This window comes from Nostoc sp. MS1 (assembly GCF_019976755.1).
Classification (GTDB): Bacteria; Cyanobacteriota; Cyanobacteriia; order Cyanobacteriales; family Nostocaceae; genus Trichormus.
In genome coordinates, this window is sequence record NZ_AP023441.1 from 1 (window position 1) to 57,671 (window position 57,671).

At 39.4% G+C, this 57,671-nt stretch carries 52 protein-coding genes and 1 pseudogene (1 of these 53 running past the window's edge); 30 read left to right on the forward strand and 23 right to left on the reverse strand.

Annotation, left to right across the window (positions count from 1 at the left end):
* Window positions 1-3 precede the first annotated feature (3 nt).
* From dnaA to NSMS1_RS00020, 4 genes are all read left to right on the forward strand, one after another.
* Window positions 4-1,392: a chromosomal replication initiator protein DnaA gene (gene dnaA / locus NSMS1_RS00005; RefSeq protein ID WP_224089396.1), complete on the forward strand. Its 1,389-nt coding sequence runs from the start codon at window positions 4-6 to the stop codon at window positions 1,390-1,392.
* Between the two features lie 573 nt (window positions 1,393-1,965).
* Complete coding sequence (dnaN, locus tag NSMS1_RS00010; protein WP_224089399.1) at window positions 1,966-3,129, forward strand: DNA polymerase III subunit beta; 1,164 nt, start codon at window positions 1,966-1,968, stop codon at window positions 3,127-3,129.
* Window positions 3,130-3,424: 295 nt separating this feature from the next.
* Window positions 3,425-4,345 (forward strand): capsular polysaccharide synthesis protein, encoded by a 921-nt coding sequence (locus NSMS1_RS00015; RefSeq protein ID WP_224089402.1) that lies wholly within the window; start codon window positions 3,425-3,427, stop codon window positions 4,343-4,345.
* A gap of 268 nt (window positions 4,346-4,613) precedes the next feature.
* The gene (locus NSMS1_RS00020) at window positions 4,614-4,871 is read left to right on the forward strand and encodes a hypothetical protein (RefSeq protein ID WP_224089405.1); all 258 of its coding nucleotides are present in this window, start codon (window positions 4,614-4,616) and stop codon (window positions 4,869-4,871) included.
* A 20-nt stretch (window positions 4,872-4,891) separates the two neighbouring features.
* On the opposite strand, the gene NSMS1_RS00025 is transcribed toward NSMS1_RS00020, so the two are convergent.
* Window positions 4,892-5,680 carry a superoxide dismutase gene (locus NSMS1_RS00025; protein ID WP_317986561.1) on the reverse strand — a complete coding sequence of 263 codons (789 nt, stop codon included), beginning with the start codon at window positions 5,678-5,680 and terminating at the stop codon, window positions 4,892-4,894.
* Between the two features lie 364 nt (window positions 5,681-6,044).
* Here NSMS1_RS00025 and NSMS1_RS00030 point away from each other — a divergent pair, with 364 nt between their 5' ends.
* Window positions 6,045-6,821: a TIGR01548 family HAD-type hydrolase gene (locus NSMS1_RS00030; protein WP_224089408.1), complete on the forward strand. Its 777-nt coding sequence runs from the start codon at window positions 6,045-6,047 to the stop codon at window positions 6,819-6,821.
* A 336-nt stretch (window positions 6,822-7,157) separates the two neighbouring features.
* A complete protein-coding gene (locus NSMS1_RS00035) occupies window positions 7,158-7,328 on the forward strand; it encodes a hypothetical protein (protein WP_224089412.1) in 171 nt (56 codons plus the stop codon).
* Here the strand turns inward: NSMS1_RS00035 and NSMS1_RS00040 are convergent.
* On the reverse strand, window positions 7,312-9,687 hold the full coding sequence (locus tag NSMS1_RS00040; RefSeq protein ID WP_224089415.1) for a CHASE2 domain-containing serine/threonine-protein kinase: 2,376 nt from the start codon (window positions 9,685-9,687) through the stop codon (window positions 7,312-7,314). The two genes, NSMS1_RS00035 and NSMS1_RS00040, sit on opposite strands and share 17 nt — an antisense overlap.
* A gap of 794 nt (window positions 9,688-10,481) precedes the next feature.
* Between NSMS1_RS00040 and NSMS1_RS00045 the strand changes: the two genes are divergently transcribed.
* The 4 genes from NSMS1_RS00045 (at window position 10,482) to NSMS1_RS00060 (ending at window position 15,123) form a co-directional block, all read left to right on the forward strand.
* A complete protein-coding gene (locus NSMS1_RS00045) occupies window positions 10,482-11,009 on the forward strand; it encodes an NYN domain-containing protein (RefSeq protein ID WP_224089430.1) in 528 nt (175 codons plus the stop codon).
* Window positions 11,010-11,092: 83 nt separating this feature from the next.
* Entirely contained in the window at window positions 11,093-12,688 is a 1,596-nt protein-coding gene (locus NSMS1_RS00050; protein ID WP_224089432.1) for a 2-isopropylmalate synthase, read from the forward strand.
* 67 nt (window positions 12,689-12,755) lie between these two features.
* Window positions 12,756-13,595 carry a diaminopimelate epimerase gene (gene dapF, locus NSMS1_RS00055; protein WP_224095405.1) on the forward strand — a complete coding sequence of 280 codons (840 nt, stop codon included), beginning with the start codon at window positions 12,756-12,758 and terminating at the stop codon, window positions 13,593-13,595.
* An 85-nt stretch (window positions 13,596-13,680) separates the two neighbouring features.
* Window positions 13,681-15,123: a RecQ family ATP-dependent DNA helicase gene (locus NSMS1_RS00060; RefSeq protein WP_224089446.1), complete on the forward strand. Its 1,443-nt coding sequence runs from the start codon at window positions 13,681-13,683 to the stop codon at window positions 15,121-15,123.
* A gap of 39 nt (window positions 15,124-15,162) precedes the next feature.
* Here NSMS1_RS00060 and NSMS1_RS00065 read toward each other — a convergent pair whose 3' ends face one another.
* Both NSMS1_RS00065 and pheS read right to left on the reverse strand, forming a co-directional pair.
* A complete protein-coding gene (locus tag NSMS1_RS00065; protein ID WP_224089496.1) occupies window positions 15,163-15,750 on the reverse strand; it encodes a Uma2 family endonuclease in 588 nt (195 codons plus the stop codon).
* A gap of 108 nt (window positions 15,751-15,858) precedes the next feature.
* Window positions 15,859-16,851: a phenylalanine--tRNA ligase subunit alpha gene (gene pheS / locus NSMS1_RS00070; protein ID WP_224089516.1), complete on the reverse strand. Its 993-nt coding sequence runs from the start codon at window positions 16,849-16,851 to the stop codon at window positions 15,859-15,861.
* Between the two features lie 227 nt (window positions 16,852-17,078).
* Here pheS and surE point away from each other — a divergent pair, with 227 nt between their 5' ends.
* The 3 genes from surE to NSMS1_RS00085 all read left to right on the forward strand — a co-directional run bounded on the left by surE (window position 17,079) and on the right by NSMS1_RS00085 (window position 20,388).
* Entirely contained in the window at window positions 17,079-17,876 is a 798-nt protein-coding gene (surE, locus tag NSMS1_RS00075; protein ID WP_224095406.1) for a 5'/3'-nucleotidase SurE, read from the forward strand.
* A gap of 404 nt (window positions 17,877-18,280) precedes the next feature.
* Entirely contained in the window at window positions 18,281-19,174 is an 894-nt protein-coding gene (locus NSMS1_RS00080) for an MBL fold metallo-hydrolase (RefSeq protein WP_224089533.1), read from the forward strand.
* A 131-nt stretch (window positions 19,175-19,305) separates the two neighbouring features.
* Window positions 19,306-20,388 carry a bifunctional riboflavin kinase/FAD synthetase gene (locus NSMS1_RS00085; protein WP_224089536.1) on the forward strand — a complete coding sequence of 361 codons (1,083 nt, stop codon included), beginning with the start codon at window positions 19,306-19,308 and terminating at the stop codon, window positions 20,386-20,388.
* Window positions 20,389-20,553: 165 nt separating this feature from the next.
* Here NSMS1_RS00085 and NSMS1_RS00090 read toward each other — a convergent pair whose 3' ends face one another.
* Both NSMS1_RS00090 and NSMS1_RS00095 read right to left on the reverse strand, forming a co-directional pair.
* A complete protein-coding gene (locus tag NSMS1_RS00090) occupies window positions 20,554-20,952 on the reverse strand; it encodes a RidA family protein (RefSeq protein ID WP_224089539.1) in 399 nt (132 codons plus the stop codon).
* 47 nt (window positions 20,953-20,999) lie between these two features.
* A complete protein-coding gene (locus tag NSMS1_RS00095) occupies window positions 21,000-21,431 on the reverse strand; it encodes an NUDIX domain-containing protein (protein WP_224095407.1) in 432 nt (143 codons plus the stop codon).
* Window positions 21,432-21,734: 303 nt separating this feature from the next.
* Between NSMS1_RS00095 and malQ the strand changes: the two genes are divergently transcribed.
* Complete coding sequence (malQ, locus tag NSMS1_RS00100; protein ID WP_224089541.1) at window positions 21,735-23,243, forward strand: 4-alpha-glucanotransferase; 1,509 nt, start codon at window positions 21,735-21,737, stop codon at window positions 23,241-23,243.
* Window positions 23,244-23,327: 84 nt separating this feature from the next.
* On the opposite strand, the gene NSMS1_RS00105 is transcribed toward malQ, so the two are convergent.
* Together NSMS1_RS00105 and NSMS1_RS00110 are read right to left on the reverse strand one after the other, a co-directional pair.
* Window positions 23,328-24,122 (reverse strand): helix-turn-helix domain-containing protein, encoded by a 795-nt coding sequence (locus NSMS1_RS00105; protein ID WP_224089543.1) that lies wholly within the window; start codon window positions 24,120-24,122, stop codon window positions 23,328-23,330.
* A gap of 113 nt (window positions 24,123-24,235) precedes the next feature.
* A complete protein-coding gene (locus NSMS1_RS00110) occupies window positions 24,236-25,036 on the reverse strand; it encodes a pseudouridine synthase (protein ID WP_224089545.1) in 801 nt (266 codons plus the stop codon).
* 143 nt (window positions 25,037-25,179) lie between these two features.
* Here NSMS1_RS00110 and NSMS1_RS00115 point away from each other — a divergent pair, with 143 nt between their 5' ends.
* From NSMS1_RS00115 to NSMS1_RS00125, 3 genes are all read left to right on the forward strand, one after another.
* Window positions 25,180-25,893, forward strand: a complete 714-nt coding sequence (locus NSMS1_RS00115) for a DUF2993 domain-containing protein (RefSeq protein ID WP_224089547.1) — start codon at window positions 25,180-25,182, stop codon at window positions 25,891-25,893.
* Between the two features lie 112 nt (window positions 25,894-26,005).
* Window positions 26,006-26,260, forward strand: a complete 255-nt coding sequence (locus NSMS1_RS00120) for a hypothetical protein (protein ID WP_224089549.1) — start codon at window positions 26,006-26,008, stop codon at window positions 26,258-26,260.
* An 11-nt stretch (window positions 26,261-26,271) separates the two neighbouring features.
* Window positions 26,272-27,600: a hypothetical protein gene (locus tag NSMS1_RS00125; protein WP_224089551.1), complete on the forward strand. Its 1,329-nt coding sequence runs from the start codon at window positions 26,272-26,274 to the stop codon at window positions 27,598-27,600.
* A 291-nt stretch (window positions 27,601-27,891) separates the two neighbouring features.
* Here NSMS1_RS00125 and NSMS1_RS00130 read toward each other — a convergent pair whose 3' ends face one another.
* The 4 genes from NSMS1_RS00130 to NSMS1_RS00145 form a co-directional block, all read right to left on the reverse strand.
* The gene (locus NSMS1_RS00130; protein WP_224089561.1) at window positions 27,892-28,053 is read right to left on the reverse strand and encodes a hypothetical protein; all 162 of its coding nucleotides are present in this window, start codon (window positions 28,051-28,053) and stop codon (window positions 27,892-27,894) included.
* A 31-nt stretch (window positions 28,054-28,084) separates the two neighbouring features.
* Window positions 28,085-30,718, reverse strand: a complete 2,634-nt coding sequence (locus NSMS1_RS00135) for a dynamin family protein (RefSeq protein ID WP_224089563.1) — start codon at window positions 30,716-30,718, stop codon at window positions 28,085-28,087.
* Between the two features lie 273 nt (window positions 30,719-30,991).
* Window positions 30,992-31,192, reverse strand: coding sequence for a hypothetical protein (locus NSMS1_RS00140; RefSeq protein WP_224089565.1), 201 nt, complete (start codon window positions 31,190-31,192; stop codon window positions 30,992-30,994).
* Window positions 31,193-31,424: 232 nt separating this feature from the next.
* Entirely contained in the window at window positions 31,425-31,838 is a 414-nt protein-coding gene (locus NSMS1_RS00145; protein WP_224089567.1) for a hypothetical protein, read from the reverse strand.
* 779 nt (window positions 31,839-32,617) lie between these two features.
* Between NSMS1_RS00145 and NSMS1_RS00150 the strand changes: the two genes are divergently transcribed.
* Window positions 32,618-33,052: a hypothetical protein gene (locus NSMS1_RS00150; protein ID WP_224089569.1), complete on the forward strand. Its 435-nt coding sequence runs from the start codon at window positions 32,618-32,620 to the stop codon at window positions 33,050-33,052.
* Window positions 33,053-34,000: 948 nt separating this feature from the next.
* Here the strand turns inward: NSMS1_RS00150 and NSMS1_RS00155 are convergent.
* The 3 genes and pseudogenes from NSMS1_RS00155 to NSMS1_RS00165 all read right to left on the reverse strand — a co-directional run.
* Window positions 34,001-34,804 carry a transposase gene (locus tag NSMS1_RS00155; RefSeq protein ID WP_224089579.1) on the reverse strand — a complete coding sequence of 268 codons (804 nt, stop codon included), beginning with the start codon at window positions 34,802-34,804 and terminating at the stop codon, window positions 34,001-34,003.
* A gap of 484 nt (window positions 34,805-35,288) precedes the next feature.
* On the reverse strand, window positions 35,289-35,804 hold the full coding sequence (locus NSMS1_RS00160; RefSeq protein WP_224089581.1) for a hypothetical protein: 516 nt from the start codon (window positions 35,802-35,804) through the stop codon (window positions 35,289-35,291).
* Window positions 35,805-36,196: 392 nt separating this feature from the next.
* Window positions 36,197-36,404: pseudogene (locus NSMS1_RS00165) on the reverse strand (transposase); the annotation flags it as partial.
* Window positions 36,405-36,730: 326 nt separating this feature from the next.
* Here NSMS1_RS00165 and NSMS1_RS00170 point away from each other — a divergent pair.
* A complete protein-coding gene (locus tag NSMS1_RS00170) occupies window positions 36,731-37,396 on the forward strand; it encodes a peptidoglycan-binding domain-containing protein (RefSeq protein ID WP_224089583.1) in 666 nt (221 codons plus the stop codon).
* Window positions 37,397-37,505: 109 nt separating this feature from the next.
* Here the strand turns inward: NSMS1_RS00170 and NSMS1_RS00175 are convergent, their stop codons facing one another.
* Both NSMS1_RS00175 and cbiT read right to left on the reverse strand, forming a co-directional pair.
* Window positions 37,506-38,393: a phosphatidate cytidylyltransferase gene (locus NSMS1_RS00175; protein ID WP_224089592.1), complete on the reverse strand. Its 888-nt coding sequence runs from the start codon at window positions 38,391-38,393 to the stop codon at window positions 37,506-37,508.
* Between the two features lie 168 nt (window positions 38,394-38,561).
* Entirely contained in the window at window positions 38,562-39,164 is a 603-nt protein-coding gene (gene cbiT, locus NSMS1_RS00180) for a precorrin-6Y C5,15-methyltransferase subunit CbiT (RefSeq protein WP_224089594.1), read from the reverse strand.
* A gap of 93 nt (window positions 39,165-39,257) precedes the next feature.
* On the opposite strand from cbiT, the gene NSMS1_RS00185 reads away from it, so the two are divergent.
* The 5 genes from NSMS1_RS00185 (at window position 39,258) to NSMS1_RS00205 (ending at window position 43,738) form a co-directional block, all read left to right on the forward strand.
* The gene (locus NSMS1_RS00185; RefSeq protein WP_224089596.1) at window positions 39,258-40,649 is read left to right on the forward strand and encodes a serine/threonine protein kinase; all 1,392 of its coding nucleotides are present in this window, start codon (window positions 39,258-39,260) and stop codon (window positions 40,647-40,649) included.
* A 156-nt stretch (window positions 40,650-40,805) separates the two neighbouring features.
* A complete protein-coding gene (locus NSMS1_RS00190; protein WP_224089598.1) occupies window positions 40,806-40,997 on the forward strand; it encodes a DUF2862 domain-containing protein in 192 nt (63 codons plus the stop codon).
* An 87-nt stretch (window positions 40,998-41,084) separates the two neighbouring features.
* Entirely contained in the window at window positions 41,085-42,185 is a 1,101-nt protein-coding gene (locus NSMS1_RS00195) for an ArsA family ATPase (protein WP_224089600.1), read from the forward strand.
* A 123-nt stretch (window positions 42,186-42,308) separates the two neighbouring features.
* A complete protein-coding gene (gene chlG / locus NSMS1_RS00200) occupies window positions 42,309-43,322 on the forward strand; it encodes a chlorophyll synthase ChlG (RefSeq protein ID WP_224089602.1) in 1,014 nt (337 codons plus the stop codon).
* Window positions 43,323-43,450: 128 nt separating this feature from the next.
* Window positions 43,451-43,738 carry a hypothetical protein gene (locus NSMS1_RS00205; protein ID WP_224089604.1) on the forward strand — a complete coding sequence of 96 codons (288 nt, stop codon included), beginning with the start codon at window positions 43,451-43,453 and terminating at the stop codon, window positions 43,736-43,738.
* Between the two features lie 164 nt (window positions 43,739-43,902).
* On the opposite strand, the gene NSMS1_RS00210 is transcribed toward NSMS1_RS00205, so the two are convergent.
* Together NSMS1_RS00210 and NSMS1_RS00215 are read right to left on the reverse strand one after the other, a co-directional pair.
* Window positions 43,903-44,859 carry an MDR/zinc-dependent alcohol dehydrogenase-like family protein gene (locus tag NSMS1_RS00210; RefSeq protein ID WP_224089606.1) on the reverse strand — a complete coding sequence of 319 codons (957 nt, stop codon included), beginning with the start codon at window positions 44,857-44,859 and terminating at the stop codon, window positions 43,903-43,905.
* Window positions 44,860-44,987: 128 nt separating this feature from the next.
* Window positions 44,988-45,557, reverse strand: a complete 570-nt coding sequence (locus NSMS1_RS00215) for a hypothetical protein (RefSeq protein WP_224089608.1) — start codon at window positions 45,555-45,557, stop codon at window positions 44,988-44,990.
* 698 nt (window positions 45,558-46,255) lie between these two features.
* Between NSMS1_RS00215 and NSMS1_RS00220 the strand changes: the two genes are divergently transcribed.
* On the forward strand, window positions 46,256-46,576 hold the full coding sequence (locus NSMS1_RS00220) for a thioredoxin family protein (RefSeq protein WP_096681016.1): 321 nt from the start codon (window positions 46,256-46,258) through the stop codon (window positions 46,574-46,576).
* 24 nt (window positions 46,577-46,600) lie between these two features.
* Here the strand turns inward: NSMS1_RS00220 and NSMS1_RS00225 are convergent, their stop codons facing one another.
* Both NSMS1_RS00225 and NSMS1_RS00230 read right to left on the reverse strand, forming a co-directional pair.
* On the reverse strand, window positions 46,601-46,834 hold the full coding sequence (locus NSMS1_RS00225; protein WP_224089617.1) for a hypothetical protein: 234 nt from the start codon (window positions 46,832-46,834) through the stop codon (window positions 46,601-46,603).
* 92 nt (window positions 46,835-46,926) lie between these two features.
* Window positions 46,927-48,774 carry a S8 family peptidase gene (locus NSMS1_RS00230; protein WP_224089627.1) on the reverse strand — a complete coding sequence of 616 codons (1,848 nt, stop codon included), beginning with the start codon at window positions 48,772-48,774 and terminating at the stop codon, window positions 46,927-46,929.
* A gap of 124 nt (window positions 48,775-48,898) precedes the next feature.
* Between NSMS1_RS00230 and NSMS1_RS00235 the strand changes: the two genes are divergently transcribed.
* A complete protein-coding gene (locus NSMS1_RS00235) occupies window positions 48,899-49,315 on the forward strand; it encodes a hypothetical protein (protein ID WP_224089636.1) in 417 nt (138 codons plus the stop codon).
* A 70-nt stretch (window positions 49,316-49,385) separates the two neighbouring features.
* Here the strand turns inward: NSMS1_RS00235 and cax are convergent, their stop codons facing one another.
* Complete coding sequence (cax, locus tag NSMS1_RS00240) at window positions 49,386-50,474, reverse strand: calcium/proton exchanger (protein ID WP_224089638.1); 1,089 nt, start codon at window positions 50,472-50,474, stop codon at window positions 49,386-49,388.
* 700 nt (window positions 50,475-51,174) lie between these two features.
* Between cax and NSMS1_RS00245 the strand changes: the two genes are divergently transcribed.
* The 3 genes from NSMS1_RS00245 (at window position 51,175) to NSMS1_RS00255 (ending at window position 55,521) form a co-directional block, all read left to right on the forward strand.
* On the forward strand, window positions 51,175-53,802 hold the full coding sequence (locus tag NSMS1_RS00245; RefSeq protein WP_224089648.1) for a DUF3536 domain-containing protein: 2,628 nt from the start codon (window positions 51,175-51,177) through the stop codon (window positions 53,800-53,802).
* Between the two features lie 113 nt (window positions 53,803-53,915).
* The gene (gene purU / locus NSMS1_RS00250; RefSeq protein ID WP_224089650.1) at window positions 53,916-54,770 is read left to right on the forward strand and encodes a formyltetrahydrofolate deformylase; all 855 of its coding nucleotides are present in this window, start codon (window positions 53,916-53,918) and stop codon (window positions 54,768-54,770) included.
* A 166-nt stretch (window positions 54,771-54,936) separates the two neighbouring features.
* A complete protein-coding gene (locus NSMS1_RS00255) occupies window positions 54,937-55,521 on the forward strand; it encodes a hypothetical protein (RefSeq protein WP_224089652.1) in 585 nt (194 codons plus the stop codon).
* 54 nt (window positions 55,522-55,575) lie between these two features.
* Here the strand turns inward: NSMS1_RS00255 and NSMS1_RS00260 are convergent, their stop codons facing one another.
* Window positions 55,576-56,517 carry an N-acetylmuramoyl-L-alanine amidase gene (locus NSMS1_RS00260; RefSeq protein ID WP_224089654.1) on the reverse strand — a complete coding sequence of 314 codons (942 nt, stop codon included), beginning with the start codon at window positions 56,515-56,517 and terminating at the stop codon, window positions 55,576-55,578.
* A 459-nt stretch (window positions 56,518-56,976) separates the two neighbouring features.
* Between NSMS1_RS00260 and NSMS1_RS00265 the strand changes: the two genes are divergently transcribed.
* A protein-coding gene (locus NSMS1_RS00265) for a DUF4351 domain-containing protein (RefSeq protein ID WP_224089656.1) crosses the window boundary here: on the forward strand, window positions 56,977-57,671 show its 5' portion. It continues 226 nt past the right edge of the window; 695 of the gene's 921 nt are visible here — the first part of the coding sequence; it begins with the start codon at window positions 56,977-56,979; its stop codon lies beyond the right edge, outside the window.

Genomic DNA, 57,671 nt, shown 5'->3' on the forward strand with positions numbered 1-57,671 from the left:
ATAATGGCAATTTCTATTGATGGTTTATGGAGTCAGATTCTAGAACGTTTACAGCTAGAATTATCTCGCCCCACCTTTGAAACTTGGATTAAAACTGCTAATGCGCAACGCTTAGAAAATAATTGTCTAGTCATCGTTACTCCTAACCCTTTTGCTCGTAATTGGTTACAGAAGTACTACATCACGACGATCGCTAATGTCGTACAGGATATTATGGGATATCCCGTAGAAATTTATATTACGGTTGCTAAAGGCGAAGAATTGACGGAGATTGATGGAGATAGAGAGTGGGAGTTACCAAGCAAAAAGAATATATATGAAACTACAAATCACAAAAGACAACCAAATACAGAATTAAATGCTAAGTATGTCTTTTCCCGGTTTGTGGTTGGCGCTAATAATCGCATGGCTCATGCAGCTTCTTTAGCTGTTGCTGAATCTCCTGGGAGAGAATTTAATCCTTTATTTTTATGCGGTGGTGTAGGTTTAGGCAAAACTCATCTCATGCAGGCGATAGGACATTATCGGTGGGAAATTTGCCCAAATTCTAAGATATTTTACGTTTCTACGGAGCAATTTACAAATGATCTCATCACAGCTATTCGTAACGATAGTATGCAAAGTTTCCGCGAACATTATCGAGCGGCTGATGTGTTGTTAGTTGATGATATTCAGTTTCTTGAGGGTAAGGAATACACCCAAGAGGAATTTTTCCACACCTTCAACACGTTACATGAAGCTGGTAAGCAAGTTGTGATTGCTTCTGACCGTCCACCCAACCAAATTCCTAGCCTGCAAGAACGTTTGTGTTCTCGCTTCTCGATGGGTTTGATTGCGGATATTCAAGCGCCAGATTTAGAAACGAGAATGGCAATTTTACAGACAAAATCGGAGTATGAAAATATTCGCTTACCCCGTGATGTCATCGAGTATATTGCTACCAATTTTACTTCTAATATTCGTGAGTTGGAAGGTGCTTTAACTAGAGCGCTGGCTTACATCTCTATCTGGGGCTTACCAATGACTGTAGCGAATATTGCACCAGTTTTAGTCACACCAAAGGAGAAAGTAGAAGCTACGCCCGAAGCAATTATGAAAGTCATTGCTGATAATTTTGATGTCTCAATTGAAGACCTCAAAGGTAACTCCAGACGACGAGAAATTAGTTGGGCGCGACAAATTGGCATGTATTTGATGCGACAACATACCGATTTAAGTTTTCCCAGAATTGGAGAGGAGTTTGGCGGGAAAGACCATACAACGGTGTTATATAGTTGTGACAAAATTACTCAACTACGAGAAAGCGATCGCACTCTATTACAAACACTAACTCAGTTGAGCGATCGCATTAAGATAAACAGCCGTTCTAAAAATCGACTTGACAAGAATTAGGTATTTTCCACAATTCTGACTACTTTAATGATTTAGAGTATTAAAGATTGGATAAAAATAGATTAAATATTAAGTCTTGTCTGTGGAAAAATAGTTATTTTTTGTGGAAAACTTGATACTTTACGTGGAAAACTTAGAGTAAGTATAATTACCCTGTGGAAAAAGTTAGGGGTTTTTCCACAAGTTTTCCACAGATAGATAGTAATATCATGTCCGCTTAAACAGTTATCATATCTTGAGAGTTGGTAATTGGTAATGGGTAATCGGTAATGGTAGAAAGCGATTACCAATTACCGACCCTAGCAAGCATATCGTAAGTAATTAGCCGGACTTGATATAATACAATTCCACAAAAAATTTGATACAGATGCAAACGCTCAAATCTTTACTACTTATCACTTTCTTAATGAGTGAACCGCTAATTAGTATAAATGTATTATAATAATAAACTTTAGAAAAAAAGTTGAGAAAAACGCGGATTAGGATAATAATTTATACCCGTCACTATTATAAAATTAATACCCGAATCATTTTTCTTTATCTCCATTCCCTACTCCCCACTCACCACTCCCCATGAAATTAGTTTGCGCTCAAAGTGACCTCAGTTCCTATCTTTCCCTTGTCAGTCGTGCAGTACCATCACGACCGACTCATCCAGTGCTGGCTAACGTACTACTACAAGCCGATGCGGAAACTAATCAGGTTAGTTTAACAGCCTTTGATCTCAGCTTGGGTATCCGTACTAGCTTTAATGCAGATGTGTGGCAAGGGGGAGCGATCGCACTTCCTGCTAAATTGTTGGTAGATATCACTTCACGTTTACCAGAAGGTGAAATCACCTTAGATGATGAATCTGCAACTGATGGTACAGCCACCGGAGAGGGTTTAGTAGTTACACTCACACCCAAAACGGGACAGTACCAATTACGCGCAATGGGAGCCGAAGAATTTCCTGAATTACCCGTCATTGAAGATACTACAGCTGTTTATCTCACAGCTACAGCCTTAATCGAAGGTTTACGCGGGTCATTATTCGCCACCAGTGGAGATGAAACTAAGCAAGTCCTCACGGGAGTACATCTCACAGTTAAACAAGATACCTTAGAGTTTGCTGCTACTGATGGACATCGCCTAGCAGTAGTCGAAACCGCCAATGAGCGTCCTTTAGAAGATAACGAGCAACAATTAGAGGTGACAGTCCCAGCTAGAGCATTACGCGAATTAGAAAGGATGTTAGCGCATAATGCCGCCTCGGAAGAACCCATCGCCTTATACTTAGACCAAGGCCAGGTAGTATTTGCATGGCAAAACCAACGCATAACTAGTCGCACATTAGAAGGTCAATACCCAGCTTATCGCCAACTCATCCCCCGCCAATTTGAGCGCCAAGTCACAGTGGAACGCCGACAATTCGTCAGTACGTTAGAAAGAATTGCTGTATTAGCCGACCAAAAGAATAATATTGTCAAGTTAACAATTGATAGTGCTAATCAAGAGCTTACCTTATCTTGTGAAGCGCAAGAAATGGGTAGTGGTAGAGAGTCGATGGCGGCGGAAATTGCCGGGGAAGATATAGAAATTGCTTTTAATGTTAAGTATTTAATGGAAGGATTAAAAGCCTTACCTTCTTCCGAAATTCAAATGCACATCAATCAAAACCTAACTCCCGTAATTTTTACCCCCCTTGGTGGTTTAAAAATGACTTATTTAGCAATGCCTGTGCAATTGAGAAGTTAATTATAGTAGGAAACAGGAGTGCGGTTAGAAAGCGTTTGATATCAGCTTTTTAAAAAGCTACATTTTTTCATCTATCTGTCAACTGCTACAAGTAATAAATTAGTCTAGTTTTTATCTAACTGGACTAATCTCTTTATTTATTTTTATCCTCAGACAAATTCCTCATCACCACATATAAGAATAATAGTTGTTCTACTAAGAACTATATCAGTGCAAAGCTCACTCTCTAGTGTGATTGATTTTCTTTCATATAGAATGCTATAGAGTATCCAAAGTGCTATGTAGTGATGAGAATATGCTTAACAAAACAGTATGGCTACTTTGGTTACAAGGATGGGATAACGCGCCTTGGTTGATTAAACAAGTTGCAGAATCATGGGAGATAAATAATCCAGATTGGAAGATTGAATATGTCACATTAGATAATGTTCACAAATATGTTAATGATATAGATTATCTATTTGATGAAACTAAAAAAATAGAGCCTCAACATAAATCCGATATTATTCGATTAAGCTTATTAAAAAATCATGGTGGTGTTTGGGCTGATGCTACCTTACTATGTATGCAGCCCTTAAGTTCATGGATAGAAGAAGCGGTAAAACCTGCTGGTATGTGGATGTACCACGGTATTGGTGGGGGAATGCCTAAACATGGCCCAGCAATTTGGTTTATTGTAGCTGAAAGAAATTCTTCAATGATCAATAAATGGAAAGCTGCATGTGATGAATACTGGAGAAATAGAACTGAGGCTGACCAAAATTTTTGGCTTGATGAACTATTTAAAGATTTATATGAATCGGATATAGAATTTAGAAATCAATGGAGTTTAGTACCCTATTTGTATGGTAGAGCAAAGGGTCAAGCTAGTACAATGGTTCACAATGAATATAAGTTGATGATCACAGATAATCAATATCTCAAAAAGATTTTCTTAGAAAAGCCACCCTATGTTCTCAAATTTTGGTGGCGAGTTTGGGTAGAAGTATTTCCTGATGAAAATAGCCCTGAATGTAAAAATTCTAATGGATATTATGCTATCCAAATGTCAAAAAGAAAATTTGTATACAAACACAAAATGGTGACTAAAACGTCTTATATGAAATTAGTTTTTGGCATAGCTAGGTTTAGATTCAAAACGTTACGTGTCATTAAGCGTAGTATAAAAAATCTGTTGAAATTGTTCAACTTAAATCTAGCAACCTCACAGCCATAATAAAGTGCGCCGATCAGTATAGTCAATGAATCAAATACCAAGACCAGGAAATCGAAAGACCTTTTCTGTTACCAAAGCACCTGTAAACACGACTAGTAAAAGAATAGCCCATATCCCCACGAATAAAAGTTACCACCCACTTGAAATAACGAATATGAATCGGTTGGTCTAATCCTGAGTAAGTAAATTGCTGAACAGATATAGCAATCCGATTTGATTTCTGTATCCCTTACGGGAGCATAGCCATAAAAATCTCAGTATTTGTAGGGTGGGCAGTGCAGCGCCGTATCATATCTTTGGCGCTGCACTGCCCAACGCTACTTGCTTTATGTCGGGAAACCCGCCCAACGCAGTGGCTCCCCTACGTATATTTCAAAAATCAAGTATGAGTCCCATAGCATCAAGGATACAAAAAAATCTAGTTTTAGGCTTGCGCAAGCTTTGTGGTGCGGTAAATACTTGGGCTGGGAAAAATAAATATAGCCTGTGTGCAGTCAGATATGCCAGTGTAATTTGTAATGAATAGCATCAATTACAAATTACGAATTACTTTGAGGCTTGATTGCGTCTGTTAACTTCTACCCAGTTGACAACATTCCACCAGTTCTTTAAGTAGTCCGCACGGCGGTTTTGATATCTGAGGTAATAGGCGTGTTCCCAGACATCATTGCCCAATATTGGGTATGATCCTTCCGCAATTGGGCTATCTTGATTAGGGGTAGAAACTATTTGCAACTGTCTTTGAGGGTTACGGACTAACCAAACCCAACCACTACCAAAGCGATCGCCCCCAGCTTGATTGAACTGTTTCTTAAATTCCTCAAAGCTACCAAAGGTTTTGGTGATTTCTTGGGCGATTTCTCCTGTTGGTTGTCCGCCACCATTAGGACTCATGATTTGCCAGAAAATTGTATGGTTGAGGTGTCCGCCAGCGTTGTTACGTACTTTGGTGCGGATATCTTCAGGTACGCTATTTAAATCACGCAATAAAGCTTCTACACTTTTATTTTGCAGTTCTTTATGCTTTTGTAAAGCATTGTTAAGGTTATTAACATAAGCGGCGTGGTGCTTATCATGATGCAGTTTCATCGTTTCAGCATCAATTACTTTCTCTAGAGCATCATAAGCGTAAGGTAATGGTGGTAACTTGGCGGGTGTAGTCAATTGGCGATCAACAAAAGCTATGGGGCGTGCATCTGTTGTGGATGCAGTAGGATTTGCTGCTGTAGTTTGATCTGTTTGTGCAATCCCTTCTGGTTGACAACCGTAGAAGGTGGCTATCAAGATAACGCCCACAAAAAAGCCTATAAATTTTTGCCAAAGAGATAATTTCATTGCGGTTCCTCTACTTATACTTAACATCAGGCATAGTCTGCTCTATGTATTTAATCATTGCTAAAGTTTCTCAATAGTAGCGAATTGATAATTATTAGAGACATGAAACCTGATCAACCACTGCAAAACACCGTAACGTACTCTAAACTGGGTCACGGTGGTAGCAAGTAGCTAAGACCAAGCAAATAGTACAGAACTTCTTGGTGCGATCGCAATGGCTAAATCTTTCCAGCAGTTTATTTAGGGGTTATTACTACCATATTCAAATGAAGGGCAAGAAATGGGATAATTGCATTAAACAGAGGGACTGGGAACGAATCAATTCACAATTTCTCAGGACTCAGGACTTAGCACTCCCAATCCCATGACTACAAAAGCGATCGTTGTATTTGATATAGATGGAGTTATCCGCGATGTTGGCGGTTCCTATCGTCGAGCGCTGGCAGATACGGTAGAGTACTTTACAAACCAAGCCTATCGTCCAACTTCCCTAGAAATTGACCAGCTAAAATCCGAAGGTATTTGGAATAATGATTGGGAAGCGTCTCAAGAATTAATTTATCGCTACTTTGCAGCTCAAGGAAAACCTCGTGAACAACTGCAACTAGACTACAACACTATAGTTGCCTTTTTCCAATCGCGTTACCGAGGCCCAGACCCAGACAATTGGACGGGGTATATCTGTGATGAACCATTATTATTGCAACCAAGTTATTTAGCACAACTTACACAAGCTAGTATTGCTTGGGGATTTTTTAGTGGTGCGACTAGTGGTTCTGCTAACTATGTTTTAAAACAACGCTTGGGTTTACAATCTCCCGTACTCATTGCGATGGAGGATGCACCAGGAAAACCAGACCCCACTGGACTATTCGCCACTGTAAGCCAGTTAGAGAAGGGGTTAGAGGAGTCTGTAGTTCTCTACGTTGGGGATACAGTAGCAGATATGTATACAGTCATCAAAGCTAGAGAAATCAAGCCGCATCGGACTTGGATTGGCATAGGTATCTTACCACCTCATGTCCAAGAGACAGCCCAGCGTCGAGATGCTTATGCTCAAACCCTCATAGATGCAGGTGCAGCAGTAGTTTTAAGTAATGTTGAACAGTTAGATCCACAGCAAATACAAAAATTATTGTAGGGAGCAGAGGCTATAGATTAGGGCGTGTTTTCAATCCCTATTAAATCATCATATAAAAAAAGTATTGGTGATATTTCTTGTTATGCTTCATTACCAAGTACAACATATAAACCATTTTCATAACTTGAAATTGAGAACAGACGAGAAGAAAATTTGTGAATATTTAAAAGAGAATTAAAAAGTTTTTGCCGTTTACGGTTTTCGGTTGCTAATAATTGGAATTTATTTTTATTATTCTTTAATAAGTATGTTAAAGAGTAATATGTATTATAGCGTTTACAAGTCTAATAAAATACAATAATTAAGAGAAAACAGTGCATCTACTCAAAAGTAAAAATGAAAGCATATTCCCTCGAATTTCGCCAAAAAATAGTTGATACATACTTGTTAGGTGGAATATCACAACGTCAATTGGCAGACAAATTTTGTGTTAGTTTAGGTTTGATTGAAAAATTGAATTACGAATTACGAACTACGAATTATGAATTATTTAAGGCCAGCGTGTAGTAGGTAAATCTGACTCATCTAGGGAAATTTCTGTACTCATGGATGAGTCATCTTGTTGTAATAAGCTTTTATCTGTCTGAGTAATTATATTATCTGGTTGTGGGAAGTTTTTACTGGGTGAACTAGCCAATTGATCCAGGTCTGCTAAAACTGCTGTTGCCGACTGATATCTTTGTTTATAATCATCGCGTACCATTTTACTTAAAATTTGGGCAAAGCCTTGGCTAACAAATGCCTTATCGCTCCATTTAACTTCCTCATGATCATCTCTGGGCAGTTCATGGGGGACAACACCAGTTAAGGCTTTAATCGCAATCATCCCGACTGCATAGATATCACTATTATATTGAGGGCGACCGAAACATTGTTCACTCGGTGCGTAACCCCTAGTTCCGATACCAATGGTAAAGGGTGTTTGTTCTTGATTTTCGGTTTGAGCTAAAGAAATTTCTTTAACTGCACCAAAGTCAATCAATACTAGTTTATTATCTGAGTCTCTACGAATAATATTGCTGGGTTTAATATCTCGATGTATGACGCTATTTTCATGAACAAATACTAATATTTGCAATAGTTCCCTGACAATAGCGATTACCTTATCTTCTATAACGCCTCTACCAGATGGCAATTCTTGGTTAAGCGGATGACCAATAATATATTCTTGTACTAAGTAAAACTCTGCATCTTGCTCAAAATAAGCTAAAAGTTGGGGAATTTGTGCGTGCGAACCCAATTTTTCTAATGTTTGTGCTTCTGAATTAAATAAACGCCTAGCTAATTCCAACCCCTTCGCCTCGGTGTTGCTTGGCTTTAATTGCTTAACTACACATCGTGGATTCCTTGGACGTTGGGTGTCTTCTGCAATATAGGTTTCGCTAAAGCCACCGTAACCAAGCACCTTAACTATTTTGTAGCGTCCACTGAGGATTTTTCCCGCTACTGCTATGTCTCGTTGTTGTAATAAATCTTGTAGTTCTTGTTGTTGGCTAATAATTTCTTGCACTACAGGAGAAGTTTTATATTTCTGAAAAACATCGACTATTTGTCGAGTTCTCACTTTTTCTCTAACTATTTCAGTACCAAAATAAGATAATCCACAAAATGCGATCGCCAATATTGGTATAGCAGTGGGAAATAATAACTGTGCATAAATAAAGCTGACGTAACTAATACTAGCCCAACCACTAGCTACAGCTAGACTTAACATCAATCTATTCCAGCCGCTTTTGCTTCTGGTAACAAGAAACGATGTTCCCCCAACCAACACCAACACAAATACAGCTTGCAGGAATGGGCTTTTAATTGCTGGAGTGATCGCTTTGCCTTCTTTAAGAGTTGCGATCGCATTGGCGTGAATTTCTACTCCCGCCATCTTCTGTGTAGATACAGCATCATTACCAACGGCTACAGCATGATAATCATTGCTTAACTGTGCGGTAGCGCCAATAATGACAATTTTGTTAGCAAATACTTTCCCTTGTTGCAAATAAGTATTCCAGTTTTGGGGGTCAAAGACATGCCATAAGGGAATCGGTTCAAATGTGCCATTAGGCCCCAAAAAATAGATGCGTTCACCTTTTAATTGTGGATACTTTACCTGGGCTGATTTTAAAGCTGCTGCTTCAAAAGATGCTACTTTATCTACCAAAATATCATCCGCACTCAAAGACTTGGCAAATTCACTAGCTAAACGATGTATTTTACCGTCTACTTCCAAGGGAAAGTTTACCGTACCTATTAACGCCCCAGTATCACGAAATTTTTCGTAGGGTAACATTAATTGAGTAACTGAACCAAAACGTGATTCTCTATCTTCGTATTGTGCGGCTAAAGTTACTTTGCTGCCATATTTTTGTAATACTGCTTGCAGTTGGCGATCGTCCTCATCACCATAGGCGCTAGGTAAATCAAAAATGACATCCAAAGCTACCGATTTAGCACCTGCCTGCATCAATTTTTCGATTACTTGAGCATAGGTAGCACGCTTAAAAGGAAATTTACTCAGTGGTTCTAAGTAGGCGTACTTTTGTGGATCTGTTTTATAGTATTGTTCGGGTACTGATATGGAGTCCTCGTCAATTGCTAAAACCACTATGTCTTCTGGTGGAACAAGCGGCCCACGTATTTGAAAAAATGCACTCAGCACTTGATTTTCTAGCAATTGCACTATACTCAAGCCAGAACTTGTCACCAAAGCCGCTCCTATTGTCAAAGCAAGATTGAGGAGGTTTCCTAAACGTACTAGACGCTGAGACTGACGTGCGGCGGCTGTCAAATTAGCTTTTGTTGTTTTAGTCGTAGCTATATTGGCAATAGATAGATATTTTTTATTGTCGTGTTTTGTCGGTTCATCTGCCATATCATGTTAATAGTTACTTTAAGTACATTTTTTATTTATTTAGTTTCATTTATACTACAACTACACTAACATCAAGCCTTAGATGATAATCTTATACATTTGTAATCAAAATCTTATTCTGAAACAAACTTGTGTTAAACAAACTCAACTAAGCCAAGTTTATGAGAGAACTTAGTCAAGGAATGAGATATTAAACTCCGGCGGACTGAAAATCTGTAATGAGAAGAGAAAATTTCTTTTTCCTCCTACTCTCTACTCCCCAGTTTCCAGCCAGAAAACAGAATTTTTCGTGCCTAGTTAGGGTATTTTCCCCTGAATGGCTAACTAAAAAAATTGCTGTTAACCTAGCTCATATCGAGTAGATAATACTAGGCTCAAGCTTCTTAGTCCTACTCTTGTGTCTATAGCGCTGAGACAAAACTCGTATATTTCACTAAACTTTATTGTTAATTGCAAAACCGATATATGGTAATTACCCATGCTCCTATCTTTAGACTTATGCCTTACCTCTTTAGAAGTAAAATTGATGGATGGATTTTGAAGCATCCTGTTACTAGGTCGATTTTATTGATAGATTTTGATTACAGGCTGTTTGTTATAGTATTGGGAGTTAAAATGTTTAACAACCAGCAGATAAATTCCTATGTTGTGACTAATTTTAGACATTGAAAGAGGTAAGATAAAAGCTATACATGCAAAGTTACACTAGAGTTATTATTCAATTTATCAATTGAGAATTGCTATAATCTATTGTCCATTCTAAATTCTTTACTATATATTAGGTGTATTTTTCTATGGGTTCCCCAATGAATCGTCTGTCTATTTTTGTAGACGGAAACAATATGTTCTATGCTCAACAAAAAAATGGATGGTTTTTTGACCCCAGGCGGGTTTTAGAATACTTCAAAAACGAGCAATCAGAAACAACACTCATCAACGCATTTTGGTACACTGGTTTAAAAGACCCACAAGATCAACGAGGTTTTCGAGACGCGCTAATCAGCTTAGGATATACAGTTAGGACTAAAATACTTAAAGAATATTATGATGATTCATCTGGTCGTTACTCACAAAAAGCTAATCTCGATATTGAAATTGTTGTAGATATGTTTAATACGGTAGACCAGTACGACCGAGTAGTTCTATTTAGTGGTGATGGAGATTTTGAAAGAGCAATTGAGTTATTACGTTCCAAAAATACACATATTACAGTAGTCTCAACAGAAGGAATGATAGCTAGAGAATTACGTAATGCTACGGATAGATATATAGACTTAAATGATATTAGAGACAGAATAGAAAAAGCAGACGGTAATATCTAAGTCATTATTTACAAAATTAAAACTACAAAAACTTAGTTCCTAGATATTTAAAACAAAAAGTCCCACTAAACAAAATAGCCAATATGACAAATAATCCAGAAAGAATCATTATCTTTGATACAACGCTCCGCGATGGTGAACAGTGTCCAGGTGCAACACTCAACATAGATGAAAAATTAGCGATCGCCAAACAATTAGCCCGATTAGGTGTAGATATAATTGAGGCAGGTTTTGCGTTTGCCAGCCCTGGAGATTTTGAAGCTGTTAGTAAAATTGCCCAAACTGTAGGTACACAAACAGGCCCCGTAATTTGTAGTTTGGCCAGGGCAAGGCATGATGATATTAAAGCCGCAGCCGAAGCCATTAAACCAGCCGCTAAAGGCAGAATCCACACCTTTATTGCTACCTCTGATATTCACCTGAAGTATAAGTTGAAGAAAACCAGACCAGAAGTGATTGCGATCGCTGAGGAAATGGTAGCTTATGCTAAGAGTTTCACCGATGATATAGAATTTTCCCCAGAAGACGCGGGACGTTCTGACCCTGAATTTTTGTATCAGGTATTGGAGAGAGCGATCGCCGCAGGTGCAACAACAATTAACATTCCCGACACCGTTGGTTACACCACACCTAGCGAATTTGGGGCAATAATTAAAGGCATCAAAGAAAATGTCCCTAACATCGACCAAGCAATTATTTCCGTTCACGGACACAATGATTTAGGCTTGGCAGTTGCCAACTTCTTAGAAGCAGTAAAAAATGGTGCAAGACAGTTAGAATGTACCATCAACGGCATTGGTGAACGGGCAGGAAATGCCGCTTTAGAAGAATTAGTTATGGCGTTACATGTGCGCCGCCAATATTATAATCCCTTCTTAGGTAGACCAGCAGATTCGGAAGAACCATTAACAAATATCGACACCAAGCAAATCTATAAAACCTCACGCTTGGTTTCTAACTTAACAGGAATGTTAGTCCAACCCAATAAAGCGATCGTTGGCGCTAACGCCTTCGCCCATGAATCAGGTATTCACCAAGATGGGGTATTAAAAAATAAACTCACCTACGAAATCATGGATGCCCAATTGATTGGCTTAACAGACAATCAAATAGTCTTAGGCAAACATTCGGGACGGAATGCTTTCCGTACCCGCTTGAAAGAATTAGGCTTTGAACTATCAGAAACCGAGTTAAATAAAGCCTTCGTCAGATTTAAAGAAGTAGCTGATAAAAAGAAAGAAATTTCTGATTGGGATTTAGAAGCAATTGTCAACGACGAAATCCAACAAGCCCCCGATTTATTCAAGGTTGAACTGGTACAAGTTTCCTGCGGTAGTAATGCGCGTCCCACAGCAACAGTCACCCTCCGCACCCCAGACGGTGAAGAACTCACAGACGCAGCCATCGGTACGGGGCCAGTAGACGCAGTTTATAAAGCAATTAACCGCGTTGTGAATGTTCCTAACCAATTAATTGAATTTTCTGTGCAGTCAGTAACAGGAGGCATAGATGCACTTGGCGAAGTTACCATCCGCCTACGGTATGAATCGAGAGTATTTTCCGGTCATGCAGCTAACACAGATATTATAGTAGCTTCCGCGCAAGCATACGTTAACGCCCTCAATCGTCTATACGCAGCCTTGCAAACTCAGGATAAGCAGACGGAAGTTACAGCATAGAAATTAAACAAAACCCAATTCGCCAATGAGTTGGGTTTATTTTTTCTCTTATCACAAGCTTTCACAGATGAAGTTTTATAAATATCATGCCTTGGGTAACGACTATTTAGTAATCAATCCCCAAGATTTATCATTTGCACTTACCCCCGAAAAAATTAAGATAATATGCGATCGCAACTTTGGCATTGGCTCTGATGGTATTTTGTTGGGGCCGTTAGAGTCAAAAACAGCAGAATTTGCATTACGCATTTTCAACCCAGACGGAAGTGAAGCGGAAAAAAGTGGTAATGGACTGCGAATTTTCTCCCGTTATTTATGGGATATGGGGCTAGTTAACGACAAACCTTTCTCAATAGAAACCGTAGGTGGAATCGTTAAATCAGTTATCCAAGACGCGGGAAAAACTGTTCAGGTAGAGATGGGGAAAGTTAGCTTTTGGAGTAGTGATATTCCCGTAGTGGGAGATAAGCGAGAAGTAATTCAAGAACCAATCAATGTTGGCGATGAAACTTTTACATTTTGTGCAGCAACAATTGGTAATCCCCATTGTGTAATTCCTTTAGAAGAAGTTCGTTCCGACATTGCTAGAAAGTATGGGTCAATATTAGAAACTCATCCCTTTTTTCCCAATCGAACTAATGTTCAATTTATGAAAGTTATTAATAGGAATACCATTCAAATTGAAATTTGGGAAAGAGGTGCTGGCTATACTCTAGCTTCAGGTAGTAGTAGCAGTGCGGCGGCGGCTGTCGCGCATAAACTAGGTTTGTGTGATGCTTTTATTACTGTAAAAATGCCTGGGGGAGAAATATTAATTCAAGTAAGCGAGGATTTTACTATCTCTATGACTGGTTCTGTTACGAAAGTAGCCCAAGGAGAATTATCAGCAGAAATATTTACAGGCTAAACTTTCATAAACATCTGATAAAATTACTGAACCAATAACTACGCAGTAGAGTGTAAATTCAAAAATATTGCATCTACTACTGTTTATGAATGCTCACAAAACAAAAGCTTGGGAAGAAGTTCGGACTACTTTTCAAAAAATTTGGGGTTATGAAGATTTCCGTCCGCCACAAGGAGAAATTGTTAGCAGTTTATTATCCCAAAAAGATGCACTAATTATTATGCCAACCGGGGGCGGTAAATCAATTTGTTTCCAACTACCTGCACTGCTACAGACAGGGCTGACTTTGGTAGTTTCTCCGTTGGTGGCTTTGATGGAGAATCAAGTGCAAGAATTACACCAACGCCAACAAAAAGCCGCATTACTGCACAGTGAATTATCAACATCTCAACGCCGTGCAACACTACAAGCATTAGAAAAACAACAGCTAAGATTACTATACCTATCTCCCGAAACTTTATTAAGTCCACCAGTTTGGGAAAGATTATGTCAGCCGCAAATACAAATCAACGGCTTAATTTTGGATGAAGCCCATTGTTTAGTACAGTGGGGTGAAACCTTTCGCCCAGCTTACCGCAGATTAGGGGCGGTTAGACCTGCTTTACTCAAACATAAGCCACCAGGAACCAAAATCAGCATCGCCGCATTTACCGCCACGGCTGACCCTACAGCGCAAAAAACGATTCAAACAGTTTTACAATTACAACAACCAGAAATATTTCGCCTCAATCCTTATCGTCCTAATTTGCAGCCTACAGTCCGCATCGCTTGGACTCCAAGGGGTAGAAAACAGCAATTAATCAAATTTATTCAAAATCGACCCCAACAGGCTGGGTTAATTTACGTTCGTACAAGGCGAGATAGTGAAGATTTAGCAGCTTGGTTATCCCAGATGGGTTACGCCACTGCTAGTTATCATGCAGGGTTAGGTGCAACAGAACGCCGAGAGGTAGAAAATCAATGGTTAGGGGGGAAAATCCCTTTTGTGGTGTGTACCTGTGCTTTTGGTATGGGGATAAATAAACCGAACGTTCGGTGGGTCATCCACTATCACGCACCGCACCTATTATCTGAATATGTGCAAGAAATCGGTCGTGCGGGAAGGGATGGTAAACCAGCCGAGGCGTTGACTTTGGTGAGTGAACCTACAGGGTGGTTAGATTCTGAGGATAAACAAAGGCAAGAATTTTTTCAGGAAAAAATGCGATCGCAACAACAAAAAGCCCAGCAATTAATCAAAAAACTGCCACAGCAAGGAGAAATTAACGCTGTTACCAAACAATTTCCTGATAGTGCTGTAGCCCTAGCTTTACTTCATAGTAGTGGTCAATTAAACTGGCTTGACCCATTCAATTACAAAATAGAATACAAAGCCAAAAGTCAGCCATCAACACAACTACACGCTACTAAACAAATGACTCAATATCTCAACACTAAACAATGTCGTTGGCAATTCTTATTAAATGCTTTTGGGTTTACGCAAGAAGCTGCGAACTGGCGTTGTGGACATTGCGATAATTGCCGTTAATGGGTTGACTTGTTATTACACTCTATACTGTAGATAATTTTATGTGTTACTTTCTTCGGCTGTGAGTATTTGCTCTGCTGTTAAGTTTAATTGAGGAAAAATAGTAGAAACGATTAATGTATTTCCTGTAAATATACTTTCTTCATAAAACCCATCTACTAACGTTAGTAAAGTAATCTTGTCTTTTTGGGGGTCAACAATCCAATATTCTGCAATTCCCCTAGCAGCATACTCAGAACGTTTGTAGCGGTAGTCACGGTCTTCATTTGCTTTGCCTGGAGAAACTACTTCCACAACTAGCGCTGGCGGCGGCATATCTAAGGTAATAGTGGATCTAGTAGCGCCTTGTAAAGCTTTTGCTAGTTCTTCTGTTAACACTACTAAGTCAGGAACGCGAGTTGTAGCACGAGAACCACACACGACAATTTCAGCTTTGTTACTGACTCGATTGAACGGAATGAACTTGAGGAAATTTACCAGCAAAAACAGAGATATTTGTACATTTATTGGGCTTTCAGGAGGCATTTCAATTAATTCTCCTGCTACCAGTTCATACTGGCGATCGCTTCCATCGTCATATTTCAAATATTCCTCAAGCGTTAATTTTTTTCTGGTGATTGAGGTCATATTTCATGGAGTTAATTTGCATAGTGCTATTTTAACTATTCCTATTGCCTAAAATCCCTATTCATAGTAAGTGGTGGGCATTGCCCACCCTACAAAAATTACCAACTCTTAAAACTGCTTTAAAAAGCGTAAATCGCTGGTATATAAACGACGAATATCATCGATTTGGTGTAACACCATTGCAAAACGTTCTACACCAAAACCAGCCGCAAAACCAGTGTAAATTTCTGGGTCATAACCTACAGATTTCATCACATTTGGATCAACCATCCCGCAACCCATCACCTCTAACCAGCGCCCATTCCACTGCAAATCTACCTCAGCCGAAGGTTCGGTAAAGGGGAAATAACTGGCGCGGAAACGAATTGGTAACTCACCAAACATTGCTTGTAAGAACACCTTAATAGTGCCTTTGAGGTCGGTAAAAGTTAATCCTTCATCAATTGCTAACAGTTCAATTTGATGGAAAACTGCGGAGTGGGTAGCATCAACATTATCCCGCCGATACACTCGCCCTGGAGCCACAATGTGAATCGGTGGTTCCTCTTTTTCCATGTAACGAATTTGTACCGATGAGGTATGAGTACGTAAGAGATTACCATCTGGGAGGTAGAAGGTATCCTGCATATCACGGGCTGGGTGGTCTGGTGGGGTGTTGAGAGCTTCAAAATTATAGTAATCTGTCTCCATCTCAAACCCTTGCGCCACGGTGTAACCCAAGCCGACAAAGATATCTAGCGCCCGGTCGATAATGCCATTTAGGGGATGAATCCGACCTTGGGGGCGGTAAATTCCCGGCATGGTGACATCAAGAGTTTCTGCGTCTAACTGCGCCTGAATTTGGGCAGATTCTAGGGTGGCGCGTTGCTGGTCTAAACTAGCTTGTAGGGCTTCCTTGACCGTGTTGGCGATCGCTCCAATTTTTGGTCTTTCCTCTGCACTCATCTGCCCCATACTCCGCAGCAACGCCCCCAGTTGCCCTTTTTTACCCAGATAATTAACCCTGAGTTCCTCCAGACGTTCGAGGGTATTGGCGGCGGCGATCGCCTCTTCTCCTTCCTGCCGCAATGCTAAAAGTTGAGCTTCTAAGTTGCTAGTCATTAGTCAATAGTCCATAGTCAATAGTCAATAGTCCACAGTTTTGGACTATTCGACAAATAACTTTAGTAGTATGCCATTAATTAACCCAAGACGAGGGTTAAAACCATAGCTCTTTATACCAGTTTAGAGGCGATCAGCAATAGGAGTATGCTTACAGGCAAATCTTTAACTGTTGACTGTTGACTATTGACTATGGACTATTGACTAATGACCAATGACTAATGACCATGAAACTACTAATTAGCAACGATGACGGCATTTCCGCTTTGGGTATTCGGACTTTAGCTAACGCTTTAGCTGAGGCTGGCCATGATGTAACTGTAGTCTGTCCAGATAGAGAGCGATCGGCTACTGGTCATGGATTGACTTTACACCAACCGATTCGCGCGGAAATTATCGAGTCAATTTTTCACCCTTCCATCAAAGCTTGGGCTTGCGATGGTACTCCTTCCGACTGTGTGAAGTTGGCACTTTGGGCTTTATTAGACTCTCCTCCTGATTTGGTTCTGTCTGGGATTAACCAAGGTGCAAATCTAGGAACGGAAATTTTATATTCTGGTACGGTGTCTGCGGCGATGGAGGGCATGATTGAAGGCATTCCCAGCATTGCTTTTAGTTTAACCAGCCATATTTACAAGGATTTTCAGCCTGCGGCGAAGTTCGCCACCGTCTTAGTAGAACAACTGGCGACTAAACCCATACCCGATTTGATGTTACTGAACGTAAATATCCCGGCTGTATCTTGGGAAGAAATCGCTGGTGTTAAACTCACCCGTCAAGGGGTGCGGCGCTATGTTGATGTTTTCGATAAACGTACTGATCCTCGTGGTAAAACCTACTACTGGTTAACCGGAGAAGTTTTAGAAGAGGTAGAACCCCCAGAAGGTTTAAACCTGCCCCGACACGTACCCATTGATGTGCATGTGGTGCGTGATAAATATATCAGCATCACACCATTGCAATACAACCTCACCTATGCTAGAGGACTAGATAAATTATCTGATTGGAATTTTCCCTTGTCCTAAATCAGTTGTCAGTTATCAGTTATCAGTGAACATAGGTTGTTGGCTGCGGCCTGTGGACTGTGGACTATGGACTGTGGACTGTGGACTGTTGACTGTTGACTATGGACTGTTGACTGTTGACTATTAAATTCTCTACTTCCTCGACTTTTGACCCCTCAGTGCAACACAACAAAATTTAGGCTATAAAGTTATGAGCCTTTGATATTACTGATACATCAATGCTGGGAATAATAAGGTAACAACTTTGTATTACCTTACCTAGTTAACATCGTCTACCGAAAACAATGTATGCTGTTCTACCATCAACCCTATTCTCTATCTTTTACGGTAAAACAGCATAGATTTTACAAAACAAGTGACAAACTTGTGTTTAAATTGCCCCCTCAGTCCAGCAAGCAATACCCATGTTAAGGATAGAGAATCAATTTACTGTACAATTTTGGGGAGTTCGTGGCAGCATTCCCTGTCCAGGGCCAAATACAGTCCGCTACGGTGGCAATACTCCCTGTGTGGAGATGCAGGTAGCAGGTAAACGCTTAATTTTCGATGGCGGTACAGGACTACACGTTTTGGGACAATCTTTATTGCGCCAAATGCCAATAGAGGCGCACCTGTTTTTCACTCATTCCCATTGGGATCATATGCAGGGATTTCCCTTTTTTGTGCCTGGGTTTGTTAAAGGGAATAATTTTCATATTTACGGTGCGATAGCTCCCGATGGTTCGACTGTAGAACAACGGCTCAACGATCAAATGCTCCACCCTAATTTTCCCGTACCTTTGCAAATCATGCAAGCCAATCTGCATTTCCACGATGTGCAGCCAGGACAACCCATCCAGATGAATGAGATTACCATCGAAACAGCACCACTCAACCATCCTGGTGAAGCTGTAGGCTATCGAGTTAACTGGCGCGGTGGTGCAGCAGTTTACATTACCGATACAGAACATTTCTCAGATAAATTAGATGAGAATGTCCTGTGGTTGGCTCGCAATGCGGATATCCTGATTTACGATTCCACCTACACTGACGAAGAATATTATTCTCCCAAATCACCGAAAATTGGCTGGGGACATTCGACTTGGCAAGAGGCTGTCAAAGTTGCCAAAGCTGCTAATGTTAAGACATTAGTGATTTTTCATCATGACCCTGCCCATGACGATGATTTCTTAGATCAGGTAGGCGCACAAGCATTTGCTAAGTTTTCTGGGGCAATTATGGCGCGGGAAGGGATGGTACTCCAGGTTCCTGTGTCGGTTCCCTTATCAGAATCTTTTCCTGTTAGTAATTTTTCATGATACAACTGGCCATCGGAGTAATTGTAGATTTTAGATTAGATTGGTGATTAGGAACTATCAGCGCTAGGTGTACCGTTAAGGTATTTTGTGCCGGACTGATAGTTAAATAAACCTCAAATCCCAAAATCCAAGTGCTAAATCTGTCTCAAAATGGGTGTTCTGTGTGGGTTGCTTCTGGAAACGAACTGCTGCTTACGCCAACGGCTGTGGCCCTTGGTAAATTTGATGGAGTGCATCTTGGCCATCAAAGAGTAATTCAACCAGTTTTACAGCCAAATAGGAGCGGACAAACAGGGGAAGAGTATGGGAATGCCCCATTAGCCCCAAGCCCTTCAGCAGCACCACAAGAACGGATATACTCTACAGTTGTCACATTTCGTCCTCATCCCCAAGAGTTCTTTACCGGACAACCCCGGACTTGGTTAACTCCCCTAGATGAGAAAGTACAACAATTGCGATCGCTTGGGGTAGACCAACTAGTACTACTACCCTTTGACAAAGAATTAACTGCTTTGTCACCGGAAGATTTTGTCGAAAAAATTCTGGTACAACAACTACACTGTCAACAAATCAGTGTCGGGCAAGATTTTTGTTTCGGCAAGCAACGCCGTGGTACGGCCAAGGATTTAGAGTTAATAGCCGCAAAGTACCATATTCCTGTTACCATAGTACCGCTACAAACTTCCCAAGGACAATTTATCGAAGATATTAACTGTGGTCATTTTGAATCTTTAGAGGATGCCCCTATTAGTACTTCATTGATTCGTCAAGCCTTAGAAACAGGCGACATCAAAACTGCCAACCGATTTTTAGGAAGACCCTACACCCTCATCGGCGTTGTCGTTGAAGGCGAACAACTTGGTAGAACTATCGGTTTCCCTACAGCTAATCTAGAACTACCAAAAGATAAATTTGTTCCCTGTCGGGGTGTTTACGCCGTTCGCGTCAAGATTTTGGGTGAAACACCAGACGCAAATGTAAAATCCGAAATGCTCGGAGTAATGAATATTGGCAACCGCCCCACAGTCAACGGTACTTATTCATCAGTAGAAGTGCATCTTCTCGATTGGTCTGGGGATTTATATGGTAAACAACTGGCTGTGCAGTTAATAGAATTTTTGCGACCAGAACAAAAATTTCCCTCTCTAGATGCCTTAAAAGAGCAAATTCAACAAGATTGCATTGTGGCTAGACAAGTTCTCATGAGGATATAAGGGTGTAAGGTTTTTAATACATACACCTTCAATATCCTTGTCTAAACTTTTCTCATGTATAAGTAAAAAGACGCAAATAAACTGAAATACAAAAGTTCTAGTTAAGCAGCTAAAAACCTTTTCCCTCTTGCCTTATCGGAGTGACAATTATTCGTGTCCAGCTACTTATCTTTCAGGAATAACAGCAATACATTCAATTTCTACCAACACATCTTTTGGTAAACGCGCAACTTCCACACAAGCACGCGCTGGCGCTGTCGCTTCGTCAAAATACTGGGCATAAACTGCATTCACGGCGGCAAAGTCATCCATATCCGCAAGGAACACAGTTGTTTTAACTACGTTAGCAAATTTGAGTCCGGCAGCTTGTAAGATGGCATGGAGATTAGCGAATACTTGTTCTGTTTGCTGTTTGACATCTCCTTCTCCCACAACTGCGCCTGTAGTGGGGTCAAGGGCAATTTGTCCAGCTACGAAAAGTATTTTACCAGAGGCAGCGATCGCTTGATTATAAGGCCCCACTGGTGCAGGTGCTTTATCAGTACGAATAATTTGATGAGCCATAAATATTATTACCCTTGTGTTTGGCTATTTTTGAATGGTGATATTGTTTAGCCCAATCTGGGACGAATCCCATAATGGCGATAACGCCAATAATCTCGCAAAATGCGATCGTGGTCAAAGCATAAATTATTAGGCACAAGCCAAGATTCAAAAACACCTACACCTTTAGCATCATCCCCCGCCTGTGGTTCCCCCGTCGCCGTTGCCAAAAACACAATACTAATCGTGTGCTGACGCGGATCACGGCTGGGGTCAGAATAGACTAACAACTGTTCCACCAACTCTACCTTTAATCCCGTTTCTTCCTCTGCTTCCCGCCGCGCCGCTACTTCCACCGCTTCCCCATAATCAACAAAACCCCCAGGAAGCGCCCACCCCAAAGGTTCGTTATGTCGCTCAATTAATACTATCGGTCTATGGGGTTTGTCTATCAATTCAATAATAATATCAACCGTAGGTGCAGGATTTCTATAAGTCATAGTCATTAGTCATTAGTCCATAGTCCACAGTCAACAGTCCACAGTCCCAAGTTATTCATTTTTCTACCTTGTCTCCCCCCTCTCCCCCTACTTCCTCATCTCCCCCTACTAGTCTGTCAACTTTGAAATGATGGATAGATTTGTGTAACTTTGATTTTGGGGTAATGCTTTTCAAGATTGACTATCCCTCAAAACTATTTTGACAAACTACTACTCCCCACTCCCCTATCCATCGATAGCTTTCCAAGGTAGCCTTAGCGTGATAGATTCGAGGCGACGCTACCTCCTGTATTGATGTAAAATATGCCTTTTATTAGATCAAGCGGTGTTCTACTGCATCCTACCTCGTTTCCTAGCCGATTTGGTATTGGGGATTTAGGCTTGGAAGCCTACAGGTTTATTGATTTCCTAGAAAAAAGCTATCAACAATATTGGCAAGTCTTACCCTTGGGGCCGACTGGATACGGTAATTCACCTTATATGTCGTACTCAGCTTTGGCTGGTAATCATCTGTTAATTAGTCCAGATAAATTAAGAGAAGAAGGTTTATTAGCTGAGGAAGATTTGGCTAATTTACCAAATTTTCCTACAAACAAAGTGGATTTTGAGCAAGTTGTCCCAGTCAAAATTCAACTACTCAAAAAAGCTTGCGAGAATTTTAAAACAAAAGCATCAGAAATACAGCAGAAAAAATTTGCTGGGTTTTGTGAAAGCAAAGCCTATTGGTTAGATGATTATGCTTTGTTTATGGCGCTCAAAGATACTCAAGATAATGCCAGTTGGTACGCTTGGGAACCAGCTTTAGCAAAGCGTGAACCAGACGCACTAGAGAGAGTACAGCGTCAACTAACTGATGAAATTTTCTATTACAAGTTCATCCAATACGAATTTTTCCGCCAGTGGTCGGAATTGAAAAGTTACGCCAATTTGCGGGGGATTGAAATTATCGGTGATATTCCGATTTATGTAGCCCATGATAGTGCTGACGTTTGGGCAAATCCTGAGATATTTGCTCTAGATGAAGAAACCGGGGAAGTCGCACTGATGGCGGGTGTTCCACCAGATTATTTTAGTGCGACGGGTCAGTTGTGGGGCAACCCAGTTTACAACTGGGAGGAATTGCAAAAACAGGACTTTAAGTGGTGGGTACAGCGTTTTGAGGCGATGCTAGATTATGTTGATGTGATTCGCATCGACCATTTCCGAGGGTTTGAAGCTTTCTGGGTTGTACCTCAAGGTGAGGAAACAGCCATGAATGGTAAGTGGGTGACAGCACCAGGAGAAGAACTTTTTGATACAATTAAGCGAAAACTGGGTAAATTACCTGTTTTAGCGGAAGATTTGGGGGTTATTACACCAGAAGTTGAAGCTTTACGGGATAAATATGAATTTCCGGGGATGAAGGTTTTGCAGTTTGCTTTTGGTTCTGACCCAGGAAATCCGTTTTTACCATTCAATTACACAGGTAATTTTGTGGTTTACACGGGGACTCACGATAATGATACAACTGTAGGTTGGTTCAACCAAGCCGGTGACTACGAGAAACAAAACCTCTTACTCTATTTAGGCTGTGTTAGTCCTGAAGGTATCCATTGGGATTTGATTCGCTTGGCGTTGAGTTCTGTAGCGAATCAAGCGATTCTCCCGCTACAGGACATTTTGGGTTTGGGTAATGAGGCGCGAATGAATTTTCCCAGTGTTGCAACTGGGAATTGGGAGTGGCGCTATGATTGGGATGCTTTGAGAGATGAATTGAGCGATCGCCTCAAAGCTCTCACCAAACTCTACGGACGCGCCCCTCAAGGTAAATAGGAATGAAGGATGTAGGGGTTTAAGGGTGTAGGGGTGTAGATTCAATAACTACACTCCTATACCCCCATACGCATACCTTGTTGTTCACAATTGAGGTTTAGCTGCAATCTTAATTTCTTCCTCTTTACCTAGTTCTCCCATTTCCTTGGCTGCTTGCTGATTGACACTCATCAGCACACCACCAGCATTAGTGGTTTTCACTGTCAGTTGTTCTTGGGCTTTCCAAATTCGATGAGTCCCTTCTGGTAATGTCCCCTCGAATTGAGTTTTACCGTCAGCTACTACCCGAATCCATGATGAGGCTTTGAGGGTGACACCAACTTGTACCGATTGATTATTCTTATCTTTGGTGATATCGCTTACAGATTCAGTTTTGATTGGTTTCTGTTGCGAATCAACTACAGTTTCTTGCTCTACAGATGGTGTACTCTCGTTATCTGCTTTCAAAGCTGCATTATTCAATAACTGAGACAAACTACTGATAGAGCAGACAATAACAAATATGTAAAGTAGGTAAAGATGAAAAGGACGTAATAGTCTTATTGAATTAGATTCGCCTACAGGTTGCAGATTTTTTTGCGGGGAGACAACCGGAAATTGGCTAGAAAATTCCACACCATTAAAGCCGAGTGCATCAGCAAATTGTCTAATTAAACCTTGTATGTAAATTGGTTCTGGCAAATCATTCATATTACCTTCCTCAATTGCTTGCAACAGCCGCCGAGGAATTTTAGTCATGGCGACCATTTCCTCTAGAGATAATCCCTTTTCTTGTCGGGAAGTCCACAATTGAGCGCCTAATTCCGCTAGTTTTTCTTCTCTTTGTTGGTCTAGCGAAAGTTGTGGTTGATCATCCTGCTTTCTTTTTAGCCATTTCATGACTTTTCTAAACTCCTTACCTCAGCTGATTTGTCAGTTGTCATTAGTCATTAGTCATTAGTCCATAGTCCAAAGTTATTCTTCTCTGGCTCTCCCTACTTCCTCATCTCCCCCTACTTCCTCATCTTCCTCATCTCCTCATTCCCCCTACTATCTTTACTGGCTATATGCTTTACTTGGTCTTGCAAACTGTGGACTTCTTCATCTCGAAGTTGGCGATAGTTTCCTTGACGCAGTGGGGGTTGTTTTGAATTTTGTAACTGGATGGAACCGATCGCAATCCGATGTAATTCCACGACTGGATGTCCCAATTGTTCTGCTACACGGCGAATTTGGCGGTTGCGTCCCTCCTGCAAAATTATTTCTAAACAGCTTTTATCGGCTAGAGTTTCTAGCAAGGTAACTTTGGCTGGACGGGTTTTTCTCCCATCTAACATCACACCTCGCCGCCACATTTCTAACACTGCTGGGGAAGGATGTCCTTTAACTAATACTTGATAGGTTTTGGGGATATTATGACTTGGATGAGTCAGCTTATAGGTCAAATCTCCGTCGTTCGTCAGGATTAATGCTCCTGTAGAATCTGCGTCCAGCCGACCAACTGGGTGAAGACCCAATCCCTTACGTAATTTTTCTGGCAACAAATCTAACACTGTTTTCCTACCTTGAGGGTCGTAGCAAGTAGAGACTACTCCGGTGGGTTTATTTAATAAAAGGTATGTTAGATGGGGATGCGCTTGAGCAGATACTGACTTACCATCAACTGTAATTATATCTCTTTCTATGTCAACTTTTTGACCTAGTTGAGCTAATGCACCATTGATATGTACGCGCGATCGCCTGATCATTTCTTCCGCTTCCCGGCGTGAGGCGATCCCCAATTGCGATAAAACTTTTTGTAACCTAGCCTCCATGTAGAAATTACTGATAATAATATAAAGGTTCAAATAATCATCATAATCTTGGCACTTTATAGATGGTAGCCATAAATGTTACAGTTAAGACTTATTTAAAGTTCGTTGATTACCTAGCAAACACCTGTCTATATAGTGGTTAAATGCCAGAGAATAACTCGCCAAAAAAAGGTTTAAATAAAATCCGTGTAATTACGAACGTATTGACCACAGCTTTAAAATTGTGGTTGCGATCGCAAGTTAGTCAAGTCTCGGATTTGGAAGTGGAAATTAAAGCAAGCGATCGCCAACTTCTTTCCGGCTCCATTCCTTGGGTTTCCATCTTTGCCAATCATGCCATCTATCAGGATCTCCATCTTACACAAATTAAACTTGCAGCAGAGAATATTCAGGTCAACATAGGTCAAGTACTTAAGGGTAAACCACTGCAATTAATGCACGTAGTCCCAGTAGTTGGGGAGTTGATCATAAACGAGAAGGATTTGAATAGTTCCCTCTCATCTGAACTATTATCGACTGCTTTAAATGACTTACTGGATCTTCTTTTACCAGAATACGGCACAAAATCCAAGCCTATTGTTTGGCAGAAGCTTATTCTCGGTCATCAGCAAGTAGAATTGAATGCCATCCTAGCATCTGCAAGCGAACCAATACCTTTAGAAGTTAGCCTACACTTAGAATTGCTCAGTGGGCATGAATTGGAATTATCGCAAATCCGAGTTCAAGAAAACCACGTTACTCTCATAGAAATCAGCGATCCCCAAAAAGTGGATTTAGGTTCAGATGTCGATATCCAAGAACTGAAGCTGATCCCAGGACAATTAGTTTGTCGCGGACAGGCTAATGTTAATCCGTGATGAGGGAGATGTGGTTCTCTTTCAGAGACTCTAACGCGAACGGCTGCGCTCACCAACCGGGAGAGGGGGGAGACAAGGCAGACAAGGCAGAATAATTAATAACTAACGCCATGTGCGTGGTAAAGATTTTCTCGCTCCAGTGCGGATTGTGGGAATTTTCTTTTCCATCGTTCATACGCCAAACTTGTGTAACGAAACAATAAGTCGCACATCGCGTGATTTAGTAAGGCTAGATTCTACTAATCCAGTGGTTCCACGGTGGTTTTTATTTGTATTAATAATTATTTTATTTATTTGTTATGAGAGTTTTTACAGCCTAGTTGCTGGTTCAGGGTTTCTCAGTTCAGGTGCAATATCTACCATTTGATCAAGTAAAATATGCTGTTTGAATTTACCCCTGCTATTAAAGCTGGTATTGAAACTGGTCAATACTTGGAAATACAGAGTAATAGAATACCCATCGGTATAGTACGCAATGCTACAGGTGGAACCTTTCTGGCTCATGCCGTTGGAGCTTTAGTTGATAATTATCCCTTACTACCATTAACTGTACCTATTGAGTTCTTAACTATGGGAGCGAACATAGTTCAGGACTATCTAGATTTTCCAAAAATTTATCAGCAAAATAATTTTCTCCAGACTGGATTAACATCACTACAAACAAATATAGGTGTTCTGCAATCAACCATAGCCTTGATTGAATTAGGTAAAATACCGAGTGTTGCATTAGAAGCAGTCAATTTACGCCAGACACTCAAACTCAAGAAAGAAGTTGAGCAAATGCAAGTTGAACTCAAAAATGGCTTTATTGATTTACAAAAAACTCTCAAAGTTCAAGGAGCCGAAGTTCGACAAATCGTTAAAGAACTAGTCCAGGATATTAATTTTGAACAACATTGTACCCTGTTAGCAAGGACATATACCCTATTCGTACAAGCTTGTCATCGTTTACAATCAGCGATGAAATTACAGGATACAAGTCATAGAAATAATGAAATCGATAGCATAAGGACAGTATTATTTAAAGCATTAGCAAATTACGTTAATCCTCAATTATTGGAAAACATCTCTGCACCAGCGCAACTTCGTAGATTTGAATGTGCTTGGGCAATCGAACAAGCAGTTATTATTACATATCAAGTTCAGAATCAGGCTTTAGTTGTCAGTGATCGTCTTGGACATTTGCAAAATAAAATCAAGGAAGATATATGTACAGTAATTAATAATTGTGAAACCTATAATGAACTTAATTTCTTGTTTCCAGAAATTAGTCGCATTTGTAAACACGATTTAGCTATTTTGGAGGTATGCCAAGCGCGAATTGATTGGTTTAGATCACTTTCAGAAATGGATAAGAGACTTTTCCTTAAAAACAACTGTAACACTTCAGAACTTGTTGATAGATTAGTTTCTAATCAAGCAAAAATTGCATTGTCAGTACCAGCCGAACAATTGGTATATGAAGATTTAGCAGACAAGTCTCACTTCTACTCTTTACTCGACCAGTTGATATTTATGTTTAAACCTGTTCTACGTCAGGAGTATGAAGTTTATATTAACCAACAAGCTCATGCTACCGGACACAAGATATTAATTCCTAAAAATTTACAACAAGTCTCTGATGTGACAATTGCGAATCTTTATTACTATTTCAAGGTACGAGATGAATCAAATATAAATGAAACTCTAGAGGCAATAACAGCATAATCTTTGAAAAGATTGAGCTTCTGTTCTAAGTTTAAAATTACTTAAAGATAGAGCCTCCAAAAAACATAAAAACTAATGTAAGAACATTTTTGTATCCAGTGGCTTGCTTACCTAACTTCAGTTCCAAGAAAATGCGATCTCGCGCAGCGAGCAAGCTTCGCTTATCGCGTAAAGTTTCAAGTGCTTGTAGTTGGGGTAGTAATGTAGTTGACCTTTTTTGATCCCCCTCATACAGTGTAATACACGGGTAAAGGTATTCGCGCACCCGTGTACTACATGGCTAGGGTCATATCACTCAATCGCTTTATTCCTCAAGCCACCAGCCCTGGATAAGCGTTGAGCGAAGTCGCCAACAGTGTCTACGCTATATCTACCCCTATTACGCGGTAAAATCGGCGTTTTCATGTTGAGTAATGTTTCGCCAACGGTATCCGTATCCCGGTTGTAACCCAAATATGGCCAATGGAATATGAATAGTGTATTATCAGTTATTATTCTCTTTTTTAAGAATTACTTTGTTAATTTCCTCGGAATACCAAAGTGCAATATCTTTACTGATTCTACTATTAAGTTTCTCAAGTTCTTCACACTTGTCTACAATCAAAGATTTAGCTGTATAGTGTTTTTCTAGCATTGCTTGATTAGATTTTTCTCGCTGCTCTACAAATTTTTCATACATATATATAGCCTCTTCAATAACTCGGCTTACTGATTCAATTTTTGTATCAAAGAATATCTCTATATTTTCTTGGATTTTTTCATAAACTTTATCAAAAGATTCATCAAATTTCTCCAAGCCAATCTCTAAAACCGATATTTTTATTTCATTATGAAATTTATCACTATCTAGCATCATAGATGCAAAAGAATTGCCAACTACAGATGTAACATTAGCTAAGGCAGTTGGTATAAGACCAATTCTTGTAAATTCTGCTAACTGTAACTTTAGTGGGGTACTAAAATCAATACTATCCAATTCAATTAACTGATCGGAAATTGCATTAATCGAAATCCTCAATTCATCGCTGAATGTCGTATCATCTCTCATGTCTAATAGATTAAATTCTGCCTGAATTGCGTCCAACTCATACTTAATATTTTTATTTAAGTCTTGTAAATTTTCCTCTAAAATTACAGCTTTAAGTTGCTTGTTAACCCATTCATCAATTTCATCAGATAAGTCACTAACAAAACACTCGATATAATCATGAATTAACTTGTCTTGTTTCCAAAACTGCTTATATTTAGATTTCCAAAGCTCACTTTTTAGAAGCATCCGCTCTTCTAAACCTTGATACCATTCATTCCATGAGGTATTTGCTTTCTCAAGAGACTTCTCTATAAGTTGAATTGTCAATAAACATATTTTGACATCTCGTCCACTAAACTCTCCAATTTGCTCTAAAATTTTGCGTTTTCCATCTTCAGCAATTTTTATTTGAAATTCTAAATCATTTTGAAACTCTTTCAATCTATTAATATTTTTTTTAATTACCTTATTAAGTTGTTCAGGTAATGGTTGTAGTTTTAATCTTCCACGTTCAAGAATTAAAAATCTCTCAATAGCTTTAATAAAAGTATCAAAGCCTTTTTTATATTCATCTTCATATCCATGCAAAACTGCCTTTAAAGCTGATTGTGCTGAAATAAAGTGAATACGATTCTTACCTGTAATTATTGGTTTTTCACCTTCAACAAAATTGAATATCCTTTTTTTTATTTGATCACGGCTTCTTTCTGTACTTACTAAGTCCATGAAATTAACAACAACAAATAAGTTATTTGCTGCTTCTTCATCTTTGCCGCCATTAAGTGTAGTTTTTATTTCATTTAATAATAGACGTTCACTTTGTGTGAGTGAGCGTGAAGCATTAGTCACAAAAATCGCAGCATCAACATCTTGAAGTAGATTTTGTGTAATGCCTGTGAGTTTTGGATTTTCATTTAATCCTGGTGAGTCAATGATTTCGACACCACTGTTGCATAATGCCAAATTAGAATGTTCAACTATTATTTCTTCAATTTCAGATTGTTGTATGTCTTTATTTAAAGCTCCAAAAGCAATATCTTCAGAGATACTTATTTTTTGCCGATAATCTTCAAACGGTATTTCTTCTTCACTACCATCCTTATAACGACAAACTACCCGTTTTTGGGGGCCATATTTTAAAACGACAATCGTACCACTACAGGGAATCTCTCGCATCTGCTGAATTTCTTCACCTACCAAAGCATTAAGTAGAGTGGATTTTCCTTGACTAAACTCACCGATGACTGCCAATCGAAATCGATGTAATTGGAATTTTTTCGATAATCCATTCATTTCGTCAAGTAAATCTTGATCTAAAAAACCCAATTCATTACAACTTTGAACGATTTGAAAAATTTGATGGCAATAATTACCTAGCTGTTTGTTAAACTCTTGAAATTTTTTTAAACCTTCATAATAAATAGAAACACGTGGCAAAGTTGTAGTGTTTTTAGAATTAGCCTTTACAATCAAAGGATTCAATTTATCAGAATGTAACTTAGTGTCCTCATTATTATTTAATTGTTGAGTATGTGAGATATTTTTATTACGTGGTTGAGTATGTGTTGAAGTTAGTAAATTTTCCACCTCATCTATAACTGCTATATCCAAAACTTGTTGGGGTCGGAATGCAGACGATAAGACTACAAAATATTCCTTTTTTACTTTTAAATGATGAGCTAAAACTTCTAAATATCTTTGCTCACGCAAACCTAATTTGTTATCAACTGTAGACATTTCATAGCCAAAAGAAATTAATAACAATCGTTCTGATTCTGAAAGGTAATTACTTATAATTGCTAACTCATCGAAATTTTTATAACTTTGATATTTTATAACTCCTTTTATCATTAAATATGCTAATTTATGTAGTTCACTTTTTCGTTCAATAAAATGGTACATAATTTTTAGCATTTTTTGCTTTTCTTTGTCAGTGACAATACCATCAATAAACATAGTCCCTACAAGAACTATTATTAAATTGGCTATAAATATTACTGATGGAGTAGCATCGTCTTTAGTTAGGTTTTTTCCTGTAACCTTTGATAAAAAACTAACCATTCTGTCTTCAATTAACAATATATTCATAAAACAATTATTCTTTATTAGATTAATTGAGTATTTTATTTACTGTACATGAAAAAATAAAAATTATCAGACGGAGACTATGCCTATCTGTCTAACAATTTTCAAGTTGAGTTTCTCTAATAGAGAGGTTATTGATAAAGTAAAGATAGCGCAGGTCATTGCTATCTAGTTACATAATTAATTTAAGCGTAGAGGATACCTTATTAATTAAAATTTATTGGAATTACCATCACTTCATAACATGTAAATTCAAACCAATTTATATTGATATGCTTATTCGGAGAACTCAGGATTATTGTCAGGTAATCTACCATAATTAATAACGTAATTGCGAATTTCCTGAAGACGTTTTTCTAAAGAAGATTTATTAGGAACATCCTGCCAACAGAGAAAGTCTATAAAAACTAAAACTTGTTCTTGCTTATCTTGTGACAGAGAACGCCACTTTTTCAAAAAAAGCTCTTCTGAACTCATTCAGATACACCCAATTCATCCATAAATTAGTCAAATTTGACAAAATTATTTCACATGCTCCTTACAATACCCTATAAATGGCTGAAATTAAGATTTCTTTTTAGAATTATGTGCTTTTTTCATTTCTTCAATTAAATGACCGACTATTATACATTAATTATGTACATTTAGCAATATGCCTAAAAAAATATATAATACTTCTAAATATCATCCCATTAGGAGATGTGAATTTTTAGTTTTCGGGGGTATTTTTTTTTGCCCCCTCGATTTTAGCTCTGTGACATAAAGCAAGGCGTTTGCGGCAGTAGCCAGAAGACTGGTATCTACTTGTAGCTTTGATAGTTTTTGCTCTCGCTTTAATTTTGTTAGACACAATTTTAACTGAAGTATCATGCTGCTCTTTAACTTCTCGCTCTACTTTTACAGGATTAGTTTTAGGTTCAGTTACAACCATCGTCTTTGATGGAAGTTTTGGATGTGATGATTTTTGGGTTTGATGTAGAGCTATACCTAAACCAATCGTTCCTGCACTGATAGCCAGCATCATATATTTTCCCAAATGTCTAACCGCTAAATAGCCAAAACTTGATGCAAGTATTGTTACAGCCATAGCCGCCAATATTTTTTTTAATAAAAACTTGTTCATGCTACTTCTCCAAAACTTTACGTTTACATGATTGGTTAACTTTGTTAAAAAAGGAATTTCTGTTTACTAATTAAAAGTCAATTTTTATATCTTATCTTCATCGTACTACATAACTTCAATTACTATGTAAAAAATATCTCTGACTCATTTAATAACTACATACTTCTATCTTTACACTATTAACAATATGTAATGTATAGGGAGAGCGAAAAGTGTCGAGGGAGATGAGGGACACAACGTGATAATATGGCTCAATGTTGGATTCTACTGAAAGAGTCATATATCAATTAAAAGTGGTGCTGTTGAGCATCAGCCCGACGATTTGGCGGCATATAAAAGTCAGCAGCGATAGCACAATAGAAGATCCTCCATCTTTTCATCATCCACGGTAAGCAGTACAGGATTACCCAACCAGGGGGAACAGTATTTAGCGATCGCGCCTGTGAAGTAAAATTTGCGTCCCTTGGTTTGAGGGAGAAAGAAAAGTTTTTATACGAATATGACTTCAGTATTTGCCCATTAATGGGTGCATAGCGTTATTGGTGGCGGCATCAAATCAGAGTAGCGGGACTTAGACAAAAAATTATACCCTTTTTTACTCTTAACTTCTGTTTAAGTCCCGTTAGAACTCATCCCTATTTCCCACCCCACCGAATGTGTTTCTTAGGAGGTGACAGAAAAAATATAATATTTTTAGCGTTTTCAGCCTTTAGAGGTAGAGCCAAACTTATTTCTAAGAGTTAACAAATGATGTATTAGCAATATTGTAAAAATGCAAAATGAAAAATTCTATATTAAAAAATAGCTTTACAGGTTTTGCTGCAACATTTGTTGCAGTTAGTTTGGGATACTTTGCATCTCAACATTTTGAGAAATATATGATGTTATTTATCGGTACAGGAATGTTTGGTTTAGGTATAGCAGTGCATCAAACTCAAAAATTGCAGAACCAACAATCTCTACCACAAACACTAGTTGTAATTGAACCTAAAACCGAACTTGTGCGCTCAAATAAACAATTGAAAAGACAGGATGAAGATTTAATAAATAAAAGCAACACTATGACTATTAGTTGCTTCACTACATCTGCTTCAATATCTGTTATTAATCAAGTAAAAGACACAAAAATAATAAGTAAATCTGGAGCTTGCGGTTATTGTCGCAAACGTCTAGCTTTATGTCATCAAGCTAGAATAAAAAATTCAAATAAGTAAGTTGGGGAGAAAATTTTAAATGCCTTGCCGTTCATTGAACCATTCAAGGTCATCACAGCCATAACTTATTTTATGGTGTTATTTTAGATTCAAAGATTGGATAAAAGATTCCCCCTCAAACTTTAGTTTTCCAGATGATGGTACTAGCGCTAGAGCTTCAACTGCACGATTATCCTTTATTCAAAGTAGACTCTTTTGGTTAAAATACTTACTATTAATAACTAACCCTTTCTCATTCAGTTATTCTTGTCAGGAAAATATTGCTTATCTCGTAATACAAAATTTTCCCATTTATAGCCTTATTTTCTAATAGTAAATCAAACTGATGGCTAAAACGTAATAATTGAGATTTTGAAAGGATTTCAGCGATTGTGTTACTGAAAAAAGTTGGCGTTTGGTCGTAAACTTTTCAAGATTTTTCTACGTCGTTTGGGGTGGCTTGGCTTGACAAAAGTAAATCTCGTAGATTTCGTAGATATATCAGATATATCGTCTGTAGTAGTTTTAGCCAGTATCCCACCGATCATTAAACCGATACTTATTCCATACATTCTTTCTACAGACTTTAAACAACCATAGTAACCAATGCACACAAGAGTTAAGAAAGAAACTGTTCCCGTTAAGATTTTGATAGATTTCATACTATTGCCTATTTCACTATTTTTATTAATTTCGCTATTTTCGCCCAGGATAAAGAATCACAAGCTTGATGAGTTACATCTTAAGCTAGATTTTTATAAAAAGGTATGGCATCACCATGCCAATTTGGGAAAATTGTACGCTAAGAAAAATTCGGAGCTACAACCGCGCACATATTTTGCGCAGTATTGCCTTTCTTAATGCTCTCTACAATATTCATTATTTGAGGATGTGCGGAAATTTAATATTATAGACACTGATTGTAATCCCTCTTTTGTTACTTTAGGGAAATAAAAAACGACAAGAGATTCAACTGGCAAGAGGGAAACTGACAGGAGAAGCACGAAAGTCATTCATGAAGTCGATTAATTTTAAAAAGCCACGTTTCATACCAGGAATATTAAATACTGTAAGCCAAGGCTGAATTAAACAGTAAAAAATGTATGGTTGAATAATTAATCTCAGGTTATTCAAGGCACTCTTCCATGTTGTACCTGATTCCCACTGGGAATGTTGACTATGTTGAGGAATATTAGAGTCATTTGATGACAATACTAATGATGTAGATGTTGGGTTTGATTGGTCAGAAAGCTGAAAGTAAGTAGCCTGAATGCTAACGAGTAAGTAAGCACTAAAGATGATTTCCCACCAGCGTTCAATACTTTGATAATCAGTCAAGCGAAAATCAGCCCATCCTAGTTCATTCTTGACTTGTTTAAAACCATATTCTATCCAATTTCTTAAACTATAAAGTTGTGCAACATTTACTGATAAATCAGTTGATAAATTAGTCATGATGTACCAGCTTTCATCTCCCGTAGGGTCGGGTGTATTAATCTTACTGATTTGGTAATATCTAGTGCGGCGACGCTTACCAAAAATAATTTCTCTCAAGTAGCGAGTTTCAGTTTGACGATGTGAAAGCTTTTGCTCATAAGCTTTCCATCGATTATAACGTTTTCGGCTTCCTGGGGGCATCAACACTCCATGATTGGAGCGAATTGCTACAATAAACTCTAGTTCTAATTTTTCTAAACATCTAATTACATCTCCACTCTCACCATATAAGCTATCTGCTAACACTAATTTAATTTTGAAACCCCATGCTTTCAACTCTTGAATAATTTCTACAGTCTAATTTCCCTTAATTTTTTGACATCCCACAGTGCATCTCTCAAAAAATGATGTAGTGTTTGTCTATCTTTTAACCCCACTGTTTTAGCTATTAGTGGTAGGGTTTTCCGAGGGATTTCTGAAAGTATACCCAAATGCAAGAATTTGAGCGCTTCAAAATGCCTCACATCCTCAAACAATGAATAATAGTGTTGGCAGTAGTTATCTATGAATGCCACTGTGCTTACTGGTTGTCTGCGCGGCGTAACCATCCCTCTTACTTACTGTTTACGGTTTTCTTTCTAATTATACTTTCCCCGTAGTAACAAGAGAGGGATTACACTTAAAAATCATCATTATTCAAATGACTAAAAAAAGAGGAGTAAAGGGGCTGCCGATGGTAGCCCCTTTACTCTCACTTAGAATGATTATTATTGCTCAGGGGACATTTTATTTTCTGGAAGTTTCTAACCTATTGTTAAACTCAGTGGTCAATGCCTAATACTCTGCTTTTCTTTGCATTCGATTTTATAACAACCTGATTATCATTTCCTTGATACCAACTTCTAGATATTAATAACCAACTATCATCAGTCTTTTCCCATAGGTCTTCGTATGGAGTTTGTCGGTATATAAGCTTATTGCCAATTATAGATTCAGAGTATGCAACACCCACCACTCCTGCAAGATTTCCATCAACATTAATACGAATTACTTCTTCCCGAAATTTATATTTACTAACTTGTTGATAAAATTGTTTAATATTTTTTATAGACTCTTGCAAAACAATAACCTTTCCATCTCCTTGAATTTCTTGAAAATCACTTGCACAATAAGCATAACATTGTTTGATGTTTCCGGCGTTGCAACCCTTAGACATCCATTCTGATTTCTGAAGAATCTCTTGTCTATCCGATAGTCTGTTAGCTTTTGCCATACCACCATGAATGAATATTAATGCTGTTAATAAATTTGTTAAAACAATATTTCTTTTCTTCATGATATAAGTCGCTAGTAAAGTTTTTGATGATTGGATAACTTTCTGAATACTTTGAAGTTTTTATTTCTGCGTAATCTTGTAATTGGTCGCATCCGGCTGGTAAATCACCATTCAGATGTTTACCTGAGATGGTCTTGTTTCAATTATTCCCTTAGCAGAGATATTTCTAACTCAAAAATGTTTAAGTCTGGTTAGCTCGAATGCTTGAAGCAGCTAAAATAATTTTTCTAATTAAAAAACTGGTAACTGCGTTAGGGTAGCGGAGCGTTAGTCCATTACAAAAAGCAGCGAATTGGTTCGAGTGGGCGAGACACAAGGGAATCGTGATTAGAATATCGGAAGGGTTCGCCTATAGGCACTTAGAGGGATGCTGTAGACTTACAGGACATGATGGGAAAGTCTCCTGGAAGCATATTCCATTGGCAGCCTGTTTTCAAGTGATAATAGATTGCATTGCATACTGCCCGCATATCTGTTGTGTGTTCGCGGAGCGTCTCCCCTTAGGAGAGGATGTCCTCCTTGTTTGACTGGTGGAATCAAGGGAGCCAAGATTTCCCACTCCACATCAGTGAAGTCTGTGGGGTAAGACTTTCGTGCCACGAGTAACTATGTAAATACACTATATGCCATGTATCTTAATATTTGCTGTCATCACCTTTTACTCTCCTTTAGATTTACTTTATAAATAGCCTCTCATCTACGTAATAATACTATGACAAATAGATTTTATTCCGTAGATTTAAAGGCTGTAAGTCTTATGGAACTAGTATTTTAGCCTCTTTAACTTCATCTTAACTAAGGTGTTATGTATATAATGGCTTTAGTATTTTAATAGCAATTAGCAAATGAAATAAGGATGCTGTCTTTTTGTGAGGAAGTATCCAATGTTATTTTGTTGAAATAGTTAATTTTAGGTTGAGAATAAGATGACTGATATTACCATGCTCATGACAGGTCTATTAATGACCAAACAAGTATCATTGCCAAATTCAGTTAACCAACCTGTAACTTATCCTGATGAACATAATCAGAAAACTATACAAAACAAAACGTATCAATTAGTTATAAAAGCCCAGAATAATTCAAATAAACTTAAATGGATAAGTAAGAATTTAACCAATACCTCTTTAGTGCCTAAATATCAAAACCATAAGAATAGAATAGCAAAAATAAAAAAATTATTTTTTCAAGAAAAAAACTATGTAGAATCCTGGGAACCTAGCTCTGATAAAAGCAAAAAAATTATAGCAAAGTTAAAAAAATATAATTTCAAATTAGGAAAAAGCAGAAATTCATTTCTTTTAAATAGGGAAGGGGGAATAGATGAAAAAAATAATGATATTTTGATAACGAGTAGGGAAGGAGTTGCTAATAGAGCATTACCGAAGCTGAATTTCACTACATCAGGTGTATCTGTTAGAGTATTACAAAGACTATTGGTGGCTAACGGCTATCCTGTTCAGATAGATGGTGTTTTTGGACCCGTGACAGAAATTGCTGTTAAAGCCTTTCAGGAAAAACAGAAATTAAAAGTTGATGGAATAGTTGGAGTAGAAACTTGGTACTGTTTAACTACATATAGCAAATCATAACTTAATTGAAATTTTTACATCATTATTGACCAATGACTGTTTCAATTAGGCGACGAAAGCGTTGCATTAATCGAACTGAAGATTGACTACGAGATTCAGACCTAAATGACTAATGACCAAATAATGGCAAAATCAGCGTGACGAAATAGTAAACTAAGGGTGCTGTGAAGATATAGCTATCGGTGCGGTCTAAGATGCCGCCATGACCGGGGATCAATTGTCCAGAGTCTTTAACGCCAGCATCTCGCTTCAACATAGATTCAGTTAGATCGCCCAAAAGACTGGCCAAGCCAATTAGTAAGCCTAAGATTGTGCCAGTTAAAAGAAATTGCGGTAATTGAAGATAGTAAGCACCAGCAATGGCCACGCCTAAACAGGCACTGATGCCAAAGACTGCGCCTTCAACTGTTTTCTTGGGGCTGATATCAGACAAGCGAGTTTTGCCGAAGAATTTACCGATAGTGTATGCACCAATATCTGCTGCCCAAATGCACAAAAATGTCAGCACAGTAAACTTGAAACCTTGTGGTAGCAAAGCAAAATTTCTATCCTCAAAAATATCTGTCCAATTTCGTGGCCAGTACCCGCCTAGAGGTATATTACTGACTGCGGCGCTACCAATTGACCGTAACCGCACCCAGTAACTCGGCAAGTAACCGACATAAAATAAGCCCATAATCGAAGCTGAAACATCAGCGATAGTGGCCATTTTGGGCTGGAATAATAAGTAAAAACAAATAAATGTCCCAGCAATAGGCATGACAGCATCAACTAAATTACTATCCAAAGTACAAATAACAAGTAAAACTTGACTGAGGAATAAGGTAGTTTTCGCGGCTGGCAAAATGCCTCTAGTGTTTACTAACTCAAAGTATTCCTGTTGTCCTAAATAAACAACGATCGCCAACAAGATGGTAAAATACCAACCCCCCAACAGGACAGCAACTAAAGCAAGGGCGATCGCAACAATTCCACTAATAATCCGAGACCAAGGCATACGAGTATTTGGGGATTGGGTTTGACAGTTGACAGTTGACAGTTGTGAGGCAGTGCGTTGGGCGGGTTCCCCGACTTGTAGCAACTGCCGAACCCGAAGGGACAGTTGACAGTTGTCAGTTGTCAGGTTGTTTCCACTGTCTACTGTCCACTGATTGAGTTCCTAACCCTAGTCTAGTTTCTCACCACTGAGGATAAAAATGGGATCAACTGCGGCAAAGGTTTGAGAAAATCCTCTTGTTTCTAGGCGATTAACGGCAGATTGTACAACTTCAATATTTCTCGCTTGTAATTGGGACAAGCTCTGGGAAATAACATACAAGCTTTCGAGGTTAGCAGCTGTAGCAATGACTCTGCCTGATGAGGGTAAATACTGCCACACTGTTTGCAATATATCTTGAATGGGTCTTCCTCCTTCAATGCAAACTCTGTGCGGCATAGTTTTGATCTCATGTAAACATTCTGGGGCGCTACCTTCGACAATTTCCACATTTTTGACATCGAAGCGATCGCAATTACGTTTAATTAAATTTGCTACTTCTTCATCTCGCTCCACAGCAATAATTCGTCCCTTTGGACATAGTAGCCCCACTTCGACAGGAATTGTACCAGTTCCCGCCCCAATATCCCATAAAACTGAATCAGGTTCTAAGCGCAATTGAGAAATTAACAATAGTCGAATTTCTCTCTGGGTAAGAGGGATTCCTGGTAAATGCTCGAATAATTCATCGGGAATACCAGGTGTTGCGTAAGGCCAAAGTTCGGAAGGCATAGAAATATACAATATATTAGGGGTATTAGTTTGTTTAATTTAACAAGCTATAATCTATGAAACTTGCGGCAACGTAGCGTGAGAGCAATTGTTATGCTGGGAGAAATTTTTAACACTCGCTACGAGATTCTACAGCTATTAGGAAAAAAAGCAGGGCGACGGACTCTACTAGCTAAGGATGTTGTGACTGGTGAATTAGTCATTGTCAAGCTGCTGGCTTTTAGTAGTGATTTTGAGTGGGATGATCTCAAGCTGTTTGAACGTGAAGCTGAAACTCTCAAGTCTTTGTCTCATCCCAATATTCCCCGCTATTTGGACTATTTTGAGGTAAACTCACCCACAATCAAAGGTTTTGCCCTTGTACAGAGTTATATCCCAGCCCAAACTTTAGAGCAATACTTACAGTCTGGGCGTATTTTCACAGAATCTGATATTAAACAAATAGCCTCCGCCATTTTAGAGATTCTTATATATCTACACGGGTTACATCCACCTGTCATCCACCGTGATATTAAGCCTAGCAATATTTTGTTAGGAGAGCGTTCAGGAAATAATTTTGGTGAAGTTTATTTAGTAGACTTTGGTTCAGTACAAACAGCTTTGGGTACAGAAGGCGGGACAAGGACTGTCGTAGGAACCTATGGCTATATGCCACCAGAACAGTTCGGTGGGCGTACAGTAACAGCATCCGACCTGTATAGTTTAGGGGCAACGTTAATTTACTTGCTCACAGGTACTCACCCAGCCGATTTACCCCAAAAAGATTTCCGCATTCAGTTTGAGCAAAGTGTAAATCTGAGTCCAGGTTTGGCAAATTGGTTAAAGTCTATGACTGAACCCAATTTAGAAAGGCGCTTGAGTTCAGCGCAGCAAGCACTTAAAACTTTGGAAGAGCCACAATTACTTGGTGTTGGTAAGTTAGCGGTAAGTAAACCAGAGGATAGCAAAATCCAACTCATCAAAGATGGGGATTCATTGGAGATAGTAGTTCCTCCCGTGGGTTTCCGTACTTCGATAGTGTCTACTGGGTTATTTGCGATCACCTGGAACTCTTTCATCCTATTTTGGACAATAGGCGCACTCTCAACACCTTTCCCCATCAATGTTCCCTTCGCTTTATTTTCCTTACCTTTTTGGGGTGCTGGCTATTTTATGGGTTATAATTTTTTATTCACCTTATTTGGACGTATCAAACTACGTTTGGATAGAGAACAAATTACCTGCACCAAGGAATTATTCGCTTTTAAGTTCCATCGACCTCGACCTTCATCAAGAGAAAGTATCACCAAGCTAGTTTACACTCCAAGATATTTAACTAGGGATTCTGAGGGTGATAAAACTCAAGTACCCGCACAATTAGAGGTTTGGGCAGGAGTAAGAAAATATCAGCTTGGTCAAAATACCAACATTCAATCAGAAGCCGAACTAGAATGGTTAGCCCAGGAATTAAGTAATTGGTTAAATCTTCCCATTCAGAAGGAATAGGGAGTGGGGAGATGTGGTTCGGCTACGCTCACCAACCGGGAGATGAGGGAGATGAGGGGGAAAATAACTGTCAACTGTCAACTGTCAACTGTCAACTAACAAATAAGTACCGGATTCAGCTAAACTTAATCTTGGTTTATTGCGTTTTATGTAGGCATGGAAATCGGACAAAAGGTTAAGGTGTTTCGTTTGCGCGATCGCGTTTCTGCTGTAGTTGCTAAAAAACTCGGCGCGATTGGTACTATCGAAGGTTACAAAGTTACCGACGGTGCAGGTGTTGGTGTAGTAGTCAAGTTTGACGATAATACTTCCACTTGGTTTTTTGAGGATGAAATCAAACCAGTGTAATAGAAGGGACTCTAGGTAGACGCTTAGAGTGGTTGCCTAGTGTTAATTTGGAATTTTAAAGACCTGCGGTAATTGGAAATCAAAAGCATGTCCCTAATATTGACATTTTTGGGCAAAAGTGGTATTGCTCGGACAAAAATAGCGATCGCCGCAGCCAAGTCATTGGCAAGTCAAGGTAAGCGAGTGCTTTTAGCAGGATTAGCAGAACCAGTATTGCCACTCCTGTTAGATCAAACCCTCACCCCTGACCCTCAGCAAATTGCCCCAAATTTAGATGTTGTACAGTTTCAATCTTCTGTACTCCTACAACGTAACTGGGAAGAAATCAAAAAACTTGAAGCACAATATCTCCGCACCCCCATTATCAAAGAGGTGTATGGTGAAGAATTGGTAGTATTGCCGGGTATGGATAACGCCTTAGCCTTGAATGCGATTCGTGAATATGATGCCAGTGGTAAATATGATGCGATCGTCTATGATGGCCCAGGTGATGCTTCTACTTTGCGGATGTTGGGTTTACCAGAATCGTTAAGCTGGTATGTAAGACGCTTTCGCCAGTTGTTTACCAACTCCGACTTAGGGAAAACGATTACGGAATCGCCCTTGATTCAGCCATTAATTAGCAGCTTCTTCAATTTCAACTGGACAGCAGATAACTTTGCTCAACCCACCAATCAAGTCAACAATTTATTAGATAAAGGGAAGGAAGCACTTGCAGACCCCAAGCGGGTTGCAGCCTTCCTAGTCACCACAGCAGACCCCCTAGAAGTAGCAAGTGTACGTTATTTATGGGGAAGCGCTCAACAAGTTGGCTTAACTATTGGTGGTGTGATTCAGGTATCATCCCAGACAGATGCTCACCTAACAGAAGAATTTGCCCCCTTATCGGTGACAGTTGTACCTGATGCAAGCAAAGATAACTGGCAACCTTTAATAGATGCCCTTCCCAACTTTGTTGAGCAAGCAGTACAAGCACCTGCTCCCATCACCGTTGACATTCATAATCGCCAAGTACGGCTATTTTTACCTGGATTTGACAAAAAGCAAGTCAAACTCACCCAAGTCGGGCCAGAAGTAACAGTAGAAGCAGGCGACCAACGCCGAAATATTTTCTTACCCCCAGCACTGAGTGGCAGACCCGTCACCGGAGCAAAATTCCAAAATAATTATTTGATAATTTCTTTTTAAGGCATTAGCTACTGGGAACTGGAGACTTGGAAATATTTAATTTTCCTCATCTCCAGTTCTTAAACTATCTCTCTGTAATACCCTAATTACGAATTACGAATTACGAATTACCAATATAATATTATGTCTGAATCATCTCCCATAACCCCCGATCCCAATCAACCTGAAGCTATCGTAAATGCAGGCGATCGCAGTGCGAAAACTAGGCAATTGTTAGGGATGAAAGGTGCTGCACCAGGGGAAACTTCCATTTGGAAAATCCGCCTGCAATTGATGAAGCCCATTACTTGGATACCTCTGATTTGGGGTGTTGTTTGTGGTGCGGCTTCTTCTGGTAACTATACTTGGTCGTTAGAAAATGTTTTGAAAGCAGCAGCTTGTATGTTGTTGTCTGGGCCATTGCTGACGGGTTATACCCAAACCCTAAACGATTTTTACGACCGCGAAATTGATGCCATTAATGAACCTTACCGTCCCATTCCTTCCGGCGCAATTTCTGTACCCCAGGTAGCTACTCAGATAATTGCCCTATTTCTGGCTGGGATCGCTTTATCGTTTGTGCTGGATTTATGGGCTGGTCATGACTTCCCCAACGTGACAGTATTGGCTTTGTTTGGTTCTTTTATTGCCTTTATTTATTCTGCACCTCCACTCAAACTCAAGCAAAACGGCTGGTTAGGTAACTACGCTTTGGGTGCTAGTTATATTGCTTTGCCTTGGTGGGCAGGTCATGCTTTATTTGGTCAACTCAACTGGAAAATTGTCGTTATCACCTTAATTTACAGTTTGGCTGGTTTGGGTATTGCGATCGTCAACGACTTTAAGAGTGTAGAAGGCGATCGCCAACTGGGGCTACAATCACTACCTGTAATGTTTGGTATTGACAAAGCTGCTTGGATATGTGTTGTCATGATTGATTTATTCCAAGGGTTAATAGCTGCATATCTTGTAAGTATTCATGAGAACTTGTACGCCGCTATCTTGGCATTATTAATCATTCCCCAAATTACCTTCCAAGATATGTATTTCTTGCGCGACCCCTTGAAAAATGATGTCAAATACCAAGCCAGCGCTCAACCATTCCTAGTATTAGGAATGCTAGTTGCGGGTTTAGCCTTGGGTCATGCAGGAATTTAATTCAGTTGACAGTTAGCAGTTAACTGACATACCTACTTTACAAAATTTATACTTCTAAAGCCAGAAGATAAGATGACAGAGTTGGGAGTTAATATACTTCTAGCTCTTAATTTTTTTTAGAACTTGCCGTGTTGGAATTGATAATTTTTATCATTAAGATGATTCAGGCATATATAGTGCCTATTTGCTTTGTTACTGCTTGGTCTTTAATTTTCATGGTGGTTTGGAGTCTTTGGACTGCCACCAGGGACAGTATTAAAACGGCCAAACAAATGCACCAAATACCCTGTGCTGGCTGCCAATTTTTTACAGATGACTATCGCCTAAAATGTACTGTACATCCATCAATTGCCAACACGGAAGAAGCAATTAACTGTATGGATTATCAAGCAAAGACCAATCCTTATTTGTATTAGGAATAGTTGACAGTTGACAGTTGACAGTGAACAGCCCGGCACTGAGATTGTCGTACCATGTCATGGAAGCAAGCTACGCGGAGCATGTCGTAGACAGAGGCTACGTCAACGCGCAGCGTCCCAGAGGGAAAGAGAACTGTTGATTAATGACTATTGACTATTGACTATTGACTAATATCCAACAATACTTTTAAAACGCCTCGGCGTTGGGCTTCCTCGAAAGCGGAAAGTCCTTTGTTGAGGGGATAGTGGGCGTGAATTAGAGGTTCTACGTCAACTTTTGCTGTGGCTAATAACTCTAAGGCAGGGGAAAAGGGGCCGCAACGGGAACCGATGAGGGTGATTTCGTCTACTACTAAGGAAGAAGCGTCTAGACTGAGGTTGCCAGCGTAGGTACTTTTCAAAACTAGAGTACCACGGGGACGTAATGCGCGACGGGCGATCGCAAATCCTTCGGCATTGCCAGTACACTCAACTACAATGTCAAAAGCCCTATCTTTAACAGCATCAACTAAACCAGTTGCAATACCTCTTGCTTTTAAAAGCGCAAGTTTTTCTGAATGACGACCAATAACCAAGAGTTCACAACCAGTTAAAGCGAGTGTTTGTGCTACTAATTGACCTAGTTTGCCATCTCCAACTACTAGCAAGCGATCGTCTCTATTCAATATTACTTGTTGCTGAATTTCTAGTGCGGCTGCTAAAGGTTCGGTAAAAGTTGCAGCATCAGTCGGCACATTTTCCGGTACAGGATGAAGATTTTGTACAGGTAAACAGAGATATTCAGCAAATGCTCCATGACGGTTGACTATTCCCAAAACCGTGCGGTTTTCGCAATGAGTCAGTTGTCCTCGAAGACAAAAACGACAATGGCCGCAAGCAGCGTTAATTTCTCCGACTACTCTTTTATTAAGTAGATGTTCTGGCCCTTGTTCCACAAGTCCGACAAATTCGTGTCCAATAATTCCCATGTAAGGATAGTAACCCCTCAACAGTTCCAAATCAGTATTACAAATCCCCGCACGTAAAACACGTACAAGGGCTTCTCCTGGCGGTGGTTCTGGAACCGGGATATCTGTAAGTAGTCGTAACTGGTTATTTTCTAGCCAGAGTCCTTTCATGATTATTTTCCTGCTCATCATCCATTAATGAAAGCATGAAAATTACTGATCTCACCTTCTTTGCTGCTCACATCTCACTAGAATTAATCAAGGCTTATATTATCACAACCAGCCCAGCAAGTAGCTTTTTAATCCTCTTGCTCAGGTACAGTGGTAAATTTCTCTCCCATCTTACTTAACCAAATCACTAAATCATTAGAGTGAACCGCAATCTCACTTCCTAATGTTTTGATATATAGAAGCCCATCGCTAATAATTAAATCTCTAATGGGATACCAAGAGTTACGGTTACGTATCAGCAAATCCATAGGAATCCCCAGTTGTGATTTATTTTTGCGATATTTCCACCAAGAACGCCATAAATGAACTGATTTCATACAGTGCATTTGATAACCTTTAGGAATCGCGCAGTATTTATATGTATAACAATTACGACTATCTATTTCTCCTGTGAGAATGTAGTTAGAGTTAGCTAATGCCTCATTTATCAATTCCCAGTAAGATGAAGTAGCTTTAACTGAAAATTCTAGGGGTACATGTGTAAGTTGGGCGGTAGCAATCACTCCTTCGGTTTTAGCTATAACTTGGTTAATTTTATAAGCCGTCTGAGCTTGTAAATTAGCGTTAGCTAGCAAAATTTCTTGTTTTTGGATAGATTGGGCTACAAATTCCTGTACTAGCTCTAAATTAGATAACATTGCTTATTTATACTTAATTCACCATTATGTGTGTAGACCGTAACCAATTGTAAGTGAGCAATCATAAAAAAACCACAAGTTATTACAAAATTGGCAAAATTTTAATTACATTCAACTCTTGTTTAAAGATATTGTTAGTTGAATGTTTGACTTCATGACTAATATTTTTTGGCTTAATAGCTTTAATCGAACGTATTTTATTTATTGAAGCGTATTTATAAGCTTACATGAAAGTTAATTCTAGGTAGGATATAAGCTAATTACAGTATTTATGTTGAAAATATTTTTGATTATTAAATAATTTTTTCATGAAATGATGAGTATCTATTTTATTAAAAATAAATATATTAATTAATAATATTAGTTTTAAAAGATTATCTAGTTAAAGCAAATGTTATATATTGCCAATAATTTAGGTGTTAATTATCAAGTTATAACTTGAAATTTTTATATTTCTATAGTATAAATATTGAAAATATAAAGTTTTATTTTATACAATAATTAATATATACGGACATTATCTTCACAACATCATATATAGGTACTGCACATAATATAGGCACATTAGGCCTTTAGTTAAATCATTTAAGCCTAAATTCTATAGAAATTTTACTTTTATACCCATAACTGGTTGATGTCTGTAGCCTAAGAGCTATGCTGAAAAATATTAGGTATATCAACAAGAGACATAGAGCTACATGAGTTTAGCTGTTATTAAATTTTCTTCCGAAGAGTGCGGTATCTGCCACAAAATGTCTTTCTATGACCAGAAAGTGGCGGAAGAGCTAGGTTTGCAGTTTATCGATGTCAAAATGCAGGATACAGCGACTTACCGTAAATATCGCAAAATTTTGCTGACACAATATCCCGATAAATCTGAGATGGGATGGCCTACTTATATTATCTGTGAGTCTCCCGAAGGCGAATTTAACATCATAGGTGAGGTTAAAGGCGGTCATCCCAAAGGGGAATTTAGAACTCGGTTACAGCAAGTGCTTGATTCTGGGGCTAGTGTGTGATCAGTTAAATGTTAACTGATACTCTCACTCATCACTTAGCACTTCAAATGATTTTACTTCTAGGACAGGGCCAATCATGGCAATAGTCATGATATCTTCGCGTACCTGTCCTTCAACTTTGGCTTTTTGTCCAGCTTTAAGTAATTCTTTGTCTGCACCTTTGAGGATTTCGTAGGTAACGCCATCATCTGAGACTAACGCCCAAGCGCCCATACCAAGGTTACGCCGTTCAATTTTGCCTGTGACTGTGATACTCATAAGAATTTGGGAGTGGGGAGTGGGGAGTGGGGAGGGAGTAGGGATGAGGGAGATGTTATTCCCAACACCTAGTCCTCAGTCCCCATTACCTTCTATGCTGTTTTATCTTCGTTCTTTAATGCTAAACGAGCGATCGCATAACACAGCAGAGCGTTGATAATTAAATATATACGGGCTAAATTACCATCACCTAAGCCCCAAACTGTTGGGTCTAACACTGCACTGACGCTTAAGCAGGCGGCTACTCCGAGAGTTGAACCGATGGCGAACCATTTCCAACTAGGATGACCTAGTAACAGTGCTATCAACACAATAGGAATTAAGACGCTGGCAAAGATGGGGTTTAAAGCATCTGTTCCTTGTATGGCGTTACCTAGTTCGGGAATGGAACTGCCTAAAACTCGGAAAGGCCACTGAGGTAAGTCAAAGATATAAAAACCTTTGAGGAAGAATAACCCAGAACTACCGAAAATTAAGCCACTGGATAATGACCAACTCCAAGGGAAGGGTAAGTAAACCCGTAAAAACCACGCTAGCAGATAGGAACCGACTACCATAAGTATCTTTGGTAAGAGGGCGACAGCGCCACCATCAAACCAGAAACGAGGGTTTAGATAGCCGTTATCCCGCAACCAACGGAAGAAGTCTTGGAAGCTAATTTGTCCTTGGGCGGCTAGTTTGACGGCAGCTTCGGCGTTGAGGTGTCCTGCGCCGTAGTAGTTTAAGCTGTCTTCTTTAATAGGTATGGCAGACTGTTGAAGGACTTGTAAAATCGCGTCTGGTTCTTTGATACCACTGGCTTTAATTAAAGCGGCTACACCAGCAACGTGGGGTGAAGCCATGCTGGTTCCTTGCAGTCCCAGGAATACGCCTTCGCCTTGTTCGTTGATGGTTTCCTGTAAAATTGCGCCTGCATCTGTACCACCAGGGGCAGAAATATCAACGCCTGCACCATAGTTAGAATAGGGTGCTTTTTCGCCGTCGGGGCCAGTGGCAGAAACGCCGATAACGTGGGGATAACGGGCTGGATAGGAGGCGGAATTATCATTTTCATTTCCCGCAGCCGCAATGATGGTTACACCTTTGTTGTGGGCGTAGTTGATAGCATCTTTGAGTAATTGGCTTTCTCCACCACCACCCAAACTCATATTGATGACATCTGCGCCTTTGTCAGCAGCAAATTTAATAGCTTCGGCAATATCAGCAACGGTTCCGCCGCCGTAGGCACTTAACACTTTTAAGGGCATGATATTGGCTTCGTAAGCAATACCAGCCACTCCATATTTGTTATTAGTTGCTTCGGCAACAGTACCAGCAACGTGAGTACCATGTCCGTTGTCGTCTGTGGCATCTTCTTTGTCGTTGACAAAATCGTAGCCTTTGACAAATTTGGTTTCTTGTAAGTCGCGGACTTGGGTAACACCTGTGTCAATTACGGCTACAGTTATGCCACTACCTTTGGTTTGAGTCCAAGCACCTTCTACACCAATTTTGTGGAGGTTCCATTGTTTGCTGTAATATTCGTCGTTGGGGCCAGTTAAGGAAGGAGTAAATTCTTTACCTTCTTGGGGTCTTAACATTTCTCCCAACCAAACAGGTTTCGCTGGTGGGGTTAGTTTATAAATGTAATTCGGTTCGATGATTTCTGTAGCTTTAGCAAAGGCAGATTTTTGTAGCGCTTTGAGTCGCTGGCGATCGCCTTTGATAATATAAACATGATCCTGCTCGGAGAATTTATTATCTAATTGGGGTGTAACGTTGTATTGTTGAGCGATCGCTTGTAAATCTTGTTTAATTACATCGGCTGGAATATCTTCACGAAAATCTAACAAAATTGTGTCAAATTCGCCTTTAGCTGCTAGTCCCTGAGAATTGAGGAAAACAAATACAGCAGATACCAAGCCAATGACAAACAAGCACCATAATATAAGTTTTCTCATATTAACTCATCACGCTTTCTGCCAGGTTGCTCACTAAGATAACCTATATACGCCTCTGATTGCTCTACTTTGCAATCTACTTAAATGTTTTTAGTTAAATCTTTCACTTAGGATTGTTGAAGCGATGGAACGTGGTTTGTTTTGGTTGCCACTATTAATTATCTTTTTCTGGTTGGCTTGGCAAGGTTCACAGGAATTTCAAAAAGTAGAAGCCTATCGTCAATGGGCAGAGCAATTTGACCGTGCTAAGTATGATATTTATGCTGTATTGGGTCAAAAGGATAACACCATAACTTGGGGTAAACCTACATCAAAAGGGCCGATACAATTACAAACTTTTTCTTTACTTGATGTTAGTGATATTCAACTAGTGGTAAATAATGAGGTCGTAAATTTGGCAGCACCACCAGAAAAAGGTCGTTCAATTGCACTTAAGTTTAATTTTGCTGAGTCTGCTAATTCGGTGTTAGTTCCGTTTACAGAAATTCCTTTGGCAGCAGAATGGGGTAAGTTTTTGCAAAGGAAATTAGAAAAAGACTAATGACACAAAAAAGCGATCGCTCTCACATCCATAACAAGCGATCGCTGGTAAACTTAATTTTGCCAAAATACTAGCCAAGTCCGCCGACAACTGGGTGAAAGTAAAAGGCACACCCCAGCACGACATAAGCTGCTAACAGTAATGTTCCTTCTAACCAGTTGGATTTACCATCAGAACTGATACTGTTGGCAATTAGCACTGATACTACTACTGCTACTAATTCAAAGGGTTGAAAATCTAAATCCATTGGCTGACCAAGTATCCAGCCGGCAATGACTAATACCGGGGCGACAAACAGGGCAATTTGCAGACTTGACCCAACTGCCACAGAAACGGACAGATCCATTTTATCTTTCATGGCGACGGTAACGGCTGTGGCGTGTTCGGCGGCGTTACCAACAATGGGAACTAGTATCACCCCAGTAAATAGTGCGGTTAAACCTAACTGAGAAGTGGCGACTTCTAAGGCATCAACTAATAATTCTGACTCTACCGCTACTAATAGAGTACAAACTAACAACACAATAGACCATAACAGCACATTAGGTTTTTCGTGGGACTCTTGCTCCTCTGTTTCCACAATGCCTACTTCATATAAATAGGCGTGGGTTTTCATGGAAAATAGCAGGGTTAGGGCATAAACCAAAATTAAGATGATGGCAACGGCGAGGGAGAGGTATTGTAAAGTTTTCTCCCCAATGCCTTGGGCTGTGTAGTTCATGGCTGTGGGTAATAATATGGCAATGACTGCCAAATTCATTGCGGAAGCGTTTACCCTGGCTATAATGGGCTGAAAGGTCTGTTCTTTGTAGCGCAATCCACCCAACAGCATAGAAAGACCCATCACTAGCAATAAGTTACTAATAATCGAGCCGGTGATACTGGCTTTGACGACGTTCACTAGTCCAGCATTGAGAGCGACTAGGGCGATAATTAATTCTGTGGCGTTACCAAAGGTAGCATTTAATAGCCCTCCCAAGGTCGGCCCGACTACTACAGCAATTTCCTCTGTTGCTGCACCCATCCAAGCCGCTAAGGGCAGAATTGCCAAGCCTGCGGTGATGAAAACAATCAAATCTCCCCACTCTAAGTAGTGAGCGGCGATAGATACGGGGATAAATACTAGTAAAACAAGAAAAAGAATATTTTTGCCTGACATTGGTTACTTTTTTTGAGCGATCGCTCACAGCTATGTGTGATAAATCAAAATATACTGAGTTGATATTCAGAACTCTAGGATACTTTTAACAGCGTACAAACTTTCTCAGGAATTATACTGTTTATGCTCAAGAATGATATTTATAAATTATGATTACTATTTATCAAGCTTTCGCAATCTTTCGTTGCAAATCTATAATACAAAAGTGCAATTTTACACCTAAAAATAGGTTTAATATATTAAAAGACAATTAAATTTTTAGCATTGCCGAATTGAGGGATAATTCTTAGGACGTAGCATTTTACCTGCTGGGGAAATACAACAAGCAAGATGCCTATTCCATCAAGCCAAGACAATATCCCGCACTTTTGCAACTTAAAGCAAAAAACCCTTAGCTGAGGCGTGGTTCTATGGCAAATAATTTCCTGGCTGATAAGGGACTGAGAAAATATAAGTTATATTGCTTTTAGTTGTTAACTGCCAACTGTTAACTATTAACTGGGATTTAGAAGTCCTAAAAAAACACCTTGGCAATAACGCAGATTTATTACCATAGTAAGACAGTTTTCTGAAAATGTAAGCTGTATGCTATACCTATAGTTCTCCCCTATACCGGATTTTGTCTTCAAACCATTGTAGAAGGGTTTGAATTGAATGTTTCCGGCATACGTGTAAGTCTTTTGAGTTGGAATAAATATACATGACACCCGCAGAACAACCAGTTGGCTCTGGTTCGATATCAACATCATCTATAACTATCCAAGATACTCACCACAGTGATCCTACCAATCAAGCTACTGGTGTGTATGTGACGGTGCATGGTCACTTTTACCAGCCACCACGGGAAAACCCTTATCTAGACGCTATTGAACGCCAACCCAGCGCCGCACCTTTCCATGATTGGAACGAGCGCATCCATTGGGAATGTTACCGTCCCAATGCTTTCGCCAGGATACTCAACGACCGGGGCGAAGTTGTGGGGATCGTCAATAATTACGAATATATGAGCTTTAACATCGGCCCGACGCTGATGTCATGGCTAGAACGCTACGATGTCGAGGTTTATCAACGGATATTGGAGGCGGACGCAAAAAGTTGTGAACGTCTGCAAGGCCACGGCAATGCGATCGCGCAAGTATATAATCATATCATCATGCCTTTGGCGAGTGATAGAGATAAGCGCACGCAAATTTGCTGGGGTAAAGAAGACTTCAAAAGTCGCTTTGGACGTGATCCCCAAGGCATGTGGTTGGCAGAAACGGCTGTAGATTACGCAACTTTAGAAGCGTTAGTTGCTGAAGGTATTCGCTTTATTATCTTAGCTCCATCGCAAGCGCAGAGATGCCGTCCTTTCCCCAATACAAATGATCCCCAGCCAGAATGGCTTGAAGTTGGTGGTAATCAGATTGATCCCACTCGTCCCTATCGTTGCTATCTACGCAGAGGTATGGGAAATAGTGATATCCCTTGCCCATATATAGATATCTTCTTTTATGACGGCCCCATCTCCCGCGATATGGGTTTTAGTGATGTTGTCTATAATTCTCACCACTTTGCCGGACGCATCGGTGCAGCTGTGCGCGGGGATCATCGCCCATCACAATTAATATCTGTAGCGACAGATGGGGAAACCTTCGGACATCACAAAAAAGGCACAGAAAAAACTCTCGCCTATGCTTTTACCCAAGAGTTCCCTAGTCAGGGTTGGACGGTAACAAACTTTGCCCACTACCTGAGCTTGAACTCTCCCACTTGGGAAGTAGAATTAAAACCCGTTACCGCCTGGAGTTGCGCTCACGGTGTCGATAGATGGCAGGATGACTGCGGTTGTGGTGGTGAAGGTGGGGTTTGGCATCAAAAATGGCGGCGGCCGTTGCGTAATGCCTTAAACTGGCTGCGGGATCAGTTGGTAGAGGTGTTTGAGGAATATGGAAATAAGCTATTACGCGATCCCTGGCAAGCACGGGACGAGTATATTCAAGTAGTACGCGATCGCTCTCCTGAAAATATTAGCCGTTTCCTGTCCCGGCATCAAACCCACAAACTTACAGCCGTCGAACAAGTAGACGCTTTGCGCCTCTTAGAAATGCAGCGTCACGCTTTATTTATGTACACCAGTTGCGGTTGGTTCTTTGAAGAACTATCTCGCCCCGAAGGAACGCAAATTCTGCGCTACGCCGCTCGTGCTTTAGAACTGGCGGGAGATGTAGCTGGTGTGCAGTTAGAAAAAGGCTTCCTCAAACGTCTAGCTTCCGCTCCCAGTAATGTAGACTTGTTCAAACATGGTGGAGAAGTTTATCGTCAACTGGTACAAACTGCCCAAATTAGTTTTAAACAAGTAGCCGCCCACTACGCTATTACTTCGCTGTTTAATAGTCAAAACTCATCACTCAGCGCCCACCAAAAACGGATTTATTGTTACACAGTCAATGAGATAGACTACAAACTGCAACGCATGGGAGCCTTAACCCTAGCAGTAGGTAATTTACAACTGGTATCAGAAATTACCTGGGAAAGCGAAAACCTAGTCTTTGCTGTCCTCCATTTAGGCGGTTGGGATTTCCATTGCTGCATTCAATTATTTACAGGTAGACGCGACTATAGCCAATCGAAAGAGAAGTTGTTTACATCGCTGCAACAAGCAAGCGCCGCCCAAACGATCCTAGCGATGACGCAAGTGTTTGGTACTGAAGCCTTCAACTTGCAAAATCTGTTTGCCGAAGAACGCCATCGGATCATGCGGTTACTAAGTCAAGAAACCTTAACACGATTAGACCAGCTATATACTCAGGCATACCGCGATAATTATGGCGTGTTGATGGCGTTCCACCGCGACGAACTCGCCGTACCGCAAGAATTGCAAGTGGCGGCGGAGATTGCTTTAGGGTATCGCTGTATGACAACATTGCGATCGCTAGAGCAAGATATTACAGAACCGCAAACCTGCTGGAATCACATAGTAGAATTAGAAGCGATCGCCACTGAAGCCAAACATCTGCGTTGTCGATTAAATATTCCTGAAGGCAAGCAGATGCTAGAACAGCTAATTCTCCGTTTGCTTTGGAGATTACTCTACGATGCCAACGGCAGTTGCAGTACGGATATCCAATGTTTAGAGCGACTAATTAATGTTAGTTATCAATTAAATATTGGTATTTCCTTACATCAATCTCAAGAATTGTACTTCAGTTGTTTGCAAACTCAAATCGTCCCTCTGTGTCAGACTGCTATTGCTAATGAAGAAGACCCTAGTCAGTGTCTACAATTGCTCAAATTAGGGCAAAAATTAGCAGTTGATGTCAGTGCAATTGTCGATCAGCTAAAGTAGGGATTGGGAATTGGGAAGAGAGGTTTTCTGGTTGTATAATGTCCAATCTATTTAATTAGTGATGATTGGGGTATTTGTGCAACAATCGGAAAACTCTCTTTTCTACTTTTACTATGACCAACCCGACTGCAACCTTACTAATTTCTTGTCCCGACCAACGGGGATTAGTAGCCAAAATTGCCAACTTTATCTATGCTAATGGCGGTAACATTATTCATGCCGACCAGCATACAGATTTTGCTGCGGGGTTATTCCTCACACGCATCGAATGGCAGTTAGCAGGCTTCAATTTACCGCGAGATATAATAGGGGCTGCATTTAATGCCATAGCTCAACCTTTAGGAGCTAAGTGGGAAATACATTTTTCTGATACCATTCGGCGCATTGCTATTTGGGTGAGTCGCCAAGACCATTGCCTATATGATTTAATTTGGCGACAGCGTGCCAAGGAAATAGCGGCTGATATTCCCTTAATTATTAGTAACCATCCTCATTTAAAGGTAGTTGCAGACCAATTTGGCATCGACTTTCATCATATACCCATAAATAAAGATAACAAAGCTGAACAGGAAACCAAACAACTAGAGTTACTACAACAATATCAAATTGATTTAGTTGTATTAGCAAAATATATGCAAATTGTTAGTGCCGATTTTATTAGTCAATTTCCCCAAATCATTAATATTCATCACTCATTCTTACCAGCTTTTGTAGGCGCGAATCCTTACCATAGAGCTTTTGAGCGTGGTGTGAAAGTCATTGGTGCTACCGCTCACTATGCAACTCCTGAATTAGATGCAGGGCCAATTATTGAGCAAGATGTGGTGAGAGTAAGTCACCGCGATGAAGTTGAGGATTTAATTAGAAAAGGTAAGGATTTGGAACGAGTCGTGTTAGCTAGAGCAGTACGTTTACATCTCCAGAATCGGGTGTTAGTTTATGGTAATCGCACTGTAGTTTTTGAGTGAAATTTAAGAGGGGGGCAAAAGGCAGAAGATAGCAGTGAATTATGATCTACCTTCCCTCCATTTCCTAAATCTCATATTTATTTACATTATTTAATTCTTTCTGCGTTGCATATCAGTCTCAATGGGGATTAATAAGAAGTGAAAATATGTTATTTTCACTGAACATATGCAGTATCCCTTAGAACTTACCTTTAAATTGTGGGCGTTAGCACCGCAAATATCAGTTGTTGATCCTCAAGGCAATTTGGTTTTTTACGTCAAGCAAAAGCTGTTCAAGCTTAAAGAAGCGATTACCATCTTTGCAGATGCTGAACGCACACGTCCTCTGTATTACATCAAAGCCGATCGCATTATTGATTTCTCCGCTCGTTATGACTTTAGCGACAGTAACGGTGCTAGTGTTGGTGCGGTGAAGCGACGGGGTTTAAAATCCTTGTGGCGTGCGCGTTACGATATTTTTGATGGGGATACAACTACCTTAAATATTCAAGAAAAAAATCCTTGGGTAAAGATTGCAGATGCGCTCTTTGCAGAAATTCCCATTTTAGGTATATTCACAGGTTACGTATTTAACCCAGTTTATTTAGTTAACCGAGCCGATGGTACGGTGGTGATGCGATTGGAGAAAATACCTACTTTTCTCTCCAGAAAATTTATTATTAAGCCTGTAGAGCAAATTAGCGATCGCGAAGAGCAACAAATTTTATTAAGCTTAATTATGATGCTGTTATTAGAACGGAATCGTGGTTAATAAAACAAGCCAGAGGCAAAAGTATTTTTACTAGCCTCTAGCCTCTTATCAAAACTAACCAATTAATTTCTGCCAACTTATAGGGCCAACAATTCCATCAGCAAGTAAACCATTCTGCCTTTGAAATCTCTTAATTGCTGCTTCTGTTTGTGCGCCATAAATGCCATCAACTTCAACTCCTAACCGGAATTGTAAATATCTGACAACAGGGCCGCCAGCGTGGTTAGGTCTAATGATTCTTTTAGCTAAAATCAGATTGATAGCATTCCATGTTGCATCATTCAAAATTCCAGTTTTTTCAAGCCCTGCAATGCCTTGAAATTTTTCTACTGCAAACTTTGTCTCAGCATTAAGTTGCCCATTTTCTACTAGAGCTTTGTTATTTTTATCAGTAATTTTGAGACGATTTAATGATTTTTGTAATCTCAAAATACTTGTATCTGTATTTTGTTCTTCATCAGAAACAGGAGGTACGGTAGTACTAGGTAACTTCCCTGTTAATCCTTTAACAATTGCATTAGCAGTTGCTTCGGGGTTAAACAAATTCATATCTTTTGGTGAGTCAAGAAAGCAACACTCTACGAGAATAGCAGGCATATTAGTATTGCGAAGAACAAAGAGGTGAGAACCGCTTTTAATTCCCCGATTAAAATATCCTAATTTAATAATTTCATCTAACACTGGTTGAGCAATTCTTCTACCATTATCACTAGTGGCAAATACCTCTGTACCATTAGCTTGTCCATTAAAACAGTTGAAGTGTATGGAAACATAAACTTCCACTTTATTGGCATTTGCTTTATTACATCTTTGAGAGAGTGAATCTTTGACTGAAGAAGCTTGATCTGGTTTACATGATATTACTTCATGCCCTAACGCTTTTAACTTATTGATGACCCTAGTACCTACGTCTAAAGTTAGATTATCCTCAAATTTTATACCTCTAGCTCCGGTATCTGGTGGGCAATTGTGACCGATATCAATTCCATATTTCATAGATACATCCTCAATTCATTTCTTCAATAGTCTAGGTTATTGCTTTTTTAGGTTTTCGGCTAATTTCACTGTTAATACAGCAAATCTTAGCAAAATAGCGCCAGTGCAAATTGTGCATTAATCAAGCTTGTATTGTAACAAAAAAATCACAGGTTATTAAAAATATACTTAAGGTGAGGATTACTTGCACTCAACTTGCAGCTTAAGCATATAATAAAGAATTTTTCAGGGCAGATTAGCTCAGGACAATAATCAATTACATTAAAAATTCTAACTCACAGTCCGGTCATCTTGTTGAGGCTGACAATAATAGACATTAGCGCCTAGTATCATGATTTGTTCCCTCTGAAAATAAACGCCGCGCCTCTCTGAGTTCAAAAAGAAAAATACTCATTTCCCTATTAATAAATACCCTAGTTAGATAAAATAAACAATGCTATTTCTGCTCAAAAAATCTAAATGACCAGATTTATCCATGATCAATTTTCCAAAGACTATCTAGAGGAACTGCTAAAACCATTCGGACAAGTACAAGCACCCAGCCGCGTAGCAGCCAAAGTGCGGGAAATAGATGTATTGTTTTCACCAATTCTCACACAAACCGCTAATTTAGAAACATTAGGCTTACTAGGAAAAATGGCAACAACATCTGCCATATTTGAACCCTTCCGTAACCCAGCATCAATAGACGAAATTGGTGATTGTGTATTAAAACTATTAGAAGTAAAAAGCTCAATTCAGCGAGAAGTAAATCGCAATAAAACTAAAATACCAGATAGAGACATTCCTCATCTGTGGATTTTGACACCCACAGCATCAAAAAATATAATCTCTGGGTTTGGTGGACAGCTAAAATCTGACTGGGAAACAGGAGTTTACTTTTTAGCAAAGTATTTTCGCACCGCTATAGTAGCAATTCATCAGTTACCGCCCACATCAGACACACTGTGGGTAAGAATACTAGGACGTGGTAAAGTGCAACGCCAAGCCATAGATGAACTAGCTGCGTTACCTCTAAATCACCCCTTTAGGCAAGTCACGCTAGAATTGCTATACAACCTGCAAAATAATTTAAGAATAAATCAAAATATAGAAACAGATGATAGGGAGTTAATGATGAGATTAGCACCACTGTATCAACAAGATAGAGAACT

Bases quoted from the DNA above. Each gene is read 5' to 3' on its own strand.
- NSMS1_RS00170 (WP_224089583.1), top strand. From the start codon at position 36,731: ATGACTGATATTACCATGCTCATGACAGGTCTATTAATGACCAAACAA.
- NSMS1_RS00035 (WP_224089412.1), top strand. From the start codon at position 7,158: ATGAAAGCATATTCCCTCGAATTTCGCCAAAAAATAGTTGATACATAC.
- NSMS1_RS00260 (WP_224089654.1), bottom strand. From the start codon at position 56,517: ATGAAATATGGAATTGATATCGGTCACAATTGCCCACCAGATACCGGA.
- NSMS1_RS00150 (WP_224089569.1), top strand. From the start codon at position 32,618: ATGAAAAATTCTATATTAAAAAATAGCTTTACAGGTTTTGCTGCAACA.
- dnaA (WP_224089396.1), top strand. From the start codon at position 4: ATGGCAATTTCTATTGATGGTTTATGGAGTCAGATTCTAGAACGTTTA.
- NSMS1_RS00140 (WP_224089565.1), bottom strand. From the start codon at position 31,192: ATGAGTTCAGAAGAGCTTTTTTTGAAAAAGTGGCGTTCTCTGTCACAA.
- surE (WP_224095406.1), top strand. From the start codon at position 17,079: ATGAAACTACTAATTAGCAACGATGACGGCATTTCCGCTTTGGGTATT.
- NSMS1_RS00045 (WP_224089430.1), top strand. From the start codon at position 10,482: ATGGGTTCCCCAATGAATCGTCTGTCTATTTTTGTAGACGGAAACAAT.
- NSMS1_RS00225 (WP_224089617.1), bottom strand. From the start codon at position 46,834: ATGAGTATCACAGTCACAGGCAAAATTGAACGGCGTAACCTTGGTATG.
- pheS (WP_224089516.1), bottom strand. From the start codon at position 16,851: ATGACTAGCAACTTAGAAGCTCAACTTTTAGCATTGCGGCAGGAAGGA.
- NSMS1_RS00235 (WP_224089636.1), top strand. From the start codon at position 48,899: ATGGAACGTGGTTTGTTTTGGTTGCCACTATTAATTATCTTTTTCTGG.
- NSMS1_RS00065 (WP_224089496.1), bottom strand. From the start codon at position 15,750: ATGACCTCAATCACCAGAAAAAAATTAACGCTTGAGGAATATTTGAAA.
- NSMS1_RS00230 (WP_224089627.1), bottom strand. From the start codon at position 48,774: ATGAGAAAACTTATATTATGGTGCTTGTTTGTCATTGGCTTGGTATCT.
- NSMS1_RS00220 (WP_096681016.1), top strand. From the start codon at position 46,256: ATGAGTTTAGCTGTTATTAAATTTTCTTCCGAAGAGTGCGGTATCTGC.
- NSMS1_RS00015 (WP_224089402.1), top strand. From the start codon at position 3,425: ATGCTTAACAAAACAGTATGGCTACTTTGGTTACAAGGATGGGATAAC.
- NSMS1_RS00135 (WP_224089563.1), bottom strand. From the start codon at position 30,718: ATGAATATATTGTTAATTGAAGACAGAATGGTTAGTTTTTTATCAAAG.
- NSMS1_RS00215 (WP_224089608.1), bottom strand. From the start codon at position 45,557: ATGTTATCTAATTTAGAGCTAGTACAGGAATTTGTAGCCCAATCTATC.
- NSMS1_RS00125 (WP_224089551.1), top strand. From the start codon at position 26,272: ATGCTGTTTGAATTTACCCCTGCTATTAAAGCTGGTATTGAAACTGGT.
- dapF (WP_224095405.1), top strand. From the start codon at position 12,756: ATGAAGTTTTATAAATATCATGCCTTGGGTAACGACTATTTAGTAATC.
- chlG (WP_224089602.1), top strand. From the start codon at position 42,309: ATGTCTGAATCATCTCCCATAACCCCCGATCCCAATCAACCTGAAGCT.
- purU (WP_224089650.1), top strand. From the start codon at position 53,916: ATGACCAACCCGACTGCAACCTTACTAATTTCTTGTCCCGACCAACGG.
- NSMS1_RS00210 (WP_224089606.1), bottom strand. From the start codon at position 44,859: ATGAAAGGACTCTGGCTAGAAAATAACCAGTTACGACTACTTACAGAT.
- NSMS1_RS00160 (WP_224089581.1), bottom strand. From the start codon at position 35,804: ATGAAGAAAAGAAATATTGTTTTAACAAATTTATTAACAGCATTAATA.
- dnaN (WP_224089399.1), top strand. From the start codon at position 1,966: ATGAAATTAGTTTGCGCTCAAAGTGACCTCAGTTCCTATCTTTCCCTT.
- NSMS1_RS00040 (WP_224089415.1), bottom strand. From the start codon at position 9,687: ATGGCAGATGAACCGACAAAACACGACAATAAAAAATATCTATCTATT.
- NSMS1_RS00095 (WP_224095407.1), bottom strand. From the start codon at position 21,431: ATGACTTATAGAAATCCTGCACCTACGGTTGATATTATTATTGAATTG.
- NSMS1_RS00050 (WP_224089432.1), top strand. From the start codon at position 11,093: ATGACAAATAATCCAGAAAGAATCATTATCTTTGATACAACGCTCCGC.
- NSMS1_RS00115 (WP_224089547.1), top strand. From the start codon at position 25,180: ATGCCAGAGAATAACTCGCCAAAAAAAGGTTTAAATAAAATCCGTGTA.
- NSMS1_RS00255 (WP_224089652.1), top strand. From the start codon at position 54,937: ATGCAGTATCCCTTAGAACTTACCTTTAAATTGTGGGCGTTAGCACCG.
- NSMS1_RS00025 (WP_317986561.1), bottom strand. From the start codon at position 5,680: ATGAAATTATCTCTTTGGCAAAAATTTATAGGCTTTTTTGTGGGCGTT.
- cax (WP_224089638.1), bottom strand. From the start codon at position 50,474: ATGTCAGGCAAAAATATTCTTTTTCTTGTTTTACTAGTATTTATCCCC.
- NSMS1_RS00145 (WP_224089567.1), bottom strand. From the start codon at position 31,838: ATGAACAAGTTTTTATTAAAAAAAATATTGGCGGCTATGGCTGTAACA.
- NSMS1_RS00030 (WP_224089408.1), top strand. From the start codon at position 6,045: ATGACTACAAAAGCGATCGTTGTATTTGATATAGATGGAGTTATCCGC.
- NSMS1_RS00105 (WP_224089543.1), bottom strand. From the start codon at position 24,122: ATGAAATGGCTAAAAAGAAAGCAGGATGATCAACCACAACTTTCGCTA.
- NSMS1_RS00080 (WP_224089533.1), top strand. From the start codon at position 18,281: ATGTTAAGGATAGAGAATCAATTTACTGTACAATTTTGGGGAGTTCGT.
- NSMS1_RS00060 (WP_224089446.1), top strand. From the start codon at position 13,681: ATGAATGCTCACAAAACAAAAGCTTGGGAAGAAGTTCGGACTACTTTT.
- NSMS1_RS00090 (WP_224089539.1), bottom strand. From the start codon at position 20,952: ATGGCTCATCAAATTATTCGTACTGATAAAGCACCTGCACCAGTGGGG.
- cbiT (WP_224089594.1), bottom strand. From the start codon at position 39,164: ATGCCTTCCGAACTTTGGCCTTACGCAACACCTGGTATTCCCGATGAA.
- NSMS1_RS00175 (WP_224089592.1), bottom strand. From the start codon at position 38,393: ATGCCTTGGTCTCGGATTATTAGTGGAATTGTTGCGATCGCCCTTGCT.
- malQ (WP_224089541.1), top strand. From the start codon at position 21,735: ATGCCTTTTATTAGATCAAGCGGTGTTCTACTGCATCCTACCTCGTTT.
- NSMS1_RS00110 (WP_224089545.1), bottom strand. From the start codon at position 25,036: ATGGAGGCTAGGTTACAAAAAGTTTTATCGCAATTGGGGATCGCCTCA.
- NSMS1_RS00195 (WP_224089600.1), top strand. From the start codon at position 41,085: ATGTCCCTAATATTGACATTTTTGGGCAAAAGTGGTATTGCTCGGACA.
- NSMS1_RS00190 (WP_224089598.1), top strand. From the start codon at position 40,806: ATGGAAATCGGACAAAAGGTTAAGGTGTTTCGTTTGCGCGATCGCGTT.
- NSMS1_RS00245 (WP_224089648.1), top strand. From the start codon at position 51,175: ATGACACCCGCAGAACAACCAGTTGGCTCTGGTTCGATATCAACATCA.
- NSMS1_RS00185 (WP_224089596.1), top strand. From the start codon at position 39,258: ATGCTGGGAGAAATTTTTAACACTCGCTACGAGATTCTACAGCTATTA.